We start from the raw sequence: 40,583 nt of genomic DNA, 5'->3' as shown, positions 1-40,583 counted from the left end.
AACCGTCCGCTAAGGAAATTGCAAAAATGCATATTCTAAAAGCGGACATTTTTACTTTGGAGAAACCGGACATTTCTATTTTGGGCTTACAAGTGTATTGCGTATAATAGGGATTATGTTAAATCCGATACACCTGCTAACTTGTTCATTATTTCTGATAGCGTCAAATGACAGATGAGTTGTCATTTGCGACAGATGTAATGTCACTAAATAATTTCTTTAAATCAGTGCTTTATTTAATATTAGCATTTATTTCGTTATGACCTGTAAATTCTATAATCACATGATTGTTATGTACGAATCCAACTCCTGCCAAATATACAACTTAATAATGCAGTGAAATAAGAACTTCGGCGATAAACTGAAATTCTTCGTAATGACCTATTCATTTATTAACTTTATCAGTCTAGGATCCTAAAATTTACGTACGATTTTAGATAAAACATGCATAATTTAATTTACAATTAGATAACAAAAAAACTATTCTAAATTTTTTAACTTTTCTTTCGTTTAAAAGTCTGTGATTCCTTGATTAAAAGGTATAGAGCATTACTCTTCGAATGTAGCTGATACTCTAATTAAAAGGGGCTTTGTTGCACAAAGATTTCATAACTATATGATTTTAAAAGTTTTGATTATTTTTTAATCCAAAATTAAATTTATTTAAATCAGATGCTTACATATTTATGCAACAAAGCCTCTACAAGTCGAACATCTTTAATTACTTTGATTTTAGAATATTCTGCTTCTAAACGTGAAAGATCCATCCAATACGTAGTTACACTCAATCCATCTAACAATCCTAATTAAGTTTGCCCCCCAGAATTATGAAACATTTTTATTAAGTTATTGAATAATATTATTAAAAAAATGACAACTTATGTGTCACTAACTAATGTCATTGATTGTCACTCAATTCTATAACTCATTGATATTATTTAATCGGAAATGACAACTTATGTGTCGCGTGACGCTGATAGGCTTTGTTGCATAAATATGTAAGCATCTGATTTAAATAAATTTAATTTTAGATTAAAAAATAGTCAAAACTCTTAAAATCATGTAGTTATGAAATCTTTGTGCAACAAAGCCCCTCAACACTATAAATGGATCCAATTTATACTTTTATTGTACATTTTATATTGACTATTCGCATAAATAGTCATAAATTGGATCCAATTGATAAGGAGATCAGAATATGTTCATTAAAAATGCTTGGTATGTGGCAGCGCGTCCTGAAGAAGTTATCGAAAAGCCATTAGGTCGTCAGATCTGTGGTGAAAAAATGGTGTTTTATCGTGGTAAAGAAAATAAGGTCTATGCAGTAGAAGACTTCTGCCCACATCGCGGTGCTCCACTCTCTTTAGGCTTTGTAGAGGATGGCAATCTAGTTTGTGGTTATCACGGCTTAGTTATGGGCTGTGATGGCAAGACAGTTGCTATGCCTGGACAGCGTGTTCGTGGTTTTCCATGTAACAAGAGTTTCAGTGTTGTAGAGAAATTTGGTTTTATCTGGGTATGGCCAGGTGACCAGTCACTTGCAAGTGAAGATCAGTTACCTGAACTTGAATGGGCAGATAATCCTGAATGGGCATATGGTGGTGGATTGTTCCACATCAATTGCGATTATCGTCTGATGATTGACAATCTAATGGATCTTACTCATGAAACTTATGTTCACTCAGCCAGTATTGGACAAAAAGAAATTGATGAAGCAGCACCTACTACTCGTATAGATGGAGATCATGTCATTACAGAACGCCATATGGAAAATATCTATGCACCTCCATTCTGGCAAATGGCATTAAGAGGCAACAATCTGGCTGATGATGTTCCAGTAGACCGCTGGCAGATCTGTCATTTCTTTGCGCCAAGTAATGTTCATATTGAAGTTGGCGTAGCACATGCAGGTAAAGGTGGCTATCAGGCAGCTGCCGAGCATAAAGTATCTTCTATTGTGGTGGACTTTATTACGCCTGAAACAGAAACCTCTCACTGGTATTTCTGGGGTATGGCCCGTCACTTCCAGCCAGAGAATGCGGAACTGACAGATCAGATACGTGAAGGACAAGGCAAGATTTTCTCTGAAGATCTGGACATGCTGGAACAGCAACAACAAAACCTGCTCCGCTACCCTGACCGCAAGTTGCTGATGCTGAATATTGATGCAGGCGGAGTGCAAGCGCGCAAAGTGATTGATCGTCTGATTAGCCAAGAACAGGTTAACGAGATTGCAGGCAAAGAGCAGATTCCGTCAGTCACGCTTGGTTAAATAGTTAAAGTTTTAGAACAGTATTTTGATTTTTTAAATTTTAGGAGCGGCACTAACATGGAAGTGACCATTCATCAGATCCATCAACACAATTCTCAAATAAATTCATTTGAGCTCATGAGTTGTAATGGGGAGCCTCTACCTCCTTTTAAAGCAGGTGCTCATATTGATGTACATATGGGCGAAGGCTTAATTCGCCAATACTCACTGGCGAATTGCAGTAGTGAGCAGCATCGCTACGTGATTGGTGTACTGAATGATCCCAACTCGCGTGGTGGCTCACGCTTTATGCATGAACAGTTACAGGTGGGGCAACGCATTCAGATTAGTGAACCCCGTAACCTGTTTGAGTTGAATACAGAGCTTGAACATGCAGTCCTATGTGCAGGCGGGATTGGAATTACACCAATTCTGGCAATGGCCAAAGAGTTAAAACGACTGAACAAATCTTTCAAGCTGTTTTACTTTGTTAAAACCCGTTCGGCAGTGGCTTTTCATGAGGATCTCAATCTTCTCGGTGATTCAGTTCATCTGCACATTGATGATGAAGCCGCCACACATTGCAACTTACTAAGTGCGCTTGCTCAGTCTGACTTAGCACATCATGTTTATGTATGTGGTCCACAAGGTTTTATGGATTTCGTGATACAGACTGCCCAACAGCAATCCTGGCCTGAGACGCATATTCATAAAGAACACTTTAGTGCACCAACAATTGATACCAGTGAAGATGGTAGTTTCACTATTAAAGTTCAAAAAACCGGCCAACTGATCCATGTTGCACAAGACCAAACAGCTGTACAAGCACTTGAAGCTGCTGGGGTAAGTATTCCTGTTTCTTGCGAACAGGGTATTTGTGGTACCTGCTTAGTGAAGGTAGTAGAGGGTGAAATTGACCACCGGGATATGTATTTAACTGAAGAAGAACAGGCGGCACAAGATCAATTTACTCCATGCTGCTCACGTGCAAAATCTGAAATGCTAGTTATTGATCTTTAAAAAATAAAAAACTGCTATCTCATTAAAACTAGCAGTTTAATCTTTCTCCACTTTCCACCCTTCTGCACCCTCAGAAGGGATTTTTTTATTTAAAGAAAAGGCTTAACCTTAGGAATGCACATGTGAATTAAAAATAGAACGTATCATATCGCCCAGAGTGACTACATGGCTATGTTCACGCATCAGACTCTCTGCTCGTGCCGAATCACGATTTTTTAAAGCATTGAAAATGGCACAGTGTTGAATATGGGCATGATGCAGACGGCGAATTTCTGAGAGCGGATTATTTTTATCATAAGTTAAGGCTTGGGCAGAAGCCATGGGTAGCTGATTATTCTTACTCAGAGCCTGTACAATAGCGATATTATCTGAGCCTTGAATAATCGTATTATGAAAAATGGTATTGTAATAATGATAGATTTCAATATCCTCATTACTTAGTTCAGTTTTTTTAAATATTGGCTCTATTTGAATAATGCACTGCATTAACTGATCTTTTTGCTGCGTACTTAGCCCTTTTTCTGCCAATTTTTTTGCTGCCAGACCTTCAAGTACTCCTCGCACTTCAAGTGCATCCTGAATCAACTTGGGCGAAATTTCTCTAACTGTATAGCCTCGGGTTGGATTTTTTAATAATAATCCTTCTTGCTCAAGCAGTTTAAATGCCATACGCACCGGTTGACGTGAAACTCCAAGCATTTCTGCTGTTGGAATTTCAGCCATGCGAGCACCGCCCGGAATTTCACCTGAAATAATCATTTTTCTTAGTTCAATCAGTACTTGCTGACCTGATGACATGGACTTACTCATTTATAATATGTGTACTGATGCTAGCGGGTGCATGAAAATAATTCAACAGAAGTCATGAAGATCCTATTCAGCTTATTAAGTTGTTGCTTCCTCAAGAATAGACATTGAAAATTAGCTAGACGAACTCAAATCCGACCTGATGATGTAAAAAATTATTCTTCTTGAAAATGCTGTAAATTAGTGGCCATGATTTCAAGATTATTCCTGATCAAAAAGGCTAGATTAATATCCACGCCTTTTAGCATCGTTTGTTCCAGTTCCTGAACGACTGCCCGACACTCACTTAATTTATTTAATCCTGCTTGAGTGACATTGACAAGAATACGACGACCATGAGAGGGGTCCGATTCCTTACTAATCCAGCCGCTACTTAATAAATCCTGTAGAATTTTATTAGTTGATTGGGGTTTGATAAAAGAACGCTCCGCCAGTTTGGCATTGGAGAGATTTCCTTTTGCCGCGAGTACTGACAATGCTGTGAACTGAGGCAAAGTAATATCTAAAGGCTTTAAGCGTTCATTCAGTAATTTACTGATAATACGATCAACACGAGCTATCATATAGCTCAGGGTTGGCAGTTGATTTAACTGATGTTCCATAATACTTAATTCAACCTTAAATTCTAACTATTAAAAAGTATGGCCAAATTGGCCATACTTAAGTCATCACATTACTGAGTTTGAGTTGACGTATTTAATACAGAGACCTGCCGTGAAACTTTTGATTTACGGACCAAAAGTAACGCTGCGATCATTGCCATTAAAATCAGTGGAATACTTGCACCAATGACCATCGCTGAACTTGAACCGAGCGATAACAGCATACCTGCGAAAAGAGGCCCGGCAAAAGAACCAATTCGACCAACTGCAACTGCTGCACCAACCCCTGTTCCACGCATTTCAGTTGGGTAGAACATGGCTGCAAGACCATACAATGCAGACTGACCACCGACAATAAATAGACCACATCCGACAGCAGATAATACAAGTAATGCCACGGTTGGTGAAATAGCCAGACAACACAGCGAGACTAGAATACCAATGTAAATCAGTTTGACCGTAGTACTCATTCGAATTTTATCTAGCAAGACGCCCATTAAAATCGAACCAAATATACCGCCAATATTATAGCCAATCTGAACATAGTTTGCTTCCGTCTTACCTAGGCCTTGTGCACCCATTAACAGAGGTAACCAGTTGAGCAGGAAATACAGCACCACAAGGGTAAAGAAGAAACTGACCCAGATCTGAATGGTAGAGAAACGACGTTCTTTGGCAAACAGCACTTCAAAGAATGGTGTCGAAGTTTTTTGCTGCGCCGCTGTCAAATAGTCTTTCGATTCAGGTAAGAATTTAATTAATAAAGGAATTAATAAAATCGGGGCAAAACCACCCACATAGAAGATATGCCGCCACTGCGCATCACCTGCAAGTGCCATCGCGACAAATGAGGTCAACATACCGCCAAATGGAATACCACTGTACATAATACTGACAGCAATCCCTTTATGTTTCTCCGACACAGCTTCCGATGCCATAATAATCATCATTGGCAATGCACCACCCATCCCAAGACCGGTCAAGAAACGAATAATCAGTAACAAGGTATAGTCTGCTGCATAGGCGGTTAACACCGACATAACACCAAAAACTAAAATACTTGTTAACAAAACTGCTTTACGCCCGATTTTGTCTGCAAACCGTCCACCAATGATTGCGCCTGGTAAGGTTCCCAAAATTGCTGCACTGAATGCCCATGCCATTTGGGCATTGTCCAGGCCAAACTCCGCTCGCATCCGTGGTGCTGCAACGCCCATCGATTGAAGATCAAAACCCTCAAACACTGCAATTGCAAAACACAATACGAGTGTAAGCGTAGCTTTACCTTTGCTACTTACACTATTTTCCATTCGTTATTGTCCTTTTAGAATTTTTTAATTCATATACTTCCTATGTATTGCCTTCCGTCCTAAGCAATTCAAAAAATATCACCTAAACTTACAATTTAATCAATATGTATTTTTATATTTTTACAATTAAAATATTTATTTTATTAAATTACATAGCCTTATAAATTATTTTTTAAAAATGCAAAATAAGACTTGAATGTAAGTTTAACTGATATTAAATTAAATCCTATCAGGACATAAAACAAACATTAAGGAGCAACGCATGTCTTATCAAAACCGCTGGGAAACCGTTGATGTACAAGTTGATGCAGGTATTGCATGGGTTACTTTAAATCGCCCAGAAAAGAAAAATGCAATGAGTCCAACACTCAATAAAGAAATGATAGATGTACTTGAAACCTTAGAACTTGACCCTGCAGCGAAAGTACTTGTTTTGACTGGCGCTGGTGATTCATGGACAGCGGGTATGGATCTAAAAGAATATTTTCGGGAAGTAGATAACCAACCTGAAATTTTCCAAGAACGTATTCGTCGTGATGCTTCGCGCTGGCAGTGGCATTTACTACGTTTCTACTCGAAACCAACCATTGCCATGGTAAATGGCTGGTGTTTCGGTGGTGGATTCTCTCCCCTGGTCGCTTGTGATCTTGCAATTGCTGCGGACGAAGCCACTTTCGGTTTATCAGAAATTAATTGGGGTATCCCACCGGGTAACCTAGTTAGTAAAGCAATGGCTGACACCGTGGGTCACCGCACCTCAATGTATTACATCATGACCGGTAAAACTTTCTCTGGTCAGCAAGCTGCTGAAATGGGCTTGGTCAATAAGAGTGTTCCTCTTGCAGAGCTTAAGGCTGAAGTCACTGAGCTTGCCAATAATCTGCTAGAGAAAAACCCTGTAGTACTACGTACTGCGAAGAATGGCTTTAAGCGTTGCCGTGAACTGACCTGGGAACAGAATGAAGATTACTTATATGCGAAGCTTGACCAGTGTAACCATCGTGATGATGAAGGTGGCCGTGAACAAGGACTTAAACAGTTCCTTGATGATAAATCTATCAAACCAGGCCTGCAGGCCTATAAACGTCCGGCTTAATGCTGAGTGATTAATTATTTTAAGATGGATATGTAAGGAAACATTCGCCATGCAAAACGTAGAACTACTAATTCACGGTCAATCAATTGCTGCAAGTTCTGGACAAACTTTTGAAAGAATCAGTCCCATCGATGGCAGCGTGGCTTCGATCAGTGCAGCCGCAACACGCGACGATGTCGATCGTGCAATTGAATCGGCACATCAGGCATTTCAAAGCTGGTCTGCCCTTTCTCCAACAGAGCGACGTTTACGTCTGTTAAAAGCTGCGGACCTGATGGATCAAAAGACTGAACTCTTTATTCAGACCGCGATCCGTGAAATTGGTTCTACTGCAACATGGTATGGTTTTAATGTTCACCTTGCAGCCAATATGCTACGTGAAGCCGCTGCCATGACGACCCAGATTGATGGCAGCATTATTCCCTCGGATGTTCCAGACAACATCGCTATGGGCATCCGAGTACCATGTGGTGTTATCGTCGGGATGGCACCATGGAATGCACCAATTATTCTGGCAACCCGTGCCTTGGCAATGCCACTGGCTTGCGGTAATACCGTAGTTCTAAAGGCATCAGAATCTTGCCCAGCGACCCATCGTTTGATTGGCGAAGTCCTTCATGAAGCAGGTTTAGGTGATGGCGTTGTGAATGTCATTACCCATGCTCCACAAGATGCCCCAGAAGTGGTCGAGCGGCTGATCTCTCACCCTCTAACTAAACGGATTAATTTTACCGGTTCAACCCATGTGGGCCGAATTATTGCTGAAACAGCAGCAAAATATTTAAAACCGGTCCTGCTCGAACTTGGTGGAAAAGCACCTGTAATTGTGCTTGATCAAGCTGACATCGATGAAGCGGTCAATGCCGTGACCTTCGGTGCATTTTTTAACCAGGGTCAAATCTGTATGTCGACAGAACGTGTTCTTGTTGATGAAAAAATTGCTGATTCCTTTATCGAAAAACTCGTGGCGAAGGTCAAAACTATTCGCGCTGGCAATCCACTTGAGAGTGATGCCCCACTTGGTGTACTGGAAAGCTTAAAAGCAGCTGAACGTATTGGGAAGTTAATTGAAGATGCACGTGAAAAAGGTGCAAATTTACCACTTGGTTTGGACATCGAAGGTGCTATTATGCAACCTACAATAGTGGTTGATGTCACCAAAGAAATGCAGATTTATGCCGAAGAATCGTTCGGTCCTGTCTGCACAGTACAACGCTTTAAAACAGTTGATGACGCCGTAGAATTGGCAAATGATTCTGAATTTGGTTTGTCAGCAGCCGTGTTTAGCCAAGATTTAGCACAGGCGCTTGCCGTAGCAAAACGGATTGAATCCGGTATCTGCCATATCAATGGTGCCACTGTACATGATGAGGCACAAATGCCATTTGGTGGTGTCAAACAAAGTGGTTATGGACGATTTGGCAGTAAAGTTTCTGTGGCTGAGTTTACTGAATTACGTTGGGTGACCATACAAACCAGCCCACGCCACTACCCAATTTAACGAAAGTAAGAGAGTTGACATGAAGTCAACTCTTTTCGTTGAAAAAGAATAGATAAAAATACATGGAGTAATAACAATGGCACACATGACAGTTCAATCACATAAGCATCCTGAACGATTTGTTAAATTAGGCAGTCATGAAACACATGTTGAATATAAGAATGACGTCTTATACATTTCTCTCAAAGAACAACTTAAGCCTTATCCGCAAAAATTGACCGATCGTTTATTACAGTACGCAGAAACATACCCAAACCGTGTCTTCGCTGCTAAACGTGATAGTTCAGGTCAATGGATTGAACTGACATATGCAGAAACTGCGAATCGTGCATGGCGTATCGCCCAAAGCTTAAAACAATATCCGCATTTATCGACCGAACGTCCCATTGTTATTTTGTCTGGTAACGATCTCGAACACCTCACCTTATCCATGGGCGCAATGCTTGCAGGGATCCCATTTTCAGCTATTTCCCCTGCTTATTCTTTAATTTCCAAAGATTTTGGCAAACTCAAACATGTCTTTGATGTCCTCACGCCAGGTTTAGTTTTTGCCAATGATGGGGAGGATTTTGCTACTGCCATTGAGCACTGCCGTAATGCTGATGATATTGAAGTCGTTACAAACTCTGGCAAACTCGGTGGAAAAACTTGTATTGCTTTCTCTACGCTTCTTGAGTCTGAAATTACAGATATTAAAGCGCACTACGAAACGATTGATGAACATCAAATTGCCAAATTTTTATTTACCTCTGGCTCGACCAAAATGCCAAAGGCAGTACCGACCACACATTTGATGCTCTGCACTAATCAGCAAATGTTGCTGCAAACTTTCCCTGAATTTGAGGAAACACCACCGATTTTGGTCGATTGGTTGGCATGGCATCATACCTTCGGGGGGAGCCATAATGTCGGAATTGCGCTCTATAATGGCGGTACGATTTATATTGATGATGGCAAACCGGTGCCAGGGAAAATGGATGAAACTATTCGTAACCTGAAAGAAATTTCACCAACGGTATATTTAAATGTACCGAAAGGTTGGGAAGAAATCACGGTAGCACTTGAACAGGATGCTGAACTCCGTGAAAAATTCTTTAGCCGTGTCAAAGTATTGTTTTTTGCTGGAGCTGCACTATCTGAAGCAGGTTGGAACCGTCTAGATCAGATTGCACAAGCCCATTGCGGTGAACGCATCCGTATTATGAGTGGCTTAGGCATGACAGAAACCGCGCCATCTTGTGTATTTACTACGGGTCCTAAAGTCATGGCAGGCTTTATTGGCTATCCAGCGCCGGGCTGTGAAGTCAAACTGGCACCATGTGGCGATAAACTTGAATTTTGTGTTCGTGGCAAAAATGTCATGAGACATTATTGGCGTCTGCCTCAAGAACAACAAGCTGATATTTTCGATGAAGAAGGGTTTTACCGTACCGGCGATGCTGTAAAACTTGTTGATCCAAACGACCCAAGCCAAGGCCTTATGTATGACGGACGTATTGCCGAAGACTTTAAACTCAATACCGGCACCTTTGTTAATGTGGGCACCTTACGGAATAAAGTCCTGATTAATGGCAATCTACTGATTCAAGATGTCTGCATTACCGGTTCTAACCTGAATGCGATTGGTTTTCTGATTTTTCCGAAACTTTCAGCTTGTGCTCAACATGCCGGTTTAGATCTTAAACACACGACGGCCCAAGAAGTGTTGAGCCACCCTAAAGTGCAGCAATGGTTTAAACAATTTCTGGTGGACTTCAATAAAGACGCCACTGGCAGTTCAAATACCGTATCAATGCTGTATTTAATGATAGAAGCTCCACAGCTGGATGCCGGAGAAACCACTGACAAAGGCAACTTAAATCAGAGTGGCATTTTAAAACGTCGTGCTGCCATGGTGCAGGAGCTTTATGAAAAACACGTTAATAATCCACTGATTATTCGTATTCCAACCCTTAAACAATAAGCCCTTACCCTGAATTTAGCAGTGCTTTTTATAGCGCTGCTTGGGCAGTTGCATCCAAATCAAGGATAATTCTATGCAAAAAGATAGTGATTTCGAGCTATTTCGTGATAATTATCAACGTTTTTTAGCAGAACATGTTGCACCATTTTATGAAACTTGGGAAGAACAAGGTTTAATTCCTCGCGAAATCTGGCATCGACTTGGAGAAAATGGCTTTTTATGTGTTGACGTACCTGAAGAATACGGCGGTTTTGGTGCCCCGATACATTACTCGCAAATGCTGGTACAAGAAACAGCGCAAGCCGGTTTCACAGCACTGGCTGTAGCTATAGGCGGACAAAGCGAACTCGTTTCTCCTTATATTCAAAATATAGGATCTGAGGAACAAAAAAAATACTGGTTACCAAAAATGGTGTCTGGTGACGTGGTCAGTGCAATTGCCATGACTGAAGCTAATGCTGGTTCTGATCTACAAGCCATCCGTACTCAGGCCATTCTTAAAGATGAACATTATGTTGTAGATGGTTCAAAGACCTTTATTTCTAATGGACAACATGCAGATCTAATTGTATTGGTAGCTAAAACTGACCCACAGGCACGTGCCAAAGGTATCTCCATCCTGCTGGTCGATGCACATTTAGAAGGTGTGAAGAAAGGTCGTAGTCTGAAAAAAATTGGATTACATGCTCAGGATACTGCCGAACTTTTTTTTGATCAGGTTAAAGTACCTAAAAATCAACTTTTAGGTCAAGAAGGTCAAGGCTTCAGTTATCTAATGCAGGAACTTCCTCGTGAACGCCTTAGCATTTCTCTAATGGCACTCGGTTCAATCCTGGGAGCTATTGAAATTACCCGGGAATATGTCTTAGAGCGTAAAGCTTTTGGCCAGGCTTTGGCCCAGTTCCAAAATACCCGTTTTGTTTTAGCTCAAGCCAAAATCAAGGCTCTGGCTGCCCAATCTTTTGTAGATCATTGCAGCCAACTGTATAGCCAAAATGCACTGAGTGTCAGTGAAGTAGCGGCCTTGAAATGTTTTATCACGGATACGCAATGTGAAGTGATTGACCAACTTCTGCAACTTTTTGGTGGCTACGGTTATATGCAGGAATATCCAATTTCACGCTTCTTTGTAGATGCACGTGTGCAAAAAATTTATGGAGGAACCAACGAAATTATGAAAGAAATTGTTGCCCGTGAGCTCTTAGGGAAATAAGAGTCACAGTTTTACATGATTAATAATATAAGGGAAATACTATGACAACCAAAAAATTTATAATCGCATCACTTGCCATACCAGCTTTATTAAGCGCATCTTTTTTACAAGCTGCAGAAACAAAAAAACCAAACGTATTGCTGATTGTGGCAGATGACCTCGGTTTTTCCGATACCGAACCTTTTGGCGGGGAGATTTCCACACCCAACCTCAAAAAACTGGCCAAAGACGGAGCGGTCCTGACCAATTTTTATACTGGGCCAACCTGCTCGGTGACCCGTTCCATGCTGTTAACCGGGAATGATAACCATCAGGCCGGCTTTGGTATGATGACTGAACATATACAACCTGAGCAGAAAGGTAAACTGGGTTATGAAGGACGTTTAAATAACCGGGTCATGACACTTGCTGAAATTTTGAAAACTAAAGGTTATGCCTCATTCATTAGCGGAAAATGGCACTTGGGTGCAACAGAAGATAGCCATGCCAAGGCTCGCGGTTTTGATCGTTCATTTACCTTAATGCCGGGCGGAGCAGCACATTTGGATGCCACCCCATTATATCCAAGTAATTATACAGCTCGGTATTTGGAAGATGGCAAAGAAACTACACTGCCTAAAGAGTTTTTTTCAAGTGATTTCTTTACCTCTCAACTGATTTCTTATTTAGAAAATGACCGTAAAAATGATCAGCCTTTCTTTGGTTATCTAGCCTTTACGGCACCGCATTGGCCTTTGCAGGCACCCGATCAATACCTGAAGAAATATGAAAACTTCTATCAGGATGGTTATGAAAAGATCCGTCAGGCACGTCTGGAGCGAATGATCAAATTGGGCATCATGCCTAAAGGCACCAAAATCAATAACCCACTGATGCATGCATTTCCTGCCTGGGATAAGCTGAGCGAAACACAGAAGCGGGATCAAGTGAAAACCATGCAGATTTATGCGGCCATGATTGATAACATGGATCATAACATCGGGCGTGTGGTGGACTATCTCAAAAAAACCGGTGAACTGGATAATACCCTGATTTTATTTATGTCAGATAATGGTGCAGAAGCTATCACCCCTGAATCCTTAGGAAAACCGGAAGATAAAAATAGTGTTCGGAAATGGATAGATAATACATTAGACAATAGCATTGAAAATATGGGTAAAAAGGGCTCTTATGTCACTTTGGGGCCACAATGGGCACAAGTTGCCTCGACGCCTTTACCTCATTTTAAGAGCCTCTTATCCAATGGCGGTATTCACGTACCAGCAATAATCCGTTATCCAAATAAAATTCAAGCAGGTCAAATTCAATCTGAGACATTACATGTAATTGATTTTGTTCCAACTATACTTGAACTCACCGGTGCTAAAAGACCGAATACCTTCAATGGTAATAAGTTAATTAAGATGGAAGGTCGCTCATTCCTCCCCGTATTTAAAAACAAGGCTTTACCAGAACGTGCTTTAGGTTGGGAATTTAATAGTCGACGCGCATTATACAAAGGTGATTGGGCCGTCCAGTTTCAGGCTCCGCCGTATGGCACAGGTGAGTGGGAACTGTATAACCGTAAACTAGATCCAAGCTTCAGTATTAACCTCGCCCTAAAAAATCCGGAAAAAGTCACAGCACTGGCAAAAGACTGGGAGGCCTATGCTGAACGTGTGGGGATTGTAGAAGCACCAATTCGCTATAAATATGGTCAAATGAATTGTTTTTACGGAAAATGTATTCAATCTGAAGCCTTAAAAAATTTAATTAAATAACCTTAATGAGAGTAATTTTCATGAAAGATATCTTTATATATTTCATACCATTTTTCTCTATTAGTCTTTGTGGAGGTTAATGAAGAGATGAAATTAAGCGTATCGTAAGCTTATAAATAGTCTAACTATTTTTAACATCGAAGATTAATTTCGAACGGCTGAACTGGTAAGTAAAAGAGAAAATATTAGATTTTCCAGTACAGCGGTTAAATAGTTAAAAAAATAAGGAATCAAGGACGATGAGTATTTTTAAATACATGATTTTCACAAGTGGAGTACTGCTTAGTGCATGCGATACACCACCTAAAAATGTGCCGCAAGCCAAACAGCAGCTTGCGCTGGGAAGTCAGGGCCAGTGCCAAAAATATTCCGGCCTGCCACTGGACTGGCAGAAGCAGCCGGAAGCAGGTATGGTGAAAATTCCGGGCGGAACCTTTCAGATTGGCAACAACGAGAGTTACTCGGAGGAGCGTTCTTTATATAAAAGCGAACGTAAAGTTTCGGACTTCTGGATGGATGCCACTGAAGTCACCAATGCACAATTCCAGAGTTTCGTCGATGCTACTGGCTATGTCACTGAAGCTGAACAGCAAGGTGAGGCCGCTGTGTTTATCCCGCCGCAACAGCAGGTTCGTGAACTGGGATGGTGGTCGCTTACCAAGGGCGCAAACTGGAAACAACCATGGGGGGCGAATTCTACCCGAAAAATACAACCGAATGAACCGGTCCGAATGGTGACTTTAAAAGATGCTATCGCCTATGCAGACTGGCTGGGTCGGGAGCTGCCTTCTGAGGAGCAGTGGGAATATGCGGCCAAGGGCTTTAGCAAGCATCGTGATGTCAGTGCCGATCTGGATCATATCAATGCCAATGTCTGGCAGGGAGAGTTTCCTTATCAGAATGACAATAAAGACGGTTATGTCGATGTTGCACCGGTAGGCTGTTATGAAGCCAATGGATTTGGTTTGTACGACATGATCGGCAATGTCTGGGAATATACTAACAGCCCTTTTACTGGAACCCATGATGATCATATGGGCATGCATCAGCTCAATACCCATCAAATGCCTAGCTTTAATCAATACACCATTAAGGGCGGTTCTTTCCTCTGTGCCTCCAACTATTGCATGCGTTACCGGGCGTCTGCCAGACATGCACAAGAGGTCGATCTGGGCATTAGCCATGTCGGTTTTAGGACCATAAAAAACATCAAATAATTTAATGGATTAAGTATGAACAAGCACGTTTTGATTGTGCCAGTGGCCTGCACCCTGGCAGCAACGGTTAACTTCGCCTGCGCAAAAGAAGTAAATCTGGATATCCAGCTAAAAAACCTGTATGTAGAACGGGATTTTAATGATCGGGCCAAGCCCTCGATTGGCAACTGGAGTCAGGGGGTAATTGCCCGCGCAAAGGGCGAGCATGCACTGACTGAAAATACTGTACTTACATTTACCGGGTCGCTGCAATACGCAAAGCGTCTCAGTGAGGATAAGCACTTAAACGACATGATTTTACCCTTCAATCCAGTCACTCGAGAGCAGGCTTCAAGTTATCATAAAGTCGCAGGTTCGATCGGGCTAAAATACCAGCAACATAAAATTAGCTGGGGTGAACAGTGGGTAGATACCCCCTTGGCCACCACCGATTATACACGTCAACTCGTCACTACTTATCAGGGACTAGTATATTCTGGCCAGCTGACTGAACAGCTCAAGCTGGATGTAGGCTATCTGGATAAATATTCACCACGTAATGAAGAAGATTTTCGGAAAATATCGGTATCCAAAAAGGAGTCCGACGGACTGGGGTATATCGATTTAAAATTTAGTGCCTTGCAGAACAAGCTCCAGACCCAGCTGTTTTTAAGTGAACTGGAAGACTTGTATAATCAGTATTCCCTGGGGGTGCAATATAAAACTCAAGCTGACCAGTTAAGATTAAATACTAAGTTCCGCTATTATTATACCGAGGAGAGCGGGGCCAAATATTTAGGTAATGTTGACAACCAGTATTATGGCCTCTTGCAGGAAGTCGGTTATGGTGCCAATACTTTTGGGGTGGGAATTCAAAAAATCCACGGGGAAAGCGACTTCCCGATGCTCGATGGTGGTGTACCCGTTTTAAGTTACATTCATTGGACAGGAATTTTTAATAAAGCGAATGAACTCGCTTATCACTTTACTTTTAATCATGATGCTAGCTGGTTAGTCCCCGGATTGAATGTGCTCGTTCGTTATGTGGATGGTCAGGACTACAGCATCAAGGGGCAAAAGGGCTATGATGAAAGTGGACTAGACTTAATTATAGACTATAGGGTGAAGGAAGGAAAACTCAAGGGTTTAGGTTTTAAATGGCTAAATATAAACTATAAAAATAATACTAATGGTGATTATACTGAAAACCGCTTCTTTACCACCTATAGCAAAAAGTTTTAAAAACTCTGATATCCAAATTTCAAGGGAGGAATGAGTAGGTCTCTTATATGTTTACATTTAATATTCTCCAAACTATCCAAGTTTGAAAAACATTAGATGACAGCGTCAGAATTGTAATTAGAATTTTTTATATATTAAGCTTCCTAAAATAAATTAGGTAGCTTTTTTAAAAAAAAGCTTTTCGATACCATTCCCTAACTTAAATAAACTATCTCTAACATACTCTATATTGTTCATTTTTTGATATAAATAATATATAAGGATCGCTGATTATGGATCAACTAATTTTTCAAAACCTACCGCCTATCCATCGACTTCTAAATGGCCATGATATTCAGTGGCATGCAGATAGACGTGAAATTTCAGTAAACTATACAGCTAATGAAAACTTTACCAATCCACGTGGTACAGTAGAAGGCGGCATGATTTGCGCAATGCTTGATGATGCAATGGGCATTCTAGCAGCCTTAAATCAGAGTCAAAAACCGGCAGCAACCATCAATCTTTCTATGGATTTTTTTAGACCCTGCGATGTGGGTGAGGTACAAGTAAAAGCTTGGTTTATTAAAGAAGGGAAAACAATTCTGAGTATTGAAAGTGAAGCATGGCAACATAATAAACTGGTTGCAAAAACCAGTGCCTCTTTCATTATTCTGTCTTAAGGTAACCTTTAGAAGTTAGCTGATCATCATAGCTATTTTAACTAATTCAAATGGTTAATGGGTTATTTGCAACAGTAGGCTAGAAACTAAATAACCTACTGTTGCAATTAGCATAAATAGATAAAGCTTATTATTTTAATGTTTAAATTAAAGACTGAATGATTCGTCGGGCATGGGTCAGACCCACATCAATATGTATACCGATCATCTCAGGATGATTAAAATCATCTAGGTTCTTGTACTGGTTTTCTATCACTTCTTTATCTTCATCAAAAGTCTGTTTTGTCTGATCAATGACTAACTTTGCAATATGTTCGCGGTCATGTTTAGGATTGGTCGACATGGTCCAAAAATAATGACAAGAATTCTCTGTTTCAGGCGTAATTGCATGAAACCCTCTCATATGAAATCCTTTACGATCTGGATTTTCCAGGGAGTCATCACCTGCTTCTATGGCTCCTGTCCAAATACGGATATGAGAAACTCGAAAATCAATTTCTTGCCAACGGTCTATTTTATTTTTAAACGGATAAGCCATACTGTAGGTTGGCGGTGGGTCCGATTCAAGCATATGCCGTGTGACTATGACTTGATTACCTATCACTTTGGTTTTCATGGTCGCATTCATATGAGCTTTTGCATTACCACCAATAGTTTTTAAATGAACATAGGCTAAATGGCTTAAGTCCATTAAATTATCATGAATGAGCTGATAAGGTGCCTGATAATGATATCGGTCTCCATCATATAAGTAATCTGGATCATCATGATATGGGTAGTCTGGTGCTTCTATGAGAGGTACACTTTCTTCTTTTCCATACCACAACCAGATCAAACCTTGTTTTTCTTCAAGATAAAATGATTTGATTTTCGCTTTTGAAGGGATTCTATTTTGCCCTGGAACCTCTATACACTGTCCATTTTCATCATATAGCAATCCATGGTAGCTACAGCGAATTTTACCCTGCTCCAAAAGTCCTTGGGATAACGGCATCCCCCTATGGCAGCAGCGGTCCTCTAGTGCAACAGCTTTGCCCTTTTTATCTCTAAAGATAACCGTTGGAATATTTAAAATTTTACGTCCAAGTAAATTATCTTGTAGCTCTTTAGAGAGTGCGATGATATACCACTGATCTTTTGGGAAAGGGCTTCTTGTTGAGATTTCTTGATCTACCAGCTTAATTTGACGACCACTATTCATAGCACTACATCCTTTTTATAATGATTCTGATGCTTTCCTTAAACACAATTATCCTGAAGAAAAATTACGAGTTTTTTAAAACAGAATAAGATCTACATGAATAAAAATAGGAGAAATTAGTTGTCATGTTAACCAATTGGTTGACATGACAACAAAATATTAACAATCCATGTTAAAGTGGTTTAAAGACTTTTTGATACACGCTGTATGGATACTTCACTTAAACTTCAATTAGATCGATATATTCCTGCTTTAATTAACTTTTTTTCAAATAAGATGTCGAATGGTGCATCACAACTGTATGCTTTTTTATTTGATATGGGAGTCACAGATTGGCGCATTCTTTCTCTTTTAGCGGTTGAAGAGAATATTCCTGCAAGTAGAATTTGTCATGTTATTGGACTGGATAAGAGCGCTGTGAGTCGCTCTTTGGCAAAACTCCAAGAACGTGGTTATATTAAAATGACAGTAGATAAAAAAGATTCTCGTGTGAAAAAAAATACGCTCACATCTGCTGGTCTAATCATGTATGAAAAAATGTATCAAGTAGCCAAAGAGCGAGAAGAAAAAATTTTAGAGGTACTTTCTGACGAAGATCAAGAGCATTTAATTCGGATCTTAAATATTTTAAATTGTGAAATTAATGATATTAATGAATTTTTTATAGAAAAATATATTCAAAAATAACTATCAACCTTATGATTTAAATAGGGTCTGTTGACATTTCATAAGTTATTTATCTTGAAATATCTCTCGCTAAAAAGGTCAGCAAATGCTGACCTTTTGTCATTTTACCGCTTTTTATCGCATGCTTAGATATCTAGGAATACCGTTTCATTATCACCCTGGATACGTACATCAAAACGATAAACCACTTCACTATCACGTTCTTCACGTTTGGCAATTAAAGTCTGACGACGTGGCGCCCATTCGATTCCATTCAGCAATGGATCTTTAGCATTGGCTTCTGCCTCATCATCAAAGTAAATACGAGTATGTAAACCTAAGTTAATACCACGTGCAAAAATGACTAAAGCAATATGCGGTGCCTGACGGGTACCTTTACGCCCCGGTACAGCGCCTGGCTTAATCGTATCAAAGCTCCATAACCCCGTTTCAAAGTTTGCAGCTGCACGGCCCCAGCCAAAGAAATGTGGATCAGCCTGTTTACCTTGAATATCTGCCTTACTTGGATAGACGCCATTTGCATCTGCCTGCCAGATTTCAACCAATACATCACGTAAAGGTAGACCGAGGCCATCAAATACCTGACCTTCAAGGCGAATACGTTCACCTTGAGTTTCAGCTTTAACTAATTGGTTATTAAAACTATGCTCAAATACTTCAATGCCTGCCTGATTGGGCATCAGGCCAATATGGACGTATGGACCACCTGTTTGAGATGGTGTTTCATGTAATTCCTGAAAATTCCAACCGTTCATCATGATGCTCCTTATCACGTTAATTCATTTTCAAAATAAGTTCCGCGGCGACCACGTAAAGTAATGTCAAAGCGATAACAACGGCTGTCAGCCTCAATGAAATTACTCTTGTCTTCCAAGGCAATCAAAGCACGGCGTTGCTGCTCTGAAGGAACCGTTTTTAGAATTGGGCAGCTGTCAATTAAAGTATCGCCTTCAAAATAAAATTGCGAAATGAGACGTTGTGCCCAGCCATCTGCTATTACCGAGAAATGAATATGTGCAGGACGCCATTCATTGATACGGTTACGCCAAGGATATGGACCCGGTTTAATGGTACGGAAAATGAAAAAACCATTTTCATCCGTCAGCATACGACCACAACCACCAAAGTTAGGATCCATTGCACCAATATATTGGTCATTTGGATGACGATAACGACCAGAAGCATTTGCCTGCCAGACTTCAATCAGGGCATTTTTAACCGGACGACCAAATTGGTCACGCAAGTAACCATGAATAATGACACGTTCACCAACAGGTAAACCATCTTTGGCATAGTTCAAAATCAAGTCATTGTCTTTAGGCCCTAAAAGTGCTGAGGTGAAATGTGGTGCCGTTACTTCAGTCAGGGTTTGCGCAATTGAAATGAGTGCATTTTTCGGCGAACGCAGCACACTGGTTTTATAACCCGGTGCGTAGGCCGGTGGATGATCATCCGTATTACGTTGCGCATAAGCGCCTAGTTGATTCTGAATCATGAATCTCTCCTTGTTCAATTCTAAAAAATCGTCCGTTATTTAAGTTTGGTCGGTGTAATACCAAGTTCTACAAAAACTTCCTCTGCCATGTGCATTGCAGCGTTTGCAGCAGGTAAACCTGCATATAAGGAAGCATGTAAAAACAGTTCTTTAAGCTCATCTTTGGTAACACCATTGTTAAAACATGCACGAATATGCATACGTAACTCAGCTTCACGACCCAATGCGAGCAAAATACCGATAGTTACCAGACTACGGGTATGACGTGGTAAACCTGGACGTGACCATACTTCTCCCCAGGCAAAACGACTGATGAAGTTTTGGAAGTCTTCATTAAAGTCATTTAAATTTTCCAAAGAGCGTCCGACATGTGCTTCACCTAACACTTCCGTGCGCACTTCTATTCCCTGTTTGTAACGTTCTTCATCATTCATGATCAATACACTCTTTAACGCTGATAAGGCGGAGTGAAAATGTCTGAGGAACACCTTCATTCCATAATGATCTTTAATTGAAATCAGTACTTTGCAATAAATTCTGCAAAGACTTGGTTAAATTCTTGTGGAACCTCAATATTTGATAAATGTGAAGCATCTAGCACCGCAATCTCACAGTTCGGTATATGTGCTTGCATAAATTCGCCATCTGCCACCGTTGTCACAGGATCAAGCCCACCGCATAGCGCCAGACAAGGGACTTGAATCATTTCAATCCGTTCACGTAAGTCAGCTTGAGCGAGTGCACGACACGATGCTGCATAGCCTTTCGGCGGTGTCACTGACAAACTTTGAATGGTCTGCTGTGCAAGGCGATCGTGCATATAATCAAATTTGTTGCTGAACCACCGGGTGTGTGTTGTGCTGACAATATCGGCCAATCCCTGTTCTTCGACCGCATCTGCACGTGATAACCATGCTTCAGCTTGTCCAATCTTCGCGGCTGAATTGGCAATGGTAATACTCAGGAAACGCTGTGGCGCGATTAAACCCAATTGCAGACCAGTGATTCCGCCCATCGAAATACCACAAAAATGCGCTTTTTCAACTTTGAAGTGATCAAGAATATCAATGACATCATTAGCTAAGTTGCTCAGTGTGCTATTTTCAATGACCGCACTTTTACCATGACCGCGGGTGTCATAACAGATCACAAAGTAGTCTTCAGCAAATGCAGCAACTTGAGCCTGCCACATGCCGTGATCTGTACCCAATGAGTTCGAAAAAATAAGGGCTGGATGAGCGGTATCACCAAAAGTGTAAACAGCCAATTGTTGGCCATTACGATTATTGATAAGTGTCATGATGGCTATTTTCCTTGAACACGTTGCAATACCGCATCGATCTGCTGCTGGGTATTACCTAAATAATTTTGTGGATTAAAAATCTGGCTTAATTGTTCCGAATTAAATACAGCTAAAATTTCAGGATGATTTTGTGCTACTTCTAATAAGTGACGTTGTTCAGCAACTGCCTGTTTACATGCGGCCTCAACTAGATGATGTGCATTGAGTCGACCTAACTTCGGTGCCAAAGACATCATGAGGGCTTCTGCCATAATTAAGCCCTGAGTACATTCTAGATTGCGGCACATATTGTCTGTCTGTACTTCCAAGCCCTCAAAAACTTCTATCGCACGTTGCAGGCTACCAGCACATAATTGGAAGATTTCAGGCAGTGCCAGCCACTCAGCATGCCAGGCCCCCAAACTACGTTCATGTTCCTGAACCATACTTTGATAGATACTTGACATGAGTGCAGGGACACGATTGGCTGCTGCCAGAATTGAGGCTGCTGCAACAGGATTACGTTTATGCGGCATCGTCGATGATCCGCCACGCCCTGCTCCGCTTGGTTCAAACACTTCTGCAATTTCGGTTTGCATCATCAATGACCAATCGCGTGCCATCTTGCCCAAGTTACCTGTAATTGTGGCAAGCACATGGGTTATTTCCACAATACGATCACGTTCGCCATGCCAAGTACAATCCGGGACATTGAGTTGAAGTTCTGCTGCAAACGCCTTTATAACTGCACTGCCTTGATCAATAAGTGAAGCAAGTGTACCCACAGCTCCACCTAATTGTGCAGTGAGCGCAACATGTTTGAGTGCTTGCACACGCTCAAAATCCCGCTGTAAGCTTGAAAGCCAACGTGCAGTTTTATGACCGAACGTCATTGGTAAGCCTTGTTGTAGCCATGTCCGACCAATCATGACTTGATCACGATATTGTTCGGTAAGTACCTGAGTTGCTTGAATAGCTTCCGTCAACTGTTTTTCGATAATATTTAAGGCATCTCGACACTGTAAAATACAGGCCGTATCAATAATATCTTGGCTTGTTGCTCCCCAATGCACATAGCGCGAAGCATCTTCATCGACTTTTTTAACCGCAGCCGTCAATTGCTTCACAAAGGGAATCGCAATGTTTCCAGCAAGTCCTGATGCACTTGCAAGCGAAGTAAAGTCAATGACCTCAATCACCTGTTGTTGGGCAATGTGCACAATATTTGCTGCCGCTGAAGCAGGAATCACACCCACTTTTGCCTGAGCTTGAGCCAATGCTGCTTCTGCTTGCAACATATAACGCACTACCCCTTCATCACTAAATATTGCAGTGATCTCAGTTTGGTAAAATAGACTTGCGTATAATTGGCTCATTTGAATATCCTTTTTCTAACTCGTTTTAAATACCTTTCATTGTTTTTAAGCAAAAAATGAAAGGTATTTAAATTTATACACGTTCAATAATCAAAGCGATGCCTTGACCGACACCAATACACATTGAACAAAGACCGTATTTACCGCCAGTCTGTTCAAGCTGGTTCAGTGCGGTTGTCACCAGACGCGCACCTGAAGCACCGAGTGGATGACCCAAAGCAATCGCGCCACCGTTTGGATTGACTTTCTCTGAACCATCTTCAATGCCAAGGTCACGGGTACAAGCCAACGCTTGAGCAGCAAAAGCTTCATTCAGCTCGATCACATCCATCTGCTCTAAAGTCAGACCGGTTTGTGCCAATAGTTTCTTGATGGCAGGCGCAGGACCAAAGCCCATGATACGCGGTTCAACACCGACGACGGTTGAGCCAATGATTTTGGCACGCGGTTTTAAACCGTATTGTGCAATGGCGTCATCCGATGCAATCAACAGTGCTGCTGCACCATCGTTAATGCCTGATGCATTACCGGCTGTGACGGTACCATCTGCTTTCACCACAGGTTTCAGTTTTGCCAATGCCTCTGCTGTGGTTGAAGCACGTGGATGTTCATCAGTATCGACAACGATCGGTTCGCCTTTACGTTGTGGAATCACCACCGGAATAATTTCTTTATCAAAGAAACCTTTGGCTTGTGCTGCAGCGGTACGTTGCTGGCTGGTCAGGGCAAATTTGTCCTGATCGGCACGGTTAATCCCGAACTGTTCAGCGACATTTTCAGCCGTTTGCGGCATGGTTTCTACGCCGTACATTTCTTTCAGTTTCGGATTGATGAAACGCCAGCCCATGGTGGTGTCTTCAATCTTTTGGCTACGGCCATAAGCAGATTCAGATTTACCCATCACAAATGGCGCACGGCTCATTGACTCAACGCCACCCGCGACAATCAGTTCAGCTTCGCCCGCTTTAATGGTACGTGCTGCAATCGCAATCGCGTCCAGTGATGAACCACACAGACGGTTAATCGTTGTTGCAGGTACTTGGTATGGTAAACTGGCTAATAGAGCCGACATACGGCCGACGTTACGGTTGTCTTCACCGGCCTGATTGGCACAGCCATAGATCACATCATCGACCTGCTCCCAGTTCACACTTGGATTGCGTTCCATCAAAGCTTTAATTGGCAGCGCACCTAAGTCATCAGCACGAATAACTGCCAGTCCACCGGCATAACGGCCGAGTGGGGTACGGATGGCATCAATGATGTATGCGTTTTTCATATCTATTTTTCCAAATTATTTTAATCCCTCCCGACCTCCCTTTAAAAAAGGGAGGAGATTCCTACCTAAAATCACGAGGTGGAAGTCCCCCTTTGAAAAGGGGGATTTAGGGGGATTTAAAATTACCTTTAAAGTGTATTAACCTTGAGTCGCATCAACTAGTTTTGCACCCGTCATCGACTGCAATTCTTCAAATGACAGCCCTTCGACTTTCTCAATCACTTTCATGCCTTCATCTGTCACGTCAATCACGCACAGGTCGGTATAAATACGGTCTACACATTTCAGGCCAGTCGCCGGATAGCTCAGTTCCGCTACAATTTTTGGCTCGCCTTTTTTAGTGACGTGATCGGTAGTGATAAAGACTTTCTTGGCACCGACTGCAAGGTCCATTGCACCACCTACTGCAGGAATTGCATCTGGGGCACCGGTATGCCAGTTGGCTAGGTCACCATTTTCTGCAATCTGGAACGCACCCAATACGGCGATGTCTAAGTGACCGCCACGCATCATCGCGAAAGAATCCCCATGATGGAAGAAACAGCCACCGGTCAGCATGGTCACATATTCTTTACCGGCATTGATCAGTTCCGGATCTTCTTCACCTGGTGCAGGTTTTGGACCAAAGGCCAATAAACCGTTTTCAGAATGCAGGAATACATCTTTATCTGCAGGCAGGTAGTTTGAAATTTTGGTTGGCAGACCAATCCCGAGGTTGACATAGGCACCATCTGGAATGTCTTGGGCAACGCGTTCAGCAATCTGGTCACGGGTCAGTTTGCTATAGCTCATTTCTTTTCTCCTAATCCGTGATTACTGTGCAGGTTTCACTCGTACAACATGTTGTACAAAAATACCCGGGGTGATGATGTGTTCAGGGTCTAAAGCACCTAACTCAACCACTTCAGAGACTTGTGCAATCGTGACATCGGCAGCCATCGCCATGATTGGGCCAAAGTTACGTGCAGATTTGCGGTAAACCAGGTTACCCCAACGGTCGCCTTGCTGTGCTTTGATTAAAGCAAAGTCAGCTTTAATTGGGTTTTCTAAAACGTAGTCTTTGCCTTCATAGTTCATGGTTGGTTTGCCTTCTGCCAGCAACGTACCAAAACCAGTCGGAGTGTAGATTGGACCTAAGCCCATACCAGCCGCCTGAATACGGCAAGCCAGATTTCCTTGTGGCACCAGTTCCAGTTCAATTTTTCCAGCACGATACAATTCGTCAAATACCCAGGAATCAGACTGACGCGGGAATGAGCAGATGATTTTACGCACTGCACCAGCTTTGAGTAATTTAGCCAGACCGTAGTCGCCATTACCGGCATTGTTATTGACGATCACCAGATCTTTAACACCAAGTTTGATCAAACCATCAATCAGCTCAGCAGGCTGACCTGCAGTACCAAAACCACCGATCATGATGGTAGATCCGTGTTTGATTTGTGAAAGTGCTTCGACCAGTGAGGCAGAACTTTTATCGATCATCAAATAACTCCATGTATTGCCACTCAGTACAAAAATTTTGAGAACCTAAGGTTCTGGTTTGAACACATTCTGGACGGAGAACAAATTCCAACCAAAATCTTTAGGATTCTGTGTGATCTATTCTTGATAAATTCCAAGCTTTCGACTACGGTTTAAAAATAGTTTTGTACGGTTTACATAATCATTGCACGATGATCGAACAAAAATTTTATTAATTCTCAGAATTGAATAAAGCAACTGTAAAAATAGTGAGTGAATTAATATATGAAGATTAAGGAATTGACATGACAATCAATAACGGTGCCCGCGATCAGCTGATCCAGAATCCTGAAAATAAAAAAATAATTCGTCATGAAGATTTTATTGCTGGAGTAAGTAAGGGGCTGGCGATTCTGGATTGCTTTGCCAATGATCGATATCGTTTAAACGTTAGTATGGCAGCTGAAAAGACAGGACTTACACGAGCTGCTGCACGTCGTCATTTACTGACACTGGAATATCTTGGTTATTTAGATTTTGATGGACATTTTTATTCTTTGAGTCCCAAAGTACTTAAATTTTCAGGGGCTTATCTGAGTGGAGCACAGTTACCCAAGATTGCTCAACCACTTCTTAATTTACTGACCCAGCAAACTTCATTAATTTACTCTGTGATGGTCTTGGATGGTTTTGAGGCGATTACCATCGCGCGTAGTGCCGCCCATCAACAAACTGATCGAGTCAATCCTTATGGCTTACATCTCGGTAATCGGTTACCCGCGCATGCTACTTCAGCAGGAAAAGTTTTATTGAGTTATTTAGGTCCTGAGTCACAGCAAGAATGGCTTGAGCAATATCCTTTAAAATCACTGACCAAATACACCTATACAGATAATCAGGCATTTTTAGCTCTATTACAGCAAATTCGTGCTGATGAATTTTGCTATTCAGCAGAAGAGCATGAACTTGGTGTTCATGCGCTCGCAGTTCCAATTTATAATCACCGTGCCGATGTGGTTGCTGCTTTAAATATCGTATCTCCTACTGGACGTACCAGTAAAGAATATTTACAACAGCATATTTTGCCTTTACTACAACAAACAGCGCGTGAATTCCGTCAATTTGTTTAAGCCATTTTCTAGATAGAATGTGAATGTTGTAAATGAATACCTTTTCTCTAAAATAAAAAAACACATCGAGCTCAAATGAACTCGATGTGTTTTGAATCTAGCGCAGATTTAAATAACAAAAGTCTTTAAATTTGCACTTAGCTCGCTTTTTGTAGCGGTAAGCCTACATAATTTTCAGCAAGTGTCGTCTGCCCTGCTTCTGATCCTAAAATGTAGCTTAATTCTGCTTGTTTGATTTTATGTTCAAACTCAGTTTCTGTTTCAAAACGATGAAGTAAATGTGTCATCCACCAAGAAAAACGTTCTGCTTTCCAGACACGTTTTAAACAGTTTTCCGAATAGCTATCAATGCCGGCTTCTGAACCATTGTCATAGTATTCAATCAAGGCTTTAGACAAGAATGCGATATCTGATGCAGCAAGATTTAAACCTTTAGCACCTGTTGGCGGCACAATATGCGCTGCATCCCCTGCCAGGAACAATTTCCCAAAACGCATTGGCTCTGTTACAAAGCTACGTAATGGTGCAATACTCTTTTCAATTGAAGGACCTGTGATTAACTTTTCACGGCTTTCAGGATCAAGACGGTTTTTCAACTCTTCCCAGAATTGCTCATCTGACCAGTTTTCAACTTTGTCTGTTAATGGGACCTGTAAATAGTAGCGGCTACGTGTATTTGAACGCATACTGCATAATGCAAAACCACGTTCAGATTGTACATAAATCAACTCATCTGCTATTGGTGGTACATCTGCAAGTACACCCAACCAGCCAAATGGGTACACTTTTTCAAAGGTCTTGATTTTATCTTCAGGAACACTTGCACGGCATACACCATGGTAGCCATCACAACCTGCGATAAAATCACATTGAACTGTGACCTGACGGCCTTTATGTTCAAATGTCACCGAAGGCTGCTCACCATAAAATTCATGAACTTGTACATTACTTGCTTCGTAGAAAGACATTAATTGCGCTTCAATACGTGCTTGCATCAGGTCTTTGGTTACTTCAGTTTGACCATAAACAGTGACCTGCTTACCTCCGGTGAGTTGGGTTAGATCCACACGGTGTTTCTCACCATTGGTTAGAATTTCAATACCGTTATGTGGTAAGCCCTTTTCTCTGAGTTGAGCATCTACACCGGCTTCAGCCAAAAGGTCAACAGATACCTGCTCGAGAATACCAGCACGGATACGGCTTGCTACATACTCAGCACTACGCTGCTCAATTAAAATATGATCAATACCGGCTTTATAGAGTAATTGTCCAAGCAATAATCCTGCTGGACCTGAACCAATAATTGCGACTTTAGTATTTAAAATTTCCATATGCTGACAATTCCTTAATAGCCATCCTTTTTTACAAGCTAAAAAATTTTTATGTTTCTGCCTAGACTTTAGCCTCAATCCCTACCGAAATAGGTGACTTTTGTCCGATGATCGGACAAGATATTTAAGAAAATAACTAATGAGGGATATATAATTGCGCAAGGATTTAATTTTTAGTGAGAATAATAATGAGTCTATTCAATATGATGATTACATTGCAGGTCTAGCAAAAGGTTTAAGTTTGCTAGAATGCTTCGGTATTGAACGTCAAAAGCTCAATGTTACTCAGATTGCTGAACGTACCGGACTAAGCCGTACTGCGGCACGACGCTATGTCCGTACACTCAAATTTCTGGGTTATCTCGATACAGATGAACATTTTTACTGGCTAACCTATAAGGTGCTACGCTTTTCCAGTGCTTATCTCAGTTCTGCATATTTACCGAAAGTTGCCCAGCCCATGCTTAATCTCTTAAGCATAAAAACTGCTTTAAGCTATTCGGTGGCAGTGCTGGATGAGCATGAAGTCGTACCTGTCGCAAAAAGTATTGCTCCCCAAATTGATACCAGCAAACTTAGTCCGCTTGGTGTACATCTGGGGAATCGCCTGCCTGCTTATGCAACATCAACGGGTAAAATATTGCTTTCACGTTTAAGTTTTGAAGCCCAACAGCAATGGCTAGATAAATTCAACCTGAAAAGACTCACTCCTTACACGATTACGGATCCTCAAGTATTTTTAAAAATATTGCAGGAAGTGGGTCAGCTTGATTACTGTATTTCTACAGAAGAACATGAATTAGGAATCATTGCGATGGCCGTACCGATTTTAAATATGCAGGGAGATACTGTAGCTGCACTAAACTGTATAGGCTCAAGCAATCGGATTGATGCCAATTATTTAATACAAAATATCCTTCCATTGCTCAAACAAACTGCTCATGATTTGCGTGCCATACTTTGATGATATTGCATGATTTCTATACTCATTTATGTTTTATATGCTGAGTAATTGATCATGCATATTGTTTTTTACAAAATGAATGCCTGTATTCATACTTTTTAATTCCTAGTATTTCACTTGATTATTCAATGATTTCCTAGGATCTGTGGATCCAATTAATCCATAAAAACGATTAAAACATTTATTTTATGCTTGAATTTGGATCCAATAATGCTACATTTTGCATATCGCAGATTTGCTGATTAAAACTTCAGCAACAAAACATGGACGGGTTTTGGTGCGATGAACATATTAAAAACATTACTAGGATGACACCTAAGGGCTAGGTAGGGCTGATTAAATGAATCAATTATTGATATTCGTTGATAGGTTCATATCCCCGCGATAGGTGTCTAAATCCATGGAGAAAGTAAATGGTTCAGAACCCTCGTGAGGAAATGAATAACAAAACCATGAATAGATATCAGTGGTTTGTTATCGGTATCTGTGTTCTTTTAAATGTCATCGATGGCTTCGATGTGCTGGTGATGGCATTCACTGCATCATCGGTATCAGCTGAATGGGGACTTACAGGTGCGCAATTAGGTGCTTTATTAAGTGCTGGTCTATTTGGTATGGGGGCTGGTTCTTTATTCCTGGCACCTTGGGCAGACAAAATTGGTCGTCGCCCGTTAATCCTGCTTTGTCTACTAATTAGTAGTGTCAGCATGATTGCTGCTTCACTAGTACAGAATGCAACTCAACTCGGTATTATGCGTTTTATTACTGGTCTGGGGATTGGTGGTATTTTAGCGAGCAGTAATGTGATTGCCAGTGAATATGCATCTTTACGCTGGAGAAGCCTGGCAGTAAGTTTGCAGTCCACTGGATATGCAATTGGTGCAACTATTGGTGGTATGATCGCAATTGCTTTGATCAGCCATTTCGGCTGGCGTTCTGTGTTCCTTGCAGGTGGCTTAACGACCATGTTAATGCTGGTGGTAGCATACTTCACTTTACCTGAATCACTTGACTACCTGCTGGTTAAACAGCCAAAAAATGCTTTGGATCGTATTAATCATCTCTGCCAACGTATTGGTTTAACTCGTATTCCTCAGCTTCCTGAAGTTATCCATAATACAGCACAGCCTAAAATAGGAATTGCCAAATTATTCACTGCTGGTCTTGGCTTACAAACTATTTTTCTTTGGTTAAGTTTCTTCTTCGTGATGTTTGGCTTCTACTTCGTAATGAGCTGGACACCAAAAATCTTGACTGCAAATGGCATGACGACTGAACAAGGGGTGACTGCAGGTGTACTGATCAGTGCGGGAGGGATGTTTGGTGCAGCCCTAATTGGTCTCATCAGTGCACGTGTACGTATATTCTATGTGCAAGCTGCCTTCCTGGCATTAACCGCTATTTTAATTCTGCTCTTTGTGAATAGTACTAGCACACTTACCATTGCCTTTATCCTATCTGTTTTTCTGGGCGTATTGTCAAATGGCTGTGTGGCAGGTCTTTATGCTATGTCGCCATCAATTTATGAAGCAGATGTTCGTGCTACCGGTGTAGGTTCTGCAATTGGTTTTGGTCGTATTGGTGGAATTTTATCACCATTGGTTGCTGGTGCATTCTTAGACGGCGGTATTTCTTCCCTTACCCTGTATGGCTATTATGCGGGAGCTTTTGTTCTTGCGATTATGACTGTTCTAAGCCTGTCAAAATTACAAAATAAACACGCAGCTCAACTGAATTTCCAAAGCTCAACTGTAAGTTCATAACACTTTTATCGCTTCATTATGATGAGCTGAACATGAAGTTCAGCTCTATTTAAATATATAGGGACAATATTATGAGATTTTCTGCAATCTTTTTGGGGATACTTTCGCCTGTAGTTTTAGCTCCTGCGTTTGCAAACAGTTTTACTGATGATTCACAGGTCACATTGACAGCACGTAATTTCTATTTTGACCGGGATTATAAGCGCGGAGATGATTTTCCAGCAGCACGTGACTGGGCACAGGGTTTTATCTTAAAGGCAAATTCTGGTTATACGCCAGGGGTGGTCGGATTTGGTGTAGATATTCTAGGCCTGGCAGGTTTTAACTTATTGGGTGATAGTGTCAATGAGTATGCTGCTTCAGGTTTATTACCTGTAGGCAAAGACAGAAAGCGTGCTGACCAATATGGTGAGATCCGTTGGACTGCCAAGGCAAAAGTACAGGACTCGACTTTACATGTAGGGACATTAACACCGATGTTCCCTGTATTATTTTCCAGCCCTGCCCGTCTATTTCAGCAGAACTATCGTGGTGCTCATCTCCAGTTTAATGAAATAGAAAATTTAAAGGTTCACGCCCTTTATACAGACCGTGTCAACCAGCGAGATTCTACTAACTATGAAAAAATTCGAGTAGGTAATCCTAATGGACGATTCAACACTGCTGCGGAATCTTCTGGCCTGCATATGTTAGGGGCTGAATATAAGGTAAATGATCAGATTGCGACACAAATTTTTCATGCAGACTTACATGATGTATATCAACAAAGTTTCTTGGGTCTAAAAACCAAACATGATATTGGCATCGGTAATTTCCTATCTGATTTACGTTTGTTCGTGAGTGAAGATTCAGGTGATGCCCTTGCAGGTGATATCGAGAACCAGCACTTCGGCGGGATCTTCGGTTTGAATCGTAGCAATCACACCTTTAGTCTTGGCTATATGCAATCGTTTGGTGATACTGCCCTACCTACATTAGCAGGGGCTGAGCCTGCAGTATTCCTAGACAGTATGAGTGCTGACTTTACGAATATTAATGAAAAAGTCTACCACGTCCGTTATGACTACGATTTTAAAGACACAGCACTTAATGGTCTTAAATTTATGACCCGTTATAGTAAAGGAGTGGATATTGAAATTAGAAATCTACCGGGCAAAGAATTTGAACAAGATGCACTAGATTTCGATTTAAGCTATCGCATTCCAACAGGTAAGCTTGAAGGCTTAAACCTGCGCGCGCGTTACAGTCATTATCGTAATGATATGCCTGCACAAGGTATGGCTTTCCGCTCCGATAATGAAACCCGTGTAAATATTGATTACACTTGGAAATTTAAGTAAATCATACTTAAATTTGAGGAATAAATGTTTTTGATCGGACATTATTCAAAAGAGTAATGTCCAAACCTAATTTGCTTTTATTAGATCTCTTTCATAAATCAAAAAACGATCTTCTTTTTGGTTAATATTTGCACTCCGGATTTCTTAGCATTCGTGCATAATCTGCGGATGAAATACATCGATTCAAACAAGCTTTCTGATCCTCAGTTCAAGCGATACACAGGCATCTCATGGTCAACTTTCTATTTGATGGTTGATCAATTGCAGAAGCATATCTCTGCCAAAGGCAGACCGCCCAAGTTAAGCCTGGAGGATCAGGTTCTGCTCTGTCTGAGCTATTGGCGGGAATACCGAACCTTATTTCACGTTGCGACGAGTTACGGGGTTTCAGAGCCCACAGCCTCAAGAATTGTCCGTTATGTTGAAGACTGCCTGATTCGGTCCAATCTGTTTAATTTACCCAAAGATTTACCCGAGGGCGAAGGCATTGACTGGAATGTTGTGATCGTGGATGCCACGGAAATTCCAATCCAAAGGCCTAAAAAAACAGAAGAAAAGCTATAGCGGCAAGAAAAAGACCCATACCTTTAAAGTACAGGCCATGATTCACTACAAAACTCAGCAAATTCTGAGTTTATGTACCAGTCGCGGTGCAGTGCATGATTTCGAGTTGTTCAAACGCAATTTAAACCAGATTCCTTTTGGGGCTTTTATTCTTGCAGATAAAGGCTATCAGGGGATTTATGTGTTGTATCCGAATAGCCTGTTGCCATTAAAAGCCAAAAGACACTGTAAATTGGATCCTGAATTGAAAATCTATAATCAAGAAATCAATAAAAGAAGAATCGGAATTGAGCATGTATTTGGCAGCCTGAAAACCTTCAAAATCCTTGCTGAGCGTTATCGAAATAGAGGTAAAAGGCTTGGTTTGAGATTCAATTTAATCGCTGGAATGGCTTTGTTGCACAAAGCTGTTCTTAAGGACTCCTTCGGCAATATAATTTCCAAATGAAGAAGCCTACACACAAAATCTACCGCACAACCAATTGGCCCGTATATAACCGAGCTCTCATTAATCGTGGGAATATTGCCATTTGGTTCGATCCAAAAACACAATGGTATGCAGAACCTCAAGGCAAACAAGGTCGAAGTCAAACCCACTCCGACATAGCGATTCAATGCTGTTTGATGATCAAATCTCTATTTAGACTCACTTTACGCATGGTTACTGGTTTTGTTCAAAGCTTAATTAAACTTTGCGGATTAGATTGGACAGCACCAGACTTCAAGACGCTTTGTAGGGTAATCCTCCCATAAATAACCGAAGTTAAAAGTAGAGGTTAAGCAGCCATTAGAGGTGGCTTTCCTTTGTTAGCTTGATGTGGTCTTTCATGGTTGTAATGCCACAACCAGTTTGTTGCATAATCTTGTACTTCATCCAAAGTATCAAATAAATGCTTGCTCAGCCAACTATAACGTATGGTCCGATTATAGCGTTCAATATACGCATTCTGCTGTGGCTTACCCGGTTGAATATATTCAATACGAATACCGTGCTCAGTAGCCCAGCGCACAAATTCGTGACTGATAAATTCGGGACCATTATCGCATCGGATCACTAACGGTTTTTCTCTCCACTCCAGCAATTGATTCAACGTACGAATAACCCTAATTGTGGGCAATGAGAACCCTGCTTCAATGGCTAGGCCTTCGCGGCGGTAATCATCAATCACATTCAATAATCGAAACTTGCGACCATCGGAAAGCTGATCATGCATAAAATCTAATGACCAAACCTGATTTTCTCGGATTGGTTCTTTCAATGGTTCAGGCGCATGCCGTTTTAGTCTTCTTCTCGGTTTAATACGCAGATTCAGTGCCAACTCACAGTAAATGCGGTAAACCCGCTTGTGATTCCAGCAGCAACTCTCAACATGCCGTAAATACGAGAAGCACAAACCAAAGCCCCAATCGGAATTTTCCTCAGTGAGTTCAATGAGCTGTTCAGCAATGAGTGCATTGTCATCGCTGAGTTTGGCTTGATAGCGGTAGCAGGTTTCACTAATGCCAAATGCTTTACAAGCCAAACGAATACTAATGGCATGCTGGGCAACTGCCTGTTGTGCCATCTTACGCCGGCAAGATGGCTTTACCCTTGCGCAGCAGTGCTGCTCATTGCCATCGCTTCCTGGATGATTTCGGCCTTTAATCGCTCTTCCGCATACATCTTTTTAAGTCTGGTATTTTCGGCTTCTAGCTCTTTCAGTCGAGCCATTAATGATGTATCCATACCACCATATTTGGTACGCCATTTATAAAAGGTAGCATTACTCATGCCGTGTTCACGGCAAAGGGTCGCTACAGGTGTGCCAGATTCAGCCTGTTTCAAGATGGACATGATCTGACTGTCAGTAAATTTAGATGTTTTCATGCAGAATCTCCTGCTCGTATCTTAAGAGAAAATTCTACTTTTAGATCCTATTATTTTTAGGGGGGATTACCCAAGCACGGAGACTGTTACGATAATGCACCGATTGAAAGCTTTTGGGGAATACTGAAAAATGAGTTAGTGCATCATTACAACTATCAAACCAGAGAAGAAGCCAAAGCAGATATTATAAAATACATTGAATTATTTTATAATCATCAAAGAATTCAAAAGGGTTTGGGTTTTAAGACACCAAATCAAATGGCCGAAGACTTTTATAAGTTGGCTGCCTAGAATCTCCCAAGGGAAAGTCTCCTGATAATTCAGCGTATATCACATACAATGGTTTTTCTTACTTAGAAAAAAATATCAACTATCGCAAGATATAAAGCATATGGAGCAAATACTATTGCTAATACAGTCCACCAAAAGCCTTTAGCGACAACAATTCCCCAAATCCATAAAACTATTATTAAAAATTTACAACCTATATTAAAAATTGCACTACCCATATTATTTAATGCCTAATTGTATATAAAATATTAAATTATTTTTAATGGTTACAGTTTTTTACGTTTTCTGAAATTGTTTTATATACCTTTTTATTTTCATCTAAGAAATCAACTTTCATATTTCCGCTTAAAGTTTTCTTAAAAAAATTGGAAAAAAATAACTCTGGAACATCTCTACCAATACCACATAAAAATTGCGAGAAAAATTCATTAGATTTTTGATTTTTGGGGAGAGTTGCATACAGCTGTGAAATGCTATTTACACCGTCTATCGATAGCTTGAAATGTGCGCCTTCTGTATTGATCCAGGCGGTATGAAAAGATACGGCACCTTTTTTGAAGGGATAACGTTGAATGCCTTTTTGGTTCATTCTCCATAAAACCTCCTCAAACTTTTTCAGGTCTGATACTTCGTAATTTTTATTTATTACCCCTTCATAGTACATATCCACGTCAATCTCATAAGTCTCTGAGTATGTGTGTTGGTTAAGGAATACAGTTGTTATAGTTAACAACGTCATACTTAATTTTTTCATAGACATCTCATTTATTTTTTTGCAAAAAATTCAATTGTTTTCTTTCCCATATATGAAAATGAAATTTTAGATCGTCATAGGTACCTTTGAAGAATTCACCTTTTAATGTGATATTACCTATGCTAGATGTCTCGGTAAGAAACATAACGTATATATCGGGCTCTTCCTCAATTTTTTGAATTATAAAACTGATAGGAAATGTTAGGTTTGTTGGAGCACCACTTGGGTAGTAATCACATTTTATAGATGTATAGGGTCTGTTGACACTTACTGTTCATAATTAACCCTATAACGGTAGCCATAAAAATATACAGGCTAAGGCAACAGAACTTTGATAATTTCTTTTGAGCTTGTCATATCGAGTAGCTATTCCTCTAAATTGCTTTAATCTACAAAACATATTTTCAACTAAATGCCTGATTTTATATAAATACCAGTCCATATGGTCATTGTTCGATTGGCTATTCGTTTTCTTTGGTATATTCGCTTTAGTCCCTGTTTTCCTGATCTGTTCACGCAGTGGTTCTGAATCATAGCCTTTATCTGCACATACCACTTTTGTCTCTTTTAAATCTAATGTTGATATTAAATCAGGTGCAACTTTAACATCATGTGTGGTTCCATCGGTAATCATGAAATCAATAGGATTGCCATGTGCATCAACAATCAAATGTATTTTTGAGGAGTTTCCTCCTGCACTTTTAGAAATAGATTGATTCGCTATGCCGGCAGAATGTTGATGAGCACGTACATGAGAGCCATCAATAAAAATCCACTCCATATCGGGGCATGAGGCTAGTAATTTGAATAATCTAAGTAACTTACCGCTGCTTGACCAACGATTAAAACGTTTGAAAATAGAGTTTGAATGACCAAAACAAGAAGGAATATCTCGCCACGGACAACCTGTCCTAATTCTATAGAGAATAGCTTCAATAAAATTGCGTAAATTTGAGTTGTGGTGAATGGATAAATTACGCAGAATAACTTTCAACTTTTGCCAGTGTTGATCTGTCAGCATGGTACGAGGCATAGCGAATAGTAAAATTGGGTTTGGCGATTTGATTTTACTACTTCGCTATTTTTTTAAGCTAAAAGTGTCAACACACCCTAAATATATATTGTATTTCCCTTATATTTAGGTGTATTTCCATAATATGTAACTGGTTGGGTGGTGTTCTAAAAAGTATGCTGACATCAGACATAGCCATAATTGACATAGAAGAATACCAAATCAAACACCTTAAAGTGGTTATCAAACTTCTTTGAGAAGCAGCAGGTCTTTCGAACGGCTCGTCGCAATCGGTGCCTAAGGCGACAGTTATTACCTTCTATGCCTACCGTATGCTGCTTGCCGATTTGTTTCTTGTCAGGCTTGAATGCGGTTATAAAGCTATCCCAGTTATCCATGCTAATAGAACCATAGCTGACTTTCAGTTGTTTAAGACGGGCTCTTAGCTTCTTAGCTGTTTTCAGGTCACGTTTGCCCCAGACATAAGCGACAATCTCATTGGTAGCGCGGTCATAAGCATAAATAAGCCAAACTTTACGCTTTTTGCGATACACGTAAGTCCAAAACTCATCAACCTCTAAGCGTTCATAGTAGCGCTTCTTAGGTACAATCTTGTAAATGGATGAGCCTATGGTGCTAAGCACTTTTCCAATACTAACCTTGGCTATAACGGCTATGTCTCTAACACCACAACCTCGGACAGTCATCAGTCGTATGAGATCTTCTATTCTAGAGTGACAGCCGTTATAAGTTAGGGCATGATCGCCAATAAACTGGCGTTTGCAGTCCTTGCACTGGTAGTTCTGCTTGCCATAGCTTTTTATGCCATTTTTCTTTAAACTGGGACTGTGACAGTCGGGGCAATTGATCTGTATTTGTGTCTTCATAACCTCAAATATATCATCTTGCTTCGGCTGTCACTCTCCTTTATTAACTCAGCATACTTTCTGATACACCACCTATTATTATTATAGAAGCCCCCATGAATAAATCGCTCATCATTTTCGGCATCGTCAACATAACCTCGGACAGTTTCTCCGATGGAGGCCGGTATCTGGCGCCAGACGCAGCCATTGCGCAGGCGCGTAAGCTGATGGCCGAGGGGGCAGATGTGATCGACCTCGGTCCGGCATCCAGCAATCCCGACGCCGCGCCTGTTTCGTCCGACACAGAAATCGCGCGTATCGCGCCGGTGCTGGACGCGCTCAAGGCAGATGGCATTCCCGTCTCGCTCGACAGTTATCAACCCGCGACGCAAGCCTATGCCTTGTCGCGTGGTGTGGCCTATCTCAATGATATTCGCGGTTTTCCAGACGCTGCGTTCTATCCGCAATTGGCGAAATCATCTGCCAAACTCGTCGTTATGCATTCGGTGCAAGACGGGCAGGCAGATCGGCGCGAGGCACCCGCTGGCGACATCATGGATCACATTGCGGCGTTCTTTGACGCGCGCATCGCGGCGCTGACGGGTGCCGGTATCAAACGCAACCGCCTTGTCCTTGATCCCGGCATGGGGTTTTTTCTGGGGGCTGCTCCCGAAACCTCGCTCTCGGTGCTGGCGCGGTTCGATGAATTGCGGCTGCGCTTCGATTTGCCGGTGCTTCTGTCTGTTTCGCGCAAATCCTTTCTGCGCGCGCTCACAGGCCGTGGTCCGGGGGATGTCGGGGCCGCGACACTCGCTGCAGAGCTTGCCGCCGCCGCAGGTGGAGCTGACTTCATCCGCACACACGAGCCGCGCCCCTTGCGCGACGGGCTGGCGGTATTGGCGGCGCTGAAAGAAACCGCAAGAATTCGTTAACTGCACATTCGGGATATTTCTCTATATTCGCGGTTCAGCAGGCATGTCCCCTTTGAGGGCGACCCGACTATGGATACGACGAACTGGACAGCACGTTTTTCAGCAGTGCAGATCGGGCTGCCAGAGATTTGTTTTTTGCAGACAGTCGCCAGCTGATGGAAAAACACGGGAAAAACATCAGAGAGTACCGCATGGACAGAGACGCTGCAGTTGAGCGGATCATGAAAGGATATTATGCCGTAAAGGTAAAAGAGGCTGAGTTAAAACACCTGAAGGAGGAACTTCCGCACATGGCAATTGTTTACAAAGTGAATGATCTGAACGGGAAGATCCATTACCTGATCGGTTATTCGGATTCGCTGGTGGCTGCGGAAGGAAATAAGAAGGTAATTGATGCCATTGTTCTCAATAAAACCGAAACAAAGATTGTTCACGTTAACCGGTTTGGAATAACAGAAGTAAAATGAAAATTTCGTTAATCGTAGCAATGGACAGGGAAGGGGGCATTGGAAAAAACAATGATCTGATGTGGCACCTCCCGGCAGATATGCGCTTTTTCAGAGAAACGACCACCGGAAACATTGTTGTGCTGGGGCGTAAAAATTACGAATCCATTCCCGAACGGTTTCGTCCGCTTCCCAACCGGGAAAATGCCGTGCTTACACGAAATACATCATATGCCGCTCCCGGTTGCCTGCTTTTCCATTCCTTGGAAGAATGCCTGGAGCATTATAAAAATGAAACCGATCGTACCGTATTTATTATCGGTGGCGGAGAAATTTATAAACAGGCACTGAATGTTGTCAGTGAAATGTACATTACTCATGTTGATAAGAGCTATGATGCTGATACGTTTTTCCCACAACTGAATGAATCGGAATGGAAGAAAGAAGAAGTCTGTCAACACCCTGCCGATGAAAAACACGAAGCCGGATTTAAAATAGTGAAGTACACAAAAAACGATTCAGCGATAGATTAATTTTCTGTTGTATCCGGTGTATAAAGCCTGTTTTTTTGAATGAGCAACTTTGCTTTATTCTGTAAACGCATACATTACGATATTTGCTCCCATTTGTAGTGCCTGCCTGCGTTTTTCCTGTGAATTATTATGTACTGCCTGATCTTCCCACCCGTCTCCCAGGTCGGTTTCATAGGTATATAGTAAAACTACTTTTCCGTTTTCGATAATCGCAAATGCCTGTGCCCGCTTATTATCATGCTCGTGAATTTTAGGCAACCCGTTGAATTTGTACTTCTGATTGAAGATCGCATGGTTATAAGGCAGTTCTACCAATTCGTGATTGGGAAACAGCTTTTTAATTTCCACCCGAATAAACTGATCCATCCCGTAATTATCGTCAATGTGAAGGAAACCACCACCCATCAGATAAGTTCTCAGGTTCTCCGCTTCCTGAGCGGAAAAGACCACATTTCCGTGTCCCGTCATGTGAACAAACGGGTACAGGAACAGATCCGGACTTCCGACGTCCACATACGGAACATCCGGAGAAATATTCATGTTCAGCTGCTCATTGCAGAATTTCACTAAATTCGGTACAGAGGTAGGATTGGCGTAATAGTCACCGCCGCCGTTGTATTTCAAAACAGCAAACTGATACGGACGTATAGGAAGAATAAACGCCCTTTTCACCCAAGTCCAACAGCTTTGGACCGCAGTTGACTCTTTCGACACCCCTGCGATGCAACCCAATCCGGCTGACGGGGAGCCAGCAACGCTGAAAATTTACCCTCCTCTTTCCCACTAGCGGCTCCTTTTCCGACAACCAGCACGGCGGATCCCTGCCGCGGCGCTGTGAACGCAGCATTTTGATTGGTATCGTTGGCCTTCAGGCTCGTCAGTCAAACAGACCCAGGAGCAGCTCAGCCGGTGGCGCCCGGCTTTCGGGTAACGCCCTGGTCCCGCTGGTTTCGGCTTTGTGCTTCAGGTGATCAAGGATCTGCTTGATCACTATAGGGTCTTCAATGCAGGCGATGACTTTCATGGCGCCGCCGCAGCCGCTGCAGGTCTCGATGTCGATATTGAAAACACGCTTGAGCCGTTGCGCCCATGTCATCGACGCTCGCCGTTGTGCTGGTGTTGCCGGTTCATCAGCCACCCTGACCTTGTTGCCCCTGCCCCGTTTTGCCGGCGTGACCAACGCCCGGTGCCGACTGTTGGGTGCGAACACCCCGTGGAAGCGGGTTAGGTTGACTCTGGGCTTCGGTACCAGGGCGGCCAGCCTTGCAATGAAATCCAATGGTTCGAAAATGGGTGGTGTATCAGAAAGTATGCTGAGGAGATGAAAGAAGGGTGACAGCCGAAGCAAGATGATATATTTGAGGTTATGAAGACACAAATAGA

39 protein-coding genes and 3 pseudogenes are annotated in these 40,583 nt (G+C 41.6%); 22 read left to right on the top strand and 20 right to left on the bottom strand.

All coding sequences use genetic code 11. From position 1 onward, the window contains the following. The first annotated feature begins 1,198 nt into the window (after nucleotides 1-1,198). Nucleotides 1,199-2,272 carry an aromatic ring-hydroxylating dioxygenase subunit alpha gene (locus NI467_RS11445; RefSeq protein ID WP_075168017.1) on the top strand — a complete coding sequence of 358 codons (1,074 nt, stop codon included), beginning with the start codon at nucleotides 1,199-1,201 and terminating at the stop codon, nucleotides 2,270-2,272. Between the two features lie 57 nt (nucleotides 2,273-2,329). Next, a complete protein-coding gene (locus NI467_RS11440; protein WP_127801142.1) occupies nucleotides 2,330-3,271 on the top strand; it encodes a PDR/VanB family oxidoreductase in 942 nt (313 codons plus the stop codon). A gap of 108 nt (nucleotides 3,272-3,379) precedes the next feature. Here NI467_RS11440 and NI467_RS11435 read toward each other — a convergent pair whose 3' ends face one another. The 3 genes from NI467_RS11435 to mhpT form a co-directional block, all read right to left on the bottom strand. Continuing rightward, the gene (locus NI467_RS11435; protein ID WP_127801141.1) at nucleotides 3,380-4,069 is read right to left on the bottom strand and encodes a GntR family transcriptional regulator; all 690 of its coding nucleotides are present in this window, start codon (nucleotides 4,067-4,069) and stop codon (nucleotides 3,380-3,382) included. Between the two features lie 164 nt (nucleotides 4,070-4,233). Then, nucleotides 4,234-4,680: a MarR family winged helix-turn-helix transcriptional regulator gene (locus NI467_RS11430; protein WP_075168018.1), complete on the bottom strand. Its 447-nt coding sequence runs from the start codon at nucleotides 4,678-4,680 to the stop codon at nucleotides 4,234-4,236. Nucleotides 4,681-4,751: 71 nt separating this feature from the next. Beyond that, entirely contained in the window at nucleotides 4,752-5,990 is a 1,239-nt protein-coding gene (mhpT, locus tag NI467_RS11425; RefSeq protein WP_075168019.1) for a 3-(3-hydroxy-phenyl)propionate transporter MhpT, read from the bottom strand. A gap of 262 nt (nucleotides 5,991-6,252) precedes the next feature. Between mhpT and NI467_RS11420 the strand changes: the two genes are divergently transcribed. The 8 genes from NI467_RS11420 to NI467_RS11385 all read left to right on the top strand — a co-directional run bounded on the left by NI467_RS11420 (nucleotide 6,253) and on the right by NI467_RS11385 (nucleotide 16,623). After that, entirely contained in the window at nucleotides 6,253-7,086 is an 834-nt protein-coding gene (locus tag NI467_RS11420) for a p-hydroxycinnamoyl CoA hydratase/lyase (protein WP_253153026.1), read from the top strand. 49 nt (nucleotides 7,087-7,135) lie between these two features. After that, nucleotides 7,136-8,587 (top strand): aldehyde dehydrogenase, encoded by a 1,452-nt coding sequence (locus NI467_RS11415; RefSeq protein WP_253153024.1) that lies wholly within the window; start codon nucleotides 7,136-7,138, stop codon nucleotides 8,585-8,587. 76 nt (nucleotides 8,588-8,663) lie between these two features. Beyond that, on the top strand, nucleotides 8,664-10,550 hold the full coding sequence (locus NI467_RS11410; RefSeq protein WP_253153022.1) for a feruloyl-CoA synthase: 1,887 nt from the start codon (nucleotides 8,664-8,666) through the stop codon (nucleotides 10,548-10,550). Nucleotides 10,551-10,623: 73 nt separating this feature from the next. After that, nucleotides 10,624-11,763 carry an acyl-CoA dehydrogenase family protein gene (locus NI467_RS11405; RefSeq protein ID WP_127801136.1) on the top strand — a complete coding sequence of 380 codons (1,140 nt, stop codon included), beginning with the start codon at nucleotides 10,624-10,626 and terminating at the stop codon, nucleotides 11,761-11,763. Nucleotides 11,764-11,804: 41 nt separating this feature from the next. Further along, nucleotides 11,805-13,523, top strand: a complete 1,719-nt coding sequence (locus NI467_RS11400) for an arylsulfatase (RefSeq protein ID WP_253153020.1) — start codon at nucleotides 11,805-11,807, stop codon at nucleotides 13,521-13,523. A gap of 239 nt (nucleotides 13,524-13,762) precedes the next feature. Beyond that, nucleotides 13,763-14,740, top strand: coding sequence for a formylglycine-generating enzyme family protein (locus NI467_RS11395; RefSeq protein ID WP_258170051.1), 978 nt, complete (start codon nucleotides 13,763-13,765; stop codon nucleotides 14,738-14,740). A gap of 15 nt (nucleotides 14,741-14,755) precedes the next feature. Next, nucleotides 14,756-15,961 carry an OprD family outer membrane porin gene (locus tag NI467_RS11390; protein ID WP_127801134.1) on the top strand — a complete coding sequence of 402 codons (1,206 nt, stop codon included), beginning with the start codon at nucleotides 14,756-14,758 and terminating at the stop codon, nucleotides 15,959-15,961. Nucleotides 15,962-16,233: 272 nt separating this feature from the next. Beyond that, a complete protein-coding gene (locus NI467_RS11385) occupies nucleotides 16,234-16,623 on the top strand; it encodes a PaaI family thioesterase (protein WP_127801133.1) in 390 nt (129 codons plus the stop codon). Between the two features lie 142 nt (nucleotides 16,624-16,765). On the opposite strand, the gene NI467_RS11380 is transcribed toward NI467_RS11385, so the two are convergent. Further along, nucleotides 16,766-17,824 (bottom strand): aromatic ring-hydroxylating dioxygenase subunit alpha, encoded by a 1,059-nt coding sequence (locus tag NI467_RS11380; RefSeq protein WP_253153018.1) that lies wholly within the window; start codon nucleotides 17,822-17,824, stop codon nucleotides 16,766-16,768. 207 nt (nucleotides 17,825-18,031) lie between these two features. Between NI467_RS11380 and NI467_RS11375 the strand changes: the two genes are divergently transcribed. Beyond that, nucleotides 18,032-18,511, top strand: coding sequence for a MarR family winged helix-turn-helix transcriptional regulator (locus NI467_RS11375; RefSeq protein ID WP_075168026.1), 480 nt, complete (start codon nucleotides 18,032-18,034; stop codon nucleotides 18,509-18,511). Nucleotides 18,512-18,636: 125 nt separating this feature from the next. Here the strand turns inward: NI467_RS11375 and pcaG are convergent, their stop codons facing one another. The 8 genes from pcaG to NI467_RS11335 form a co-directional block, all read right to left on the bottom strand. After that, nucleotides 18,637-19,266 carry a protocatechuate 3,4-dioxygenase subunit alpha gene (gene pcaG / locus NI467_RS11370; RefSeq protein ID WP_004892358.1) on the bottom strand — a complete coding sequence of 210 codons (630 nt, stop codon included), beginning with the start codon at nucleotides 19,264-19,266 and terminating at the stop codon, nucleotides 18,637-18,639. Between the two features lie 14 nt (nucleotides 19,267-19,280). Next, nucleotides 19,281-20,006, bottom strand: coding sequence for a protocatechuate 3,4-dioxygenase subunit beta (gene pcaH / locus NI467_RS11365; protein ID WP_253153016.1), 726 nt, complete (start codon nucleotides 20,004-20,006; stop codon nucleotides 19,281-19,283). A gap of 35 nt (nucleotides 20,007-20,041) precedes the next feature. Continuing rightward, nucleotides 20,042-20,440, bottom strand: coding sequence for a 4-carboxymuconolactone decarboxylase (gene pcaC / locus NI467_RS11360; RefSeq protein ID WP_048881503.1), 399 nt, complete (start codon nucleotides 20,438-20,440; stop codon nucleotides 20,042-20,044). Nucleotides 20,441-20,523: 83 nt separating this feature from the next. Beyond that, on the bottom strand, nucleotides 20,524-21,309 hold the full coding sequence (locus tag NI467_RS11355; RefSeq protein ID WP_253153028.1) for an alpha/beta fold hydrolase: 786 nt from the start codon (nucleotides 21,307-21,309) through the stop codon (nucleotides 20,524-20,526). Between the two features lie 2 nt (nucleotides 21,310-21,311). Continuing rightward, nucleotides 21,312-22,664, bottom strand: coding sequence for a 3-carboxy-cis,cis-muconate cycloisomerase (locus NI467_RS11350; protein WP_253153015.1), 1,353 nt, complete (start codon nucleotides 22,662-22,664; stop codon nucleotides 21,312-21,314). 73 nt (nucleotides 22,665-22,737) lie between these two features. Beyond that, on the bottom strand, nucleotides 22,738-23,943 hold the full coding sequence (pcaF, locus tag NI467_RS11345) for a 3-oxoadipyl-CoA thiolase (RefSeq protein WP_253153014.1): 1,206 nt from the start codon (nucleotides 23,941-23,943) through the stop codon (nucleotides 22,738-22,740). 138 nt (nucleotides 23,944-24,081) lie between these two features. After that, nucleotides 24,082-24,735, bottom strand: a complete 654-nt coding sequence (locus tag NI467_RS11340) for a 3-oxoacid CoA-transferase subunit B (protein ID WP_180108683.1) — start codon at nucleotides 24,733-24,735, stop codon at nucleotides 24,082-24,084. Nucleotides 24,736-24,756: 21 nt separating this feature from the next. Next, nucleotides 24,757-25,428, bottom strand: coding sequence for a 3-oxoacid CoA-transferase subunit A (locus NI467_RS11335; RefSeq protein WP_180192300.1), 672 nt, complete (start codon nucleotides 25,426-25,428; stop codon nucleotides 24,757-24,759). Nucleotides 25,429-25,712: 284 nt separating this feature from the next. Here NI467_RS11335 and pcaU point away from each other — a divergent pair, with 284 nt between their 5' ends. Further along, a complete protein-coding gene (gene pcaU / locus NI467_RS11330) occupies nucleotides 25,713-26,537 on the top strand; it encodes an IclR family transcriptional regulator PcaU (protein WP_004892336.1) in 825 nt (274 codons plus the stop codon). A 137-nt stretch (nucleotides 26,538-26,674) separates the two neighbouring features. On the opposite strand, the gene pobA is transcribed toward pcaU, so the two are convergent. Further along, nucleotides 26,675-27,868, bottom strand: a complete 1,194-nt coding sequence (pobA, locus tag NI467_RS11325; RefSeq protein ID WP_152342650.1) for a 4-hydroxybenzoate 3-monooxygenase — start codon at nucleotides 27,866-27,868, stop codon at nucleotides 26,675-26,677. Between the two features lie 154 nt (nucleotides 27,869-28,022). Here pobA and NI467_RS11320 point away from each other — a divergent pair, with 154 nt between their 5' ends. The 6 genes and pseudogenes from NI467_RS11320 to NI467_RS11295 all read left to right on the top strand — a co-directional run. Then, nucleotides 28,023-28,832 carry an IclR family transcriptional regulator C-terminal domain-containing protein gene (locus NI467_RS11320; protein WP_004892333.1) on the top strand — a complete coding sequence of 270 codons (810 nt, stop codon included), beginning with the start codon at nucleotides 28,023-28,025 and terminating at the stop codon, nucleotides 28,830-28,832. 413 nt (nucleotides 28,833-29,245) lie between these two features. After that, complete coding sequence (locus NI467_RS11315) at nucleotides 29,246-30,595, top strand: MFS transporter (protein WP_253153013.1); 1,350 nt, start codon at nucleotides 29,246-29,248, stop codon at nucleotides 30,593-30,595. Nucleotides 30,596-30,666: 71 nt separating this feature from the next. After that, nucleotides 30,667-31,935, top strand: a complete 1,269-nt coding sequence (locus tag NI467_RS11310) for an OprD family outer membrane porin (RefSeq protein ID WP_253153011.1) — start codon at nucleotides 30,667-30,669, stop codon at nucleotides 31,933-31,935. 168 nt (nucleotides 31,936-32,103) lie between these two features. After that, nucleotides 32,104-32,499: a transposase family protein gene (locus tag NI467_RS11305; protein WP_253153009.1), complete on the top strand. Its 396-nt coding sequence runs from the start codon at nucleotides 32,104-32,106 to the stop codon at nucleotides 32,497-32,499. Further along, complete coding sequence (locus NI467_RS11300) at nucleotides 32,447-32,947, top strand: transposase family protein (protein WP_253153007.1); 501 nt, start codon at nucleotides 32,447-32,449, stop codon at nucleotides 32,945-32,947. The genes NI467_RS11305 and NI467_RS11300 overlap by 53 nt, the downstream gene beginning before the upstream one ends. Next, nucleotides 32,944-33,237: pseudogene (locus NI467_RS11295) on the top strand (transposase); the annotation flags it as partial. The gene NI467_RS11300 and the pseudogene NI467_RS11295, both read left to right, overlap by 4 nt. 38 nt (nucleotides 33,238-33,275) lie before the next feature. On the opposite strand, the pseudogene NI467_RS11290 reads toward NI467_RS11295, so the two are convergent. Continuing rightward, nucleotides 33,276-34,366 (bottom strand): annotated as a pseudogene (locus tag NI467_RS11290) (IS3 family transposase). A 60-nt stretch (nucleotides 34,367-34,426) separates the two neighbouring features. Here NI467_RS11290 and NI467_RS11285 point away from each other — a divergent pair. Further along, a pseudogene (locus NI467_RS11285) lies at nucleotides 34,427-34,657 on the top strand (IS3 family transposase); the annotation flags it as partial. A 62-nt stretch (nucleotides 34,658-34,719) separates the two neighbouring features. Here NI467_RS11285 and NI467_RS11280 read toward each other — a convergent pair. The 4 genes from NI467_RS11280 to NI467_RS11265 all read right to left on the bottom strand — a co-directional run bounded on the left by NI467_RS11280 (nucleotide 34,720) and on the right by NI467_RS11265 (nucleotide 37,310). Next, the gene (locus NI467_RS11280; protein ID WP_168526714.1) at nucleotides 34,720-34,875 is read right to left on the bottom strand and encodes a hypothetical protein; all 156 of its coding nucleotides are present in this window, start codon (nucleotides 34,873-34,875) and stop codon (nucleotides 34,720-34,722) included. Between the two features lie 41 nt (nucleotides 34,876-34,916). Then, on the bottom strand, nucleotides 34,917-35,411 hold the full coding sequence (locus NI467_RS11275; RefSeq protein ID WP_253152996.1) for a hypothetical protein: 495 nt from the start codon (nucleotides 35,409-35,411) through the stop codon (nucleotides 34,917-34,919). Between the two features lie 286 nt (nucleotides 35,412-35,697). Continuing rightward, nucleotides 35,698-36,444 carry an IS5-like element ISAba31 family transposase gene (locus NI467_RS11270; RefSeq protein ID WP_004787171.1) on the bottom strand — a complete coding sequence of 249 codons (747 nt, stop codon included), beginning with the start codon at nucleotides 36,442-36,444 and terminating at the stop codon, nucleotides 35,698-35,700. Between the two features lie 164 nt (nucleotides 36,445-36,608). Further along, nucleotides 36,609-37,310 carry an IS1 family transposase gene (locus NI467_RS11265; RefSeq protein ID WP_150923125.1) on the bottom strand — a complete coding sequence of 234 codons (702 nt, stop codon included), beginning with the start codon at nucleotides 37,308-37,310 and terminating at the stop codon, nucleotides 36,609-36,611. Nucleotides 37,311-37,405: 95 nt separating this feature from the next. Between NI467_RS11265 and sul2 the strand changes: the two genes are divergently transcribed. The 3 genes from sul2 (at nucleotide 37,406) to NI467_RS11250 (ending at nucleotide 39,200) form a co-directional block, all read left to right on the top strand. Next, a complete protein-coding gene (sul2, locus tag NI467_RS11260) occupies nucleotides 37,406-38,221 on the top strand; it encodes a sulfonamide-resistant dihydropteroate synthase Sul2 (protein ID WP_001043260.1) in 816 nt (271 codons plus the stop codon). Nucleotides 38,222-38,349: 128 nt separating this feature from the next. Next, on the top strand, nucleotides 38,350-38,688 hold the full coding sequence (locus tag NI467_RS11255) for a hypothetical protein (protein WP_253152994.1): 339 nt from the start codon (nucleotides 38,350-38,352) through the stop codon (nucleotides 38,686-38,688). Further along, nucleotides 38,685-39,200 carry a dihydrofolate reductase gene (locus NI467_RS11250; protein WP_066570481.1) on the top strand — a complete coding sequence of 172 codons (516 nt, stop codon included), beginning with the start codon at nucleotides 38,685-38,687 and terminating at the stop codon, nucleotides 39,198-39,200. Before NI467_RS11255 ends, NI467_RS11250 begins: the two co-directional genes overlap by 4 nt. A 54-nt stretch (nucleotides 39,201-39,254) precedes the next feature. Here the strand turns inward: NI467_RS11250 and NI467_RS11245 are convergent, their stop codons facing one another. Continuing rightward, nucleotides 39,255-39,914 (bottom strand): DUF4159 domain-containing protein, encoded by a 660-nt coding sequence (locus NI467_RS11245; RefSeq protein WP_253152992.1) that lies wholly within the window; start codon nucleotides 39,912-39,914, stop codon nucleotides 39,255-39,257. 163 nt (nucleotides 39,915-40,077) lie between these two features. Then, nucleotides 40,078-40,583: transposase (locus NI467_RS11240; protein ID WP_253152990.1), on the bottom strand; the 506-nt coding region annotated here is incomplete at its 5' end.

The sequence above is a fragment of the Acinetobacter sp. S4397-1 genome (genome assembly GCF_024129285.1).
In the GTDB taxonomy this organism is placed as follows: Bacteria; Pseudomonadota; Gammaproteobacteria; order Pseudomonadales; family Moraxellaceae; genus Acinetobacter; species Acinetobacter lwoffii_C.
The sequence above is the reverse complement of the archived record's forward strand: the minus strand, read 5'-3'. Positions and strand labels throughout refer to the sequence as shown.

Excerpts from the sequence above, each read along its gene's own strand:
- NI467_RS11415 (WP_253153024.1), top strand. The coding sequence starts at position 7,136 with ATGCAAAACGTAGAACTACTAATTCACGGTCAATCAATTGCTGCAAGT.
- NI467_RS11350 (WP_253153015.1), bottom strand. The coding sequence starts at position 22,664 with ATGAGCCAATTATACGCAAGTCTATTTTACCAAACTGAGATCACTGCA.
- NI467_RS11435 (WP_127801141.1), bottom strand. The coding sequence starts at position 4,069 with ATGTCATCAGGTCAGCAAGTACTGATTGAACTAAGAAAAATGATTATT.
- pcaC (WP_048881503.1), bottom strand. The coding sequence starts at position 20,440 with ATGAATGATGAAGAACGTTACAAACAGGGAATAGAAGTGCGCACGGAA.
- pcaF (WP_253153014.1), bottom strand. The coding sequence starts at position 23,943 with ATGAAAAACGCATACATCATTGATGCCATCCGTACCCCACTCGGCCGT.
- NI467_RS11445 (WP_075168017.1), top strand. The coding sequence starts at position 1,199 with ATGTTCATTAAAAATGCTTGGTATGTGGCAGCGCGTCCTGAAGAAGTT.
- NI467_RS11430 (WP_075168018.1), bottom strand. The coding sequence starts at position 4,680 with ATGGAACATCAGTTAAATCAACTGCCAACCCTGAGCTATATGATAGCT.
- NI467_RS11380 (WP_253153018.1), bottom strand. The coding sequence starts at position 17,824 with ATGAATAGTGGTCGTCAAATTAAGCTGGTAGATCAAGAAATCTCAACA.
- NI467_RS11440 (WP_127801142.1), top strand. The coding sequence starts at position 2,330 with ATGGAAGTGACCATTCATCAGATCCATCAACACAATTCTCAAATAAAT.
- NI467_RS11405 (WP_127801136.1), top strand. The coding sequence starts at position 10,624 with ATGCAAAAAGATAGTGATTTCGAGCTATTTCGTGATAATTATCAACGT.
- pcaH (WP_253153016.1), bottom strand. The coding sequence starts at position 20,006 with ATGATTCAGAATCAACTAGGCGCTTATGCGCAACGTAATACGGATGAT.
- NI467_RS11275 (WP_253152996.1), bottom strand. The coding sequence starts at position 35,411 with ATGAAAAAATTAAGTATGACGTTGTTAACTATAACAACTGTATTCCTT.
- pcaU (WP_004892336.1), top strand. The coding sequence starts at position 25,713 with ATGACAATCAATAACGGTGCCCGCGATCAGCTGATCCAGAATCCTGAA.
- NI467_RS11420 (WP_253153026.1), top strand. The coding sequence starts at position 6,253 with ATGTCTTATCAAAACCGCTGGGAAACCGTTGATGTACAAGTTGATGCA.
- mhpT (WP_075168019.1), bottom strand. The coding sequence starts at position 5,990 with ATGGAAAATAGTGTAAGTAGCAAAGGTAAAGCTACGCTTACACTCGTA.
- NI467_RS11340 (WP_180108683.1), bottom strand. The coding sequence starts at position 24,735 with ATGAGCTATAGCAAACTGACCCGTGACCAGATTGCTGAACGCGTTGCC.
- NI467_RS11390 (WP_127801134.1), top strand. The coding sequence starts at position 14,756 with ATGAACAAGCACGTTTTGATTGTGCCAGTGGCCTGCACCCTGGCAGCA.
- NI467_RS11400 (WP_253153020.1), top strand. The coding sequence starts at position 11,805 with ATGACAACCAAAAAATTTATAATCGCATCACTTGCCATACCAGCTTTA.
- pobA (WP_152342650.1), bottom strand. The coding sequence starts at position 27,868 with ATGGAAATTTTAAATACTAAAGTCGCAATTATTGGTTCAGGTCCAGCA.
- NI467_RS11250 (WP_066570481.1), top strand. The coding sequence starts at position 38,685 with ATGAAAATTTCGTTAATCGTAGCAATGGACAGGGAAGGGGGCATTGGA.
- NI467_RS11300 (WP_253153007.1), top strand. The coding sequence starts at position 32,447 with ATGCCACGGAAATTCCAATCCAAAGGCCTAAAAAAACAGAAGAAAAGC.
- pcaG (WP_004892358.1), bottom strand. The coding sequence starts at position 19,266 with ATGAACGGTTGGAATTTTCAGGAATTACATGAAACACCATCTCAAACA.
- NI467_RS11310 (WP_253153011.1), top strand. The coding sequence starts at position 30,667 with ATGAGATTTTCTGCAATCTTTTTGGGGATACTTTCGCCTGTAGTTTTA.
- NI467_RS11265 (WP_150923125.1), bottom strand. The coding sequence starts at position 37,310 with ATGAAGACACAAATACAGATCAATTGCCCCGACTGTCACAGTCCCAGT.
- NI467_RS11280 (WP_168526714.1), bottom strand. The coding sequence starts at position 34,875 with ATGGGTAGTGCAATTTTTAATATAGGTTGTAAATTTTTAATAATAGTT.
- NI467_RS11375 (WP_075168026.1), top strand. The coding sequence starts at position 18,032 with ATGGATACTTCACTTAAACTTCAATTAGATCGATATATTCCTGCTTTA.
- sul2 (WP_001043260.1), top strand. The coding sequence starts at position 37,406 with ATGAATAAATCGCTCATCATTTTCGGCATCGTCAACATAACCTCGGAC.
- NI467_RS11410 (WP_253153022.1), top strand. The coding sequence starts at position 8,664 with ATGGCACACATGACAGTTCAATCACATAAGCATCCTGAACGATTTGTT.
- NI467_RS11385 (WP_127801133.1), top strand. The coding sequence starts at position 16,234 with ATGGATCAACTAATTTTTCAAAACCTACCGCCTATCCATCGACTTCTA.
- NI467_RS11270 (WP_004787171.1), bottom strand. The coding sequence starts at position 36,444 with ATGCCTCGTACCATGCTGACAGATCAACACTGGCAAAAGTTGAAAGTT.
- NI467_RS11395 (WP_258170051.1), top strand. The coding sequence starts at position 13,763 with ATGAGTATTTTTAAATACATGATTTTCACAAGTGGAGTACTGCTTAGT.
- NI467_RS11315 (WP_253153013.1), top strand. The coding sequence starts at position 29,246 with ATGGTTCAGAACCCTCGTGAGGAAATGAATAACAAAACCATGAATAGA.
- NI467_RS11335 (WP_180192300.1), bottom strand. The coding sequence starts at position 25,428 with ATGATCGATAAAAGTTCTGCCTCACTGGTCGAAGCACTTTCACAAATC.
- NI467_RS11305 (WP_253153009.1), top strand. The coding sequence starts at position 32,104 with ATGAAATACATCGATTCAAACAAGCTTTCTGATCCTCAGTTCAAGCGA.